Source organism: Dysosmobacter acutus, assembly GCF_018919205.1.
GTDB lineage: Bacteria > Bacillota > Clostridia > Oscillospirales > Oscillospiraceae > Oscillibacter > Oscillibacter acutus.
The window spans coordinates 1,482,870-1,538,703 of the sequence record NZ_JAHLQN010000001.1 but is presented as its reverse complement, the minus strand read 5'-3'; the positions used below and the strand labels follow the sequence as shown (position 1 = coordinate 1,538,703).

At 54.6% G+C, this 55,834-nt stretch carries 59 protein-coding genes and 1 pseudogene (2 of these 60 only partly in view); 9 read left to right on the top strand and 51 right to left on the bottom strand.

Annotated elements, in window-relative coordinates; genetic code table 11:
- A protein-coding gene (locus KQI82_RS07430; RefSeq protein ID WP_216632194.1) for a hypothetical protein crosses the window boundary here: on the top strand, positions 1-905 show its 3' portion. It extends 403 nt beyond the left edge of the window; 905 of the gene's 1,308 nt are visible here — the last part of the coding sequence; its start codon lies off the left edge, out of view; the stop codon is at positions 903-905.
- Positions 906-1,534: 629 nt separating this feature from the next.
- Here KQI82_RS07430 and KQI82_RS07425 read toward each other — a convergent pair.
- From KQI82_RS07425 to KQI82_RS07365, 13 genes are all read right to left on the bottom strand, one after another.
- Positions 1,535-1,843: a DUF6429 family protein gene (locus KQI82_RS07425; RefSeq protein WP_216632193.1), complete on the bottom strand. Its 309-nt coding sequence runs from the start codon at positions 1,841-1,843 to the stop codon at positions 1,535-1,537.
- Positions 1,844-2,239: 396 nt separating this feature from the next.
- The gene (locus KQI82_RS07420) at positions 2,240-2,989 is read right to left on the bottom strand and encodes a metallophosphoesterase family protein (protein WP_216632192.1); all 750 of its coding nucleotides are present in this window, start codon (positions 2,987-2,989) and stop codon (positions 2,240-2,242) included.
- A 20-nt stretch (positions 2,990-3,009) separates the two neighbouring features.
- The gene (locus KQI82_RS07415) at positions 3,010-4,653 is read right to left on the bottom strand and encodes a recombinase family protein (protein WP_216632191.1); all 1,644 of its coding nucleotides are present in this window, start codon (positions 4,651-4,653) and stop codon (positions 3,010-3,012) included.
- A gap of 3 nt (positions 4,654-4,656) precedes the next feature.
- On the bottom strand, positions 4,657-5,466 hold the full coding sequence (locus KQI82_RS07410) for a recombinase family protein (protein WP_216632190.1): 810 nt from the start codon (positions 5,464-5,466) through the stop codon (positions 4,657-4,659).
- Positions 5,463-7,016: a recombinase family protein gene (locus tag KQI82_RS07405; RefSeq protein WP_216632189.1), complete on the bottom strand. Its 1,554-nt coding sequence runs from the start codon at positions 7,014-7,016 to the stop codon at positions 5,463-5,465. Before KQI82_RS07405 ends, KQI82_RS07410 begins: the two co-directional genes overlap by 4 nt.
- A gap of 68 nt (positions 7,017-7,084) precedes the next feature.
- Positions 7,085-7,234, bottom strand: a complete 150-nt coding sequence (locus KQI82_RS07400) for an SHOCT domain-containing protein (protein ID WP_165449874.1) — start codon at positions 7,232-7,234, stop codon at positions 7,085-7,087.
- On the bottom strand, positions 7,231-9,165 hold the full coding sequence (locus tag KQI82_RS07395; protein ID WP_216632188.1) for an ATP-dependent DNA helicase: 1,935 nt from the start codon (positions 9,163-9,165) through the stop codon (positions 7,231-7,233). The genes KQI82_RS07400 and KQI82_RS07395 overlap by 4 nt, the downstream gene beginning before the upstream one ends.
- 425 nt (positions 9,166-9,590) lie before the next feature.
- Positions 9,591-10,085 (bottom strand): ECF-type sigma factor, encoded by a 495-nt coding sequence (locus KQI82_RS07390; protein WP_216632187.1) that lies wholly within the window; start codon positions 10,083-10,085, stop codon positions 9,591-9,593.
- A 244-nt stretch (positions 10,086-10,329) separates the two neighbouring features.
- On the bottom strand, positions 10,330-10,566 hold the full coding sequence (locus tag KQI82_RS07385; protein WP_118623837.1) for a hypothetical protein: 237 nt from the start codon (positions 10,564-10,566) through the stop codon (positions 10,330-10,332).
- A gap of 51 nt (positions 10,567-10,617) precedes the next feature.
- Entirely contained in the window at positions 10,618-11,223 is a 606-nt protein-coding gene (locus KQI82_RS07380) for an ImmA/IrrE family metallo-endopeptidase (protein WP_216632186.1), read from the bottom strand.
- Entirely contained in the window at positions 11,220-11,618 is a 399-nt protein-coding gene (locus KQI82_RS07375) for a helix-turn-helix domain-containing protein (RefSeq protein WP_024723002.1), read from the bottom strand. Before KQI82_RS07375 ends, KQI82_RS07380 begins: the two co-directional genes overlap by 4 nt.
- Positions 11,619-11,741: 123 nt before the next feature.
- Positions 11,742-12,701 carry a helix-turn-helix transcriptional regulator gene (locus tag KQI82_RS07370; protein WP_215655622.1) on the bottom strand — a complete coding sequence of 320 codons (960 nt, stop codon included), beginning with the start codon at positions 12,699-12,701 and terminating at the stop codon, positions 11,742-11,744.
- Positions 12,702-12,888: 187 nt separating this feature from the next.
- The gene (locus KQI82_RS07365) at positions 12,889-13,131 is read right to left on the bottom strand and encodes a helix-turn-helix domain-containing protein (protein ID WP_215655623.1); all 243 of its coding nucleotides are present in this window, start codon (positions 13,129-13,131) and stop codon (positions 12,889-12,891) included.
- 172 nt (positions 13,132-13,303) lie between these two features.
- Between KQI82_RS07365 and KQI82_RS07360 the strand changes: the two genes are divergently transcribed.
- From KQI82_RS07360 to KQI82_RS07340, 5 genes are all read left to right on the top strand, one after another.
- Positions 13,304-13,936 carry a recombinase family protein gene (locus KQI82_RS07360; RefSeq protein ID WP_216632185.1) on the top strand — a complete coding sequence of 211 codons (633 nt, stop codon included), beginning with the start codon at positions 13,304-13,306 and terminating at the stop codon, positions 13,934-13,936.
- 209 nt (positions 13,937-14,145) lie between these two features.
- Positions 14,146-15,099: a zinc-ribbon domain-containing protein gene (locus KQI82_RS07355; RefSeq protein WP_338149002.1), complete on the top strand. Its 954-nt coding sequence runs from the start codon at positions 14,146-14,148 to the stop codon at positions 15,097-15,099.
- 10 nt (positions 15,100-15,109) lie between these two features.
- Positions 15,110-19,021, top strand: a complete 3,912-nt coding sequence (locus tag KQI82_RS07350) for an S-layer homology domain-containing protein (RefSeq protein ID WP_216632183.1) — start codon at positions 15,110-15,112, stop codon at positions 19,019-19,021.
- A 142-nt stretch (positions 19,022-19,163) separates the two neighbouring features.
- Complete coding sequence (locus KQI82_RS15940) at positions 19,164-19,340, top strand: integrase DNA-binding domain-containing protein (RefSeq protein ID WP_241426652.1); 177 nt, start codon at positions 19,164-19,166, stop codon at positions 19,338-19,340.
- 289 nt (positions 19,341-19,629) lie between these two features.
- Positions 19,630-21,840, top strand: a complete 2,211-nt coding sequence (locus KQI82_RS07340) for an S-layer homology domain-containing protein (RefSeq protein WP_216632182.1) — start codon at positions 19,630-19,632, stop codon at positions 21,838-21,840.
- A gap of 104 nt (positions 21,841-21,944) precedes the next feature.
- Here the strand turns inward: KQI82_RS07340 and KQI82_RS07335 are convergent, their stop codons facing one another.
- Genes KQI82_RS07335 through KQI82_RS07325 form a run of 3 tightly spaced genes read right to left on the bottom strand, consistent with a single transcriptional unit; the run spans position 21,945 to position 26,670 of the window.
- The gene (locus KQI82_RS07335; RefSeq protein ID WP_216632181.1) at positions 21,945-23,984 is read right to left on the bottom strand and encodes a C40 family peptidase; all 2,040 of its coding nucleotides are present in this window, start codon (positions 23,982-23,984) and stop codon (positions 21,945-21,947) included.
- Positions 23,985-23,990: 6 nt separating this feature from the next.
- Positions 23,991-26,324, bottom strand: a complete 2,334-nt coding sequence (locus KQI82_RS07330) for a VirB4-like conjugal transfer ATPase, CD1110 family (protein ID WP_216632180.1) — start codon at positions 26,322-26,324, stop codon at positions 23,991-23,993.
- Positions 26,317-26,670, bottom strand: coding sequence for a PrgI family protein (locus tag KQI82_RS07325; RefSeq protein ID WP_216632179.1), 354 nt, complete (start codon positions 26,668-26,670; stop codon positions 26,317-26,319). The genes KQI82_RS07330 and KQI82_RS07325 overlap by 8 nt, the downstream gene beginning before the upstream one ends.
- Before the next feature lie 103 nt (positions 26,671-26,773).
- Between KQI82_RS07325 and KQI82_RS07320 the strand changes: the two genes are divergently transcribed.
- Entirely contained in the window at positions 26,774-27,112 is a 339-nt protein-coding gene (locus KQI82_RS07320) for a hypothetical protein (protein WP_116722057.1), read from the top strand.
- Between the two features lies 1 nt (position 27,113).
- Here KQI82_RS07320 and KQI82_RS07315 read toward each other — a convergent pair whose 3' ends face one another.
- The 21 genes and pseudogenes from KQI82_RS07315 to KQI82_RS07215 form a co-directional block, all read right to left on the bottom strand.
- Complete coding sequence (locus KQI82_RS07315) at positions 27,114-27,959, bottom strand: VirB6/TrbL-like conjugal transfer protein, CD1112 family (protein ID WP_216632178.1); 846 nt, start codon at positions 27,957-27,959, stop codon at positions 27,114-27,116.
- Between the two features lie 65 nt (positions 27,960-28,024).
- Positions 28,025-28,351: a formate hydrogenlyase gene (locus tag KQI82_RS07310; RefSeq protein ID WP_187333654.1), complete on the bottom strand. Its 327-nt coding sequence runs from the start codon at positions 28,349-28,351 to the stop codon at positions 28,025-28,027.
- Positions 28,348-29,160, bottom strand: a pseudogene (locus tag KQI82_RS07305) (VirD4-like conjugal transfer protein, CD1115 family); the annotation flags it as partial. The gene KQI82_RS07310 and the pseudogene KQI82_RS07305, both read right to left, overlap by 4 nt.
- A gap of 41 nt (positions 29,161-29,201) precedes the next feature.
- On the bottom strand, positions 29,202-29,360 hold the full coding sequence (locus KQI82_RS07300; protein WP_081731980.1) for a transposon-encoded TnpW family protein: 159 nt from the start codon (positions 29,358-29,360) through the stop codon (positions 29,202-29,204).
- A gap of 143 nt (positions 29,361-29,503) precedes the next feature.
- Positions 29,504-31,375, bottom strand: coding sequence for an AAA family ATPase (locus KQI82_RS07295; protein ID WP_216632177.1), 1,872 nt, complete (start codon positions 31,373-31,375; stop codon positions 29,504-29,506).
- Entirely contained in the window at positions 31,372-32,868 is a 1,497-nt protein-coding gene (gene mobQ, locus KQI82_RS07290) for a MobQ family relaxase (RefSeq protein WP_216632176.1), read from the bottom strand. The genes KQI82_RS07295 and mobQ overlap by 4 nt, the downstream gene beginning before the upstream one ends.
- A complete protein-coding gene (locus tag KQI82_RS07285; RefSeq protein WP_110436881.1) occupies positions 32,834-33,193 on the bottom strand; it encodes a DUF3847 domain-containing protein in 360 nt (119 codons plus the stop codon). Before KQI82_RS07285 ends, mobQ begins: the two co-directional genes overlap by 35 nt.
- A gap of 127 nt (positions 33,194-33,320) precedes the next feature.
- On the bottom strand, positions 33,321-33,911 hold the full coding sequence (locus tag KQI82_RS07280) for a hypothetical protein (protein WP_044907645.1): 591 nt from the start codon (positions 33,909-33,911) through the stop codon (positions 33,321-33,323).
- 365 nt (positions 33,912-34,276) lie between these two features.
- Positions 34,277-34,441 carry a hypothetical protein gene (locus KQI82_RS07275; protein ID WP_006060468.1) on the bottom strand — a complete coding sequence of 55 codons (165 nt, stop codon included), beginning with the start codon at positions 34,439-34,441 and terminating at the stop codon, positions 34,277-34,279.
- 231 nt (positions 34,442-34,672) lie between these two features.
- Positions 34,673-35,017 carry a TnpV protein gene (locus tag KQI82_RS07270; protein ID WP_078785309.1) on the bottom strand — a complete coding sequence of 115 codons (345 nt, stop codon included), beginning with the start codon at positions 35,015-35,017 and terminating at the stop codon, positions 34,673-34,675.
- Positions 35,014-37,908, bottom strand: a complete 2,895-nt coding sequence (locus KQI82_RS07265; RefSeq protein WP_478213755.1) for a DUF4368 domain-containing protein — start codon at positions 37,906-37,908, stop codon at positions 35,014-35,016. Before KQI82_RS07265 ends, KQI82_RS07270 begins: the two co-directional genes overlap by 4 nt.
- Before the next feature lie 78 nt (positions 37,909-37,986).
- Entirely contained in the window at positions 37,987-38,721 is a 735-nt protein-coding gene (locus KQI82_RS07260; protein ID WP_216632175.1) for a DUF3801 domain-containing protein, read from the bottom strand.
- Positions 38,702-40,108, bottom strand: coding sequence for a relaxase/mobilization nuclease domain-containing protein (locus KQI82_RS07255; protein WP_216632174.1), 1,407 nt, complete (start codon positions 40,106-40,108; stop codon positions 38,702-38,704). The genes KQI82_RS07260 and KQI82_RS07255 overlap by 20 nt, the downstream gene beginning before the upstream one ends.
- Positions 40,108-40,638 carry a plasmid mobilization protein gene (locus KQI82_RS15880; RefSeq protein WP_338148959.1) on the bottom strand — a complete coding sequence of 177 codons (531 nt, stop codon included), beginning with the start codon at positions 40,636-40,638 and terminating at the stop codon, positions 40,108-40,110. The genes KQI82_RS07255 and KQI82_RS15880 overlap by 1 nt, the downstream gene beginning before the upstream one ends.
- Before the next feature lie 155 nt (positions 40,639-40,793).
- Positions 40,794-41,708, bottom strand: coding sequence for a HipA domain-containing protein (locus KQI82_RS07245; RefSeq protein WP_216632173.1), 915 nt, complete (start codon positions 41,706-41,708; stop codon positions 40,794-40,796).
- A gap of 5 nt (positions 41,709-41,713) precedes the next feature.
- Positions 41,714-41,986, bottom strand: coding sequence for a hypothetical protein (locus KQI82_RS07240; RefSeq protein WP_147563492.1), 273 nt, complete (start codon positions 41,984-41,986; stop codon positions 41,714-41,716).
- 93 nt (positions 41,987-42,079) lie between these two features.
- Positions 42,080-42,808: a DNA-methyltransferase gene (locus KQI82_RS07235; RefSeq protein WP_216632172.1), complete on the bottom strand. Its 729-nt coding sequence runs from the start codon at positions 42,806-42,808 to the stop codon at positions 42,080-42,082.
- The gene (locus tag KQI82_RS07230; protein WP_216632171.1) at positions 42,798-43,388 is read right to left on the bottom strand and encodes a hypothetical protein; all 591 of its coding nucleotides are present in this window, start codon (positions 43,386-43,388) and stop codon (positions 42,798-42,800) included. The genes KQI82_RS07235 and KQI82_RS07230 overlap by 11 nt, the downstream gene beginning before the upstream one ends.
- Positions 43,389-44,162 (bottom strand): DUF7768 domain-containing protein, encoded by a 774-nt coding sequence (locus KQI82_RS07225; protein ID WP_216632170.1) that lies wholly within the window; start codon positions 44,160-44,162, stop codon positions 43,389-43,391.
- The gene (locus KQI82_RS07220; RefSeq protein WP_216632169.1) at positions 44,159-44,800 is read right to left on the bottom strand and encodes a hypothetical protein; all 642 of its coding nucleotides are present in this window, start codon (positions 44,798-44,800) and stop codon (positions 44,159-44,161) included. The genes KQI82_RS07225 and KQI82_RS07220 overlap by 4 nt, the downstream gene beginning before the upstream one ends.
- A 14-nt stretch (positions 44,801-44,814) precedes the next feature.
- Positions 44,815-45,579, bottom strand: a complete 765-nt coding sequence (locus tag KQI82_RS07215; protein WP_216632168.1) for an adenine nucleotide alpha hydrolase family protein — start codon at positions 45,577-45,579, stop codon at positions 44,815-44,817.
- Between the two features lie 106 nt (positions 45,580-45,685).
- On the opposite strand from KQI82_RS07215, the gene KQI82_RS07210 reads away from it, so the two are divergent.
- Positions 45,686-45,958, top strand: a complete 273-nt coding sequence (locus KQI82_RS07210) for an HU family DNA-binding protein (protein ID WP_216632167.1) — start codon at positions 45,686-45,688, stop codon at positions 45,956-45,958.
- A gap of 41 nt (positions 45,959-45,999) precedes the next feature.
- Here the strand turns inward: KQI82_RS07210 and metK are convergent, their stop codons facing one another.
- The 3 genes from metK to KQI82_RS07195 form a co-directional block, all read right to left on the bottom strand.
- Positions 46,000-47,151: a methionine adenosyltransferase gene (metK, locus tag KQI82_RS07205; protein ID WP_216632166.1), complete on the bottom strand. Its 1,152-nt coding sequence runs from the start codon at positions 47,149-47,151 to the stop codon at positions 46,000-46,002.
- On the bottom strand, positions 47,141-47,530 hold the full coding sequence (locus KQI82_RS07200; protein ID WP_216632165.1) for a DUF3846 domain-containing protein: 390 nt from the start codon (positions 47,528-47,530) through the stop codon (positions 47,141-47,143). The genes metK and KQI82_RS07200 overlap by 11 nt, the downstream gene beginning before the upstream one ends.
- Positions 47,531-47,616: 86 nt before the next feature.
- Positions 47,617-47,883, bottom strand: coding sequence for a hypothetical protein (locus tag KQI82_RS07195; RefSeq protein WP_216632164.1), 267 nt, complete (start codon positions 47,881-47,883; stop codon positions 47,617-47,619).
- A 146-nt stretch (positions 47,884-48,029) separates the two neighbouring features.
- Here KQI82_RS07195 and KQI82_RS07190 point away from each other — a divergent pair, with 146 nt between their 5' ends.
- Positions 48,030-48,239, top strand: coding sequence for a hypothetical protein (locus tag KQI82_RS07190; protein WP_216632163.1), 210 nt, complete (start codon positions 48,030-48,032; stop codon positions 48,237-48,239).
- 1 nt (position 48,240) lies between these two features.
- On the opposite strand, the gene KQI82_RS07185 is transcribed toward KQI82_RS07190, so the two are convergent.
- The 11 genes from KQI82_RS07185 to KQI82_RS07135 form a co-directional block, all read right to left on the bottom strand.
- Positions 48,241-48,744 carry a gamma-glutamylcyclotransferase family protein gene (locus tag KQI82_RS07185; RefSeq protein WP_216632162.1) on the bottom strand — a complete coding sequence of 168 codons (504 nt, stop codon included), beginning with the start codon at positions 48,742-48,744 and terminating at the stop codon, positions 48,241-48,243.
- Between the two features lies 1 nt (position 48,745).
- Positions 48,746-48,994, bottom strand: a complete 249-nt coding sequence (locus KQI82_RS07180) for a hypothetical protein (RefSeq protein WP_216632161.1) — start codon at positions 48,992-48,994, stop codon at positions 48,746-48,748.
- 5 nt (positions 48,995-48,999) lie between these two features.
- The gene (locus tag KQI82_RS07175; RefSeq protein ID WP_216632160.1) at positions 49,000-49,962 is read right to left on the bottom strand and encodes an amidoligase family protein; all 963 of its coding nucleotides are present in this window, start codon (positions 49,960-49,962) and stop codon (positions 49,000-49,002) included.
- Complete coding sequence (dcm, locus tag KQI82_RS07170; protein WP_216632159.1) at positions 49,959-51,194, bottom strand: DNA (cytosine-5-)-methyltransferase; 1,236 nt, start codon at positions 51,192-51,194, stop codon at positions 49,959-49,961. Before dcm ends, KQI82_RS07175 begins: the two co-directional genes overlap by 4 nt.
- A 14-nt stretch (positions 51,195-51,208) precedes the next feature.
- Positions 51,209-51,511, bottom strand: coding sequence for a hypothetical protein (locus KQI82_RS15645; RefSeq protein ID WP_241426650.1), 303 nt, complete (start codon positions 51,509-51,511; stop codon positions 51,209-51,211).
- Positions 51,501-52,427 (bottom strand): ParM/StbA family protein, encoded by a 927-nt coding sequence (locus KQI82_RS07160; RefSeq protein ID WP_216632158.1) that lies wholly within the window; start codon positions 52,425-52,427, stop codon positions 51,501-51,503. Before KQI82_RS07160 ends, KQI82_RS15645 begins: the two co-directional genes overlap by 11 nt.
- Positions 52,424-53,479, bottom strand: a complete 1,056-nt coding sequence (locus KQI82_RS07155; RefSeq protein WP_241426649.1) for a DUF4240 domain-containing protein — start codon at positions 53,477-53,479, stop codon at positions 52,424-52,426. The genes KQI82_RS07160 and KQI82_RS07155 overlap by 4 nt, the downstream gene beginning before the upstream one ends.
- The gene (locus tag KQI82_RS07150; protein ID WP_241426648.1) at positions 53,466-53,873 is read right to left on the bottom strand and encodes a synapsin-1 (Synapsin I); all 408 of its coding nucleotides are present in this window, start codon (positions 53,871-53,873) and stop codon (positions 53,466-53,468) included. Before KQI82_RS07150 ends, KQI82_RS07155 begins: the two co-directional genes overlap by 14 nt.
- Positions 53,845-54,795 (bottom strand): ParB N-terminal domain-containing protein, encoded by a 951-nt coding sequence (locus KQI82_RS07145; protein ID WP_241426647.1) that lies wholly within the window; start codon positions 54,793-54,795, stop codon positions 53,845-53,847. Before KQI82_RS07145 ends, KQI82_RS07150 begins: the two co-directional genes overlap by 29 nt.
- Positions 54,795-55,169 (bottom strand): single-stranded DNA-binding protein, encoded by a 375-nt coding sequence (locus KQI82_RS07140; protein ID WP_216632156.1) that lies wholly within the window; start codon positions 55,167-55,169, stop codon positions 54,795-54,797. The genes KQI82_RS07145 and KQI82_RS07140 overlap by 1 nt, the downstream gene beginning before the upstream one ends.
- Positions 55,170-55,253: 84 nt before the next feature.
- A protein-coding gene (locus KQI82_RS07135; RefSeq protein ID WP_241426646.1) for an S-layer homology domain-containing protein crosses the window boundary here: on the bottom strand, positions 55,254-55,834 show its 3' end. It continues 2,686 nt past the right edge of the window; only the last 581 of its 3,267 coding nucleotides appear in the window; the start codon falls outside the window, past its right edge; its stop codon occupies positions 55,254-55,256.

Here is a 55,834-nt window from a genome sequence, read left to right as displayed (position 1 = left end):
GCAGCGCGCAGTTTTCAAAGCGCTATTTTATCCGCAACAGTGAAAACGTTACGCCAGATTCGATACGCGAGGCCTTTCTCTTGCTTCCGGATGCAAGCCATATCCACCCCGGAATCCTGACAAATTACAACTGTCTGAAAAACTCAGACGAACGCAAGTGCTTCTATTTCCTGCATGTAAAGACGGGGCGCGACGACAACGAGAACCTTCTTGTCTCCCTCATGACCGACAAAAACAGCTTCCCGCTCAGCAGCCGCATCTGCAAAAAGAATACGCTTGACGCCCTGGACCCCTCCGGTCTCTATCTTTATGAAAGCTTCTTTCCGGAGCTGCTGTCCGTTTGGGACCGCGCCCATTTTATTGTGCAGATCAGCCGGCCGCAGCTGCGCAAACTGTTGCCCCCCGCCCAATTCCGACAGGTCATGGACCTCCCCTGCAAGCAGCGCTACGGTGATCTTGCCTACGGAATGATTCATGTGGGCGACTTTTCCCTTGTTGTGCTCAAGCCGGGCGACTCGCCTCAAAATGCAAGCTTTTCCGGCGAAATTCTCCTTTGCAACGACGCGCTTCCTCCCCATGAGGTCATCAACTATTTCTCTGACATGAACGATATCCGCGACTGCTTTTACAGCGTCTTTCTGCCCAAGGACCTGCAGGATATCTGCAGCGGCTTTTCGCCCGCCAAACTGCAAAACGATATCGTGACGCTGCACTTTCTGCGTCTTTTTCTGGATCAGCAGCTCTCTGTCAAGCTTGAGCCTTTGAATCTGACGGCACGTGACGCCTATGATCTGTGGAGACCGGTCAAGATTGCCACCTTGGAATACGGCCATCGAAAGCAACTCATCCATTCCATCTATACGCCCATGCAGACGCGCATTCTTGAGTTTCTTGCCTTTAAATAGTTCTCTTGAAATCACACGGGCCGCCCCTGTATGGGCGGCCCGCCAGGCTGTCAAAAGTCCGGCCCGGGCCTCACTTTTTCCTATGTACGGCAGGAAATTCGTTGATGGCATCTCTTTCATAGCACCGTAAAACAGCATGGATGTAAAAGCAGGACGCGGCGGTGCGTTCTATTTCTCTGAATATCTTAAAATGAGGGGCATTCATTTTTCAAAAATATGAAAAAAGCTGAAATCAAATGATTTCAGCCTTTTTCTAACTATAATGGTCATTCAGAACAGATGCTGCCAAGTCTGCTCCCAACATAAAATCGCGGAGCTGCGGCGTGAACATGCTCTGACTTATGAAAAATCGGAGCAAGCCATACAAAGCTTGCTCCGACGTGCCACTACTGCGCGAAAAAGATGTTCGTGTCCCCCGTCCCTCTTGGGAGGGAGCCCAGCGCAGCGGGTCCGTTCCGAACACGAAAAAACACCCCGTCCGGCTAAGGGCCTCGCCAACGGCGGGGACCCGTGCCATAAGGGGTGTTTCTGAGTTGTCGTGTGTCGACAGAAAAGATACCACCGTCAAAGTCTTGCGCCGCAATGTCTTTGCGGTTTTGCAGCCTTGTGTGCGAAAGGAATGGTCCCCGTTAAACTTCTTCCTCTTTAGAATCTCCAAACCCATACTTTTTCATGAGTTCCACGGCAAGCCGTTCTCCTTCGGCTGTAAACACAATCGGTTTTTTACCGCCTTCACCGCAGATAAGATTCTGTTCCTCCAACCGCTCCAGAATCGAGAAATCATATCCCTTCCAGCATCGACGCAGCAGCGTATCATCAGTCTTGTGCGGTTTCCTGCGAAGTCCCGGTGTGCTGCTTTCCTGCCATGAAGTCAGGTACATCAGTAACAGTGTCAGTTCCTGAATCTGCTCTGACATATGCGCTTTTTCATTGTCCATTCCCATACCCGCTCCATAATATTGTTGTGTTTTGCCGACTTCTGTGTTATCCTGTATGCGGCGCTACCGATAAACGGCAAGCGGTTAGCCCCCTGCATTGTCAGGGGCGCTTCTTGCCCCCTGATCTTATAGAAAGGGGGGCTGCCCAAATGAGTACATCCGAAGTTCTGCAACTTTGCCTTGTCATCATTGGTATTTGTAGCCTGTTCGTTCAGGTTTATAAAAAGAAGTAACCGCCCGGGGCCTAATCCAAGCGGTTACATCTTTTGATATAACTATTGGGGGCTGACCGTTTTGCCGGTAGCGCCCTTTTCTGTATTCAGTATAAAGCCTTTTTTCGAGATTGTCAACTGTCGGCTCAAATTTGCGCGCATCGGGAGCGGTTCTCTTCTAACCTCATTTTAAGCGGATGATCTGCTCATACAGCATGACGAAACGCTTCTCCACCACCATGTTCTCATGGTAATGCCCGAAGAACCAGTATTTAAACTGGCAGCGTTCCTGAATCTCATCGAAGAAGTCTGTCAGCGCATCTCGCTGGTAGAATCCTCTACTGAAGGTGTCCTGGACACTGCTGGGGCAGCAATGGGTAATGATGTAATCTACATCCCACCCTGCCTGATTCAGCGTTTTCCTTGCAGTTTCGTATTCATCCACGCTGGGCAGTTCCTCTTTCCACCATGACCTGTGGTTGACGCGGAACAGCGCGCCTGCGGCGTTGAGCTGCCGCAGCTTTCGCTCATAGTCCGGATTATCCGGTTCCAGAATGCCGTCCCGGATATCGTGGCTGCTGGCGCCGCCCATGGTAAATATCCGCTTTCCGCAGATGTTATAAAGCTGGCCCCGCATCAGATGCAGGACGCTGGGGTGTATGGCCTGTACCAAGCCGCCGTGCCATTGGCTGATTGGATAGTTGCGGAGCAGATCATAGTTTTCATGGTTTCCGCTGACGAACAGCGTGGTAAAGGACCTGGTCTCCAGCCAGTCCAGCCACTGCTGCTCCGCATCGCCGCCATCCCAGACACCGCCGAAGTCTCCACAGATGATGAGGTAATCCTCTTTGGTCAGGTCACGTTGCTCATGGAATGCTGCAGGCAGGAGCCTGCTGAAATCACCGTGCGTATCACCGGTTATAAAAATGGCCATTTCTTTTCTTCCTTTTCTATTCATTCTACTTCCTGTTCCAGCACCACATCCGAGTCTCGGAAGTGGATGTGGATGGTTTCCGCATCCTCCACCGTGATCTTTTGGATGACCTGCCGGACGAGCTCATTGTCAAATTCCGTGTAGCCCGCGGCGCATTCCATGATACTGTCCCACATCTGCCGGCGTCTGGCAGCCTGTTCCTCCAGATTGACCTCTGCCTGCTGCGCGTCTGCGATCTGCGCCTTAAGGGATTCCTTCTCATCCGTCAGCGCTTTCATTCTGGCATTCAGCTCGGTATCGGCCATGTTGATGAGCAGCCGATCCAGCACATCGCTTTGCTCCCGGCTCACCGCATCCATACGCTTCTTCAGCTGCAGCAGCCGTGCACCGGCCTGAGATAACGCCTGCCTGGCTTCCTCCGCCATGGCCAGCACATCGGGGCAGACCTCCTGCCGGATGGCGGCGTACTCGTTCATGGCCGCGAGGATGGCGCTGTGCAGCTTGCCTTCATCCAGTGTCGGAGAGTGCTGGCAGTATTTTGTACCGAACTCCAGCCGGGAGACACAGCGCCACACGATGCGCTTTTTCCCATTTCTGGCCCATGTGACCCGCTTGTAGGGGGAGCCACACTCGCCGCACACCAACAGTTCTGTCAGCGCGTATTTACCGGAGTATTTTCCAAGTTCCGTTTTTCCGCTCTTTTGCAGCACCTTCCGCTTGCTGGACCGGCGCGTCATCTCCTGCTGCACCTGATTGAACAGGTCCCTTGAGACAATGGCCGGATGGCTGTTCTCCACATAGTACATCGTGCGTTCACCACGGTTCTTTTTGACCTTTTTGTTGATGCAGTCCGTCACATAGGTTTTCTGCAGCAGGGCGTCTCCAATGTACTTTTCATTGGTCAGGATATTGTGGATGATGGAGGGAGACCAGCGCTCTACACCCTGTGCGGTGGGAACACCGTCCTCCTCCAGCTCCCGCTTGATCTTTCCCAGGGTGCAGCCGTCCAGATACCTATGGTAAATGCGGCGGATGATCTCCGCTTCCTCCGGTACGATCTCCGGCTGTCCGTCCGCCCCCTTCCGGTATCCCAGCATCTTCTTGTACTGGAAGGTGACCTTTCCCGCCTCCGCGCTCTTCTGCTTTCCCCACGCGACATTCTTGCTGAGAGACTCGGATTCCGCCTGGGCGAAGCCGCTGAACAGAGTAATGAGAAATTCGCTGGATTCCGTGAGGGTGTTGATGTTTTCCTTCTCGAAGTACACCCCAATGCCGTTTGCTTTCAGGAGCCGCACCGTATCCAGACAATCCACCGTGTTTCTGGCAAAGCGGGAGAGAGACTTGGTGATGATGAGGTCGATGTGTCCCCGCTTGCAGGCGGTGATCATCTTGTTGAACTGCGTCCGTTTTTTCAGGCTGGTGCCGGAGATGCCCTCATCGGCATAGACCCCTGCCATCTCCCAGTCCGGGCTGTCCTGGATCTTCTGGGTGTAGTAGGTCTTTTGCGCCTCATAGCTGTTGAGCTGCTCTTCGCTGTCCGTCGAGACGCGGCAGTAGGCCGCTACGCGCATTTTTCCGTCATGGTGTCTGTGCAGTTCTTCCGGTTTTCTGGTTGCGGGGATCACCCGAACCCGCCGCTCTAAGGTAGCTGCTGTCGCTTCCATGGATCATTCGTCCTTTCCTGTCGCTTTTTTATCCGTAAATATAAGAGTTACTTCGGTATCCTGTGAGATGGTGATATGGGAAACCGCTCGTTGGAAGCGTCTCCAATCCGCCTCTGTCAGACTATCTGACGGCTCAGATTCGGCAGACGGCTCTGGACAGCAGGCATACCGCGCTGCCGCACCCTGCAGGATCAGCGCCATCACCGCTTCCGGCGAGTCTGGCTGCTCCAGCCCCCGGTTGATGGCATTGTCCAGCCGCATGACCTCCGCAGAGGGCGTGTAGGCGGTACAGCTGTGCTGTTCATGGTCCCGGAACTGCCGGACGATCCCGTTTACCGTCGTCTCCATGTCCATGACCGCGGTATTCCCGCAGCCTTCGCATCTCAGATACAGCTTGCCGCTATTCTGCCAGCCGCCGCCCAGCCGGGTCATCTTCCCGCCGCAGGTGCAGCGGAAGTATGAAGTCAACCGCGCAATGGCAGGCTTCTCTCCGTGGGACTGCTTCCTGGCATTCTTTTCCGCCATCTTTTCCTGCGCCGCTTGGAAAATATCCGCTTCCACCAGTATGGGGTATTCCTCCTTACCGGTGTAACGGGGATTTTCCAAAAGGCGCTTTACCTTATGCTTGTTCCAGAGCGGCACTTCCCGGCAATACGGAATACCCTGCCGGTTCAAGGCGTCCGAGATGGCCTGATAGGAAGCCCCGGCGTTATAGAGCGTAAAGACCATACTGACGGCCCGCTGCTCCTCCGGCACGATTTCCAACGTGCCGTTTTGGATCTGATAGCCGTATAACACCTTGCGATTGATCATCTTGCCGCCACCTCCCATTGTTCTGTCAGCTCCAAGCCTCCGTAAAGCCGGAAGCGGATACGGTTTTGAGACTCTGCAATGATCTTCTCCACCAGATGTTCGAACAGCTCTTCATCGAAGCCGTCCAGCCGTTCCGGTCCGTTGAGAAGCGTCTGCTCCACCTTGCGGAGCGCATCCATCGTTTCGTCTATCACTTCGTTCTCTGTCAGCCTGCGCCGTTCTCCGCGAAGCTGCGCCAGTCTGGCGCTGATGGCATTCATGCGGGCGGCGCAGATATCCGCGTCCAGCAAGCCATTGGCCCGCAGAGTGCTGATCTTATGGCTTTCTTCTGTTGCTTCCGCGATGGCCCGGTTGATGGCCAGCACCTGCGGATGATTCTGCCGCAGGATCGTGTCCAGTGTGTTCAGCTGCCGGAGGGCCGGGGCCAGAATGATGTCCGCGTTGCTTTTGAGCCTGTGGTACATCCGCAGGAAGGCGGCATGGATCTCCGTTTCCGGGATGCGTCCTACAGGGCAGTCCGCGGCGTGGCGGTCGTGGGTTCGGCAGACCCAGGTCACATATCCGTTCTGGCTGCTTCGGCGCTGAAACACCGTCCCGCAGTTCCCGCAAACGATTTTTAAGGCAAGGGGGCTTTTTTCTCTGCGCTTTTTCTCTTTCTGCGCTTTCTTTTGCAGCAGTACCTGCACCCGCTCAAAGGTGTCCCGGTCGATAATAGCTGGATGGGAGTTCTCCGTGTAGTATTGCAGGCGTTCCCCGTGATTTCGTTTCTGCACGAAGGGGAAGCCGCAGCTGTAGGATTTCTGGCTCAGAGCGTCTCCGATGTACTTTTCATTGGTCAGCAGGTATCGAATCCCCGTTTCTCTCCAGCATTCCGCGCCGGACTGGGAGGGGATGCCTTTCGCCGTCAGCTGCTCCGCGATCCATCCGGAGCTGCGCCCCTTGAGGTATGCGTCGAAGATCCAGCGCACCGTGGCAGCTTCCTCCGGGACGATCTCAAGGTCTTTCTTATTTACGATTCGGTATCCGTAAGGGGCGGTGCAGGTGATAAATTCCCCACGCTCCATCCGCCGCTGATAGCTCATCTTCTGATTGGCGGAGATGGAGATGGATTCTTGCTGGGCAAGAGAACCGGAAACGCTCACCATCAGTTCGGTGGTGAGCGTTTTCGTGTCGATATTTTCTTTTTCAAACCGGACGCTGACGCCCATGGCGGATAACTCCCGCAGGGCGGACAGGCAGTCTCTGGTATTCCGGGCGAAGCGGGATACGGACTTCACCAAAATGCGGTCGACCTTGCCCTTCCGGCAGTCCCGCATCATGCGGTTGAAGTCATCCCGCTGATCCATCCGGGTGCCGGTCAGCCCTTCGTCGGCATACACATCCACCAGCTCCCAGCCGTCATGCTGGGCGATCTCTTCCGTATAATTGCGGATCTGGGCGGCGTAGGAATGCAGCTGATCCTTGGAGTCCGAACTGACCCGGCAGTAGGCTGCCACCCGCAGATGTTCCGCTTCCCGCGTCTGCGGCGCGATGATTTTTACCTGTGCCATGTTTTTCACTTCCCTGTATCTTTTTTGTCAACACACAAGCTACCACATGACCCGCAGAATATCCAGCACTATTCCCAAACAGTCTGCGGGGAATATTTCTCTCTGGCCAGTCTCTTGGCGTAAGACAGTTCTTCCGCGCTCAGCAGGCCGATTTCCGCCAGATGCTCCAGCATCCTGACTGCCAGCCGATACTGCAATTCTTTCTTTGCGTCGATCATCTTTCTACCTCAAAATAGCTCTCCGGCTTTTTCTCCCGCAGAAACCTTGTCACTTCCCGCAGGCTGCCGGTCCTCCGCATTTCCGGCAATGCCTCACTCACAGCCTGGGCGTATCTGCGCCCACGGCAGGCCCGTTCATCCAGAATGGCGATGACGCAGGTATCACTCTCCGTGCGGATGGCCCGTCCAAAGCCCTGACGCAGCTTGATCTGCATCTCCGGTACAGCTACCTCACGGATGAATGCGTGAAGGGAAGAATACTTCTCCAATTCCCGTTCCTTTCGTGCGTCTGGGTAGGCGAAAGGCAGGCGTGGGATGATCAGCAGAGATACACAGTCGCCGGGGAAATCAAAGCCCTCCCATGCCGCGCCGGTGGCCAGCAGCACCGCTCCCGGCGTGTGCCGGAACTGTTCAATGATGTGGGGCGCGTTACGGCCCAGCGTCAGCAATGGGAATGGGAGAGATTCCTCCCGCAGCCGCTCCTTCACAGCCGACATGGCTGCGTAGGAGGTAAAGAGCACCAGCGCGTGACCGGAAGCTGCTTTGATGAGTCCGACGAGCTCGGCAGTCAGCTCATTAAAGTACACATCCGTATCCTCCACTCTCTGGCGGGGCGGGATTTGCGGAAGGTAGAGCAGGCAGTTGTTCCGATAGTCAAAGGGGGATGGAGAAACGGATTCCATGACACGGTGTCCCTTCTCCAATCCTGCCTGCGTTTTGAAACGGCGGAAATCGCTGCCAACCGCCATGGTGCCGGAGGTCAGAACGAACGCCTGATCCGGCTGCCACAGGATCTTTTTTATTCGCTGCGTGATATCACCGGCTGCGGCGCACAGCATGGCGCCGCCTGTGCTGACATCTTCGGCAGTGTAAAAAATCATATCTGTCTGGGAACTGGTGAACAGCTTGACCGCGTCCAGCACCGTATTCAGCTGGCGGCTTCCCAGCGGGGAGAGCAGGCTGCCGATCTGCCGCTGGATGATGGGCAGTGTGCAGGATGGCGCGGTCAGCAATCGCAAACAGGCTTCCACCGGCTCCGCTTCCTCTCTGGGCTGTGCCAGCTTGCGTAGCAGAGGGCCGGTGCTGTCCTCCAGCATTTCTGCCGCCAGTAAGTACCGTTCCTCTTTTAGCTGAAGGATAAGGTTTCGTATCTCTTCGGCCGCCAACGTCACACCCAGCATCTGCTGTGCGGTTTCCGGGAGCTTATGGGCTTCATCCACGATGATGATGCTGTGCTCCGGGAAGATAGGGCGTTTTCCCTCGCTGCGGTGGATAGCGTCTGCCACCAGCAAATTATGATTGCAGATTTGAAACAGGAATTGACCTCTGTCGCAGGTTTTGAGAAACCTCTGATAGCGGCAGTCCCTCTGTTTGCAGTCACAGACCTGCGGTACGCAGACACGCTCCCGGTCATAGCCGCTGAGATGGGAAACGCCGTCCATGTCCAGCGTTTCCTTAAGAGTCCGGAGCGCTGCCAACGCTTCCGGATTTTTCTTTGCAAGGTTTACCTGACGCAGCCGCCTGTCCAATCGCTCGTCGCAGACATAATGGCTTTTGCCTTTGCGGATGACCGCTTTCAGTGGCTTGGTAAGAATCCCGTCCGCCATTAGGACACAGGACAGCAGCGGCAGATACTCCGTCAGCACCGCGTTTTGCAGCGCGATACTGGAGGTGGAAATGATGATGGGGCGGGCGATCTGCCCTGTCGGGAAAGCAGACGCTGCCGTGGCAGCCGCCAGATAGGCGTAGGTCTTGCCAATGCCCGTCCCGGCATCGCACAGGGCGATCCTCCCGTCCTGCATGGCGTCCAGCATCCGGTGGCTCAATTGGATCTGCTCCGGGCGCTGTGCCATACCGTGGGCGGGAAGAAGGTCCTGAAAAATATGGTCGATCAGTTTATGGGCTTTCAGCCTGTTATCGTTGGTATTCATCCGATAATTTCCTCTTTTCTGTCATGCTTTGTTTTCGTTTCCACCGTATTTGCAGCGCGCGCCCCGGTGGGAAAAGGGAACAATACGGACAAGGTCCGGCAAGACCTTCACGGGCGTATTTCCGGGATCTCTACTGCTTTCAATCCCGGAGCAGCCCAGCCTCTTCATGCTGGCCAGTGCATTGTGTCTCATTATCTGCCCGAACAGCGTCTCTGCGGGCGGCGCTGCCAACGCCGCCCCCGCGCAGGTAAAATCGCTCGCCGTGGGAAGCTGCAAGGCTTCCCACGGGTCGTGGCGCACACTGCGCGGATCGCTCTTCTGTCCGGGTGGTTATCCGTATTGCTGGTATGCAATTTTCAAGGAACAGCGAGGGGCGATTCGGAGCCCCTCACTGTCCTCCCGAAAATTGCGTTCGGTGAATACCCTTATTTCGAGGAATTTTCAAAAAACTTTTTGAGATCCCGCAGGATGCGGTCTCTCCGCTTGATGACCGCCCGCTGGCTGACGCCCATTCTTTGGGCGTATTCCCGTGTAGACACGCCGTCGAAGAACAGGGCGTTGATGAGTTCCCGGTCGGTATCCTTTAGTGACAGCAGCGCCAGCAAAAGGATCTGCTTCTGCTCTGCCAGATTCCGAAGTTCTTCACGCTCCAGTGCCTCCGTTTCAGCACTGGGGGCCGTTTCCGCTCCGACATAGTCCGGCAAAAGCGCATCTTCCTCCATCTGCTCCAGAGAGAGCAGCTTGCCGGAGGACTGTTCCTCCGTGATGTAGCGCTCACGGCGGTCTGCCTGGGAGTAGGCCAGATACACATCTTCCGGCACCTCTACATCCATGCCGTCTACAGTGATGATATTGGCGATCACTTCACCGGCTTCGCTTCGAACGCGCCGGTAGTTGCGTTCTTCCTGCCATTTTTTCATGATTCATGACTCCAATCTCAGATTTTTTTGAAATGTCTGAGATTGGGTCACGGATATTTAGCGATATAGGGCTGCCAGCGTCTGCGCATTGTGTGCCTTTCCGCTTTTCAGCCGAAGAAAGGCGCAAAAAAAGAGCCTTACACATAGCTGAAAAGCTACTTGTAAGGCTCCTAACTCAATGTTCCCATATTCGATGATGGGTGGCTGGTGCGCTTGACGAAGTCATATCAATTGGATTTTTAATTTATGCCTGAACATATCCCATAAAGGGGATGGGCGTGTGGATCAGGGGGTGAGCATCCGGTGTCAGCACCGTGATGCCGATCTGTTCGCCGCACTTGGGGCATTTGGCGATCAGGTCAGGGTGTTCCGCTCTGTGCAGCGCAAATAGCCTGTACTGAGACTGTTCCGCACCGCTGGGGATATCCGCGATACGGCCCTTGCCGCACAGCGGACAGCGCAGGGAATTGGTTTTTGACATAGCGCCTCGCTTTCTCTGTTCTCTTTTTTGAGAACAGTACATGAAAATTTTTTACAGCAGGTTGTGGTTCTCCAACCGAATGCGCATGGCCTGTTTGGATACCTGAAAGATACCTGCCATATCCGTCACCAGCTGTTGGTTCGTCCGTCCGGAGCGCAGCTGATAGAAACAGCGCTTGACCTGCGGCAGCGGCAGCAGAAGGATAGAGCCCAGCAGGTTCGCCTGCACTTCCAATGTGTTGTCGCTCTCATTGCCGGAACGGAGCGCCGCGTTTTCGCCGGTCCCGCTGAACTGTTTCTTATGGAGCAGCCAGTGCCCCAGCTCATGGGCGCAGGTAAAGCGTAGCCGCCCGGTAGATGCTTCCTCTTCGCAGAGAGAGCAGTCGATGAGGATGGTGCCGCCCTTGACGGGAAGAAGGTCATAGCGGTGGTTTTCCCGGTCATAGATCGCTGTGAGACCGTCGTCAAAGATTGTCTCGCCCAAAACCCGCCCATTATTCCGCAGATATTGATACTCCAGCACCAGCCCCTGTGCCTCGATGATGTCCTCAATGGGAATGGCTGCGGGGGAACCGTAATAAAGTCTGGGGTCATAGGCGGTGATCACATCGCGGGCGATCCGCTCCAGCGCCTGTTCGCGGTAATATGCTTTTTTCATGCGTCTATTTCACCGCCCTCTTTGGATTTCTTTGCGCGCTGGGTAATCCGGTCGATAAATTCCTGCCACTCCTGGTCTGTGGCGTCTGCCTCCTTTGCCGTGCGGAGCGCGGCCCGGACGATCTCCCGATCCATGATGTAGTCCGGCAGGTCTGCGGATACCCGGTTATTCTGGGACTTGGCGGCAAGATCCAGCATCTGCTCGGTTTCCACCTTGCTCAGATGCAGTTCCTGCTCCAACCGTTCCAAATATGCGCGCGTCGGCGCCGGTCTGCGGTCGTTCTCAATGTTGCTCAGATAGACTGGCGACAAGTCCAGCTTTGCCGCCAGTGTGCGCAGGGACAATCCGATAGATTGCCGTTTCTCTCGAACGAAGCTGCCGAATGTCTGTTCCAAGTAACTCACCTCCTATCCGTGTTCTCTTCTCTGGAAACACTGTAGCCCCAGTATAGCAAACATTCGTTCGATTGGCAAGCCGTGAAAAAGATGGTGTTCCCCGCAGGGAACACCATCCTGAAATTATTTCAGCCACGCTGCCATATCCCGCATTTCCTCCAGCACTGCTGCTGGGCTGACGATGCGAATCTTACCGCTAAAGGTAAAGACCCAACTGAAGAACGGAGGGCTTGGCGCGACCTCGACTGTGGCACGGAAATGCTGTTCATCTACAGTTTCCGTCTGCACATTTTCACCGAAGCGGTCGATCACGCTGCGCATGACCTCATTATCGCACAGCAGCTCTACGGTACAGAGGTTGTCCGGGTACATCCCAAACACCTTGCGGACATACTCCGCCGGATCAAAGTCCGGTGTCTGGACTGCCGTATGTTCCAGCGGTTCGACTGCCGTCATGCGATCCACCCGAAATTGTGCAATCTTTCCGTGCTTTTCCGACCAGCCCACAGCATAATAGCAATCTCGGCTCCAGATAAGGGCATACGGGCTGAACTGATAGCGGTAACCGTTATGCTTGAGTATCTTTTCTTTCTGCGGGGTGTATTCGTAATACTGAAAGGTGATCTGCCGTTTTTCCTGAATGGCGTTATGGATCTCATCCACGCTGTAATAGATGCACTCATTCTCCGGTTTGGCGGTACCTTCCATATAAATATGCCGATCCAACTGGCGGGCATGAGATTCACTGGTGAGCTTACCCAACTTTTCAATAAGCCGCTCGCTCTTTTTGGCCGTAATAAAGCGGGAGGATTCCACCGCGTCCACCAGCAGCTTCAGCTCCGGCAGTTCAAACAGCCTCTCCCCCACGAAATATCGATTCTGGGTGCTTTTGACGCATACGATGTCCATACCGCTGCTTTGCAAGACTTCAATAGCGGAATATACGCTCTTGCGCCCCGCCTGAATGCCACACTCCTGCCAGAAGGCAAGAATATCCGCCACAGAGGCCGGATGCTGGTCATCCGTATGCTCATACAGATACCGCTGTAATAGCAGCAGGCCGTATTGGGATTCATTTTTCATGTAGCAGCACTCCATTCAAATGAGAAAAGGCGCGGCGGCAATGTGTAACCGTCAAACGCAGCAGCGGATGAAAGATTTTCCGCGAAAAAGAGAGAATACCCCTTATAGAGCGTAGAGTTCACGCACTATGCGTGTACTCTACGCGAAAAATGGAGGAGCGCTGGCGGTAGAGGCTGAGAAAGAGGCTTCATTTGATTTCCTGTTCCAGCATATCGAATTCAGGTGTGGAGAAGAACTCACCGAGGGTGATCTCAAGACCATCACAAAGCTTCTTAATCGTCACGACGCCCGGATTTTTGCTTTCATCATTAAGGATACTCTTGATGGTTGCCTGAGGAACAGCAGATAGATTTGCTAACCCGTTCGGCGTAATTTTTCGTTCTGCGCAAAGTTGGCGGATGCGAAGTGCAACAGTTTCCCGAGTATCCATAGTGTAAACCTCCATGACGATTTATCACTATGGTAAATTATTTGAGAAAAGGTTATTAGTGATACTTCACTATCAGAAAAATATGTGCTATAATAGTGATATAACACTATATTGTCCATGTGGCCGGCACCTGGCTTACAATTTATCCACCGATAAATTGGGAGGTCAGCACATGGAATACGGTTATGCAAGAGTTTCTACCAAGGAGCAGAATGAACTGCGTCAGCTCATCGCCCTGCGGGAATTCGGGTTAACGGACCGGGCGATTTTTGTGGACAAGCAGTCCGGCAAGGATTTTGACCGCCGCAGCTACCAGCGGCTGCTGCGCAAACTGAAAGACGGCGACACACTTGTGATCAAGAGCATCGACCGTCTCGGAAGAAACTATGAAGAGATCCTGGAGCAATGGCGCATTATCACCAAGGAGAAGAGTGCGGCCATTGTCGTGCTGGATATGCCTCTGCTTGACACACGGCGGAACCGGGATCTCACCGGAACGCTGATCGCGGACATCGTGCTGCAGCTGCTATCCTATGTGGCGCAGACAGAGCGCGAATTCATTCACCAGCGGCAGGCGGAAGGGATCGCCGCAGCGAAGGCGCGTGGCGTGAAATTTGGCAGGCCCCGCAAGGTGCTGCCGGAAGGGTTCGGCGAAGTCAAAGCACGTTGGGAGCGCGGCGAGCTGTCCGCACGGGCAGCAGGAAAACTGCTGGGCGTCACCCACCGGAGCTTTTTGCTCTGGGCTCAGGATGACGGGTGTAAAGAAATCGTTAAGAAAACGCAGACGAAGAAGAAGACTGGATAAAAAAGTACGTTTTTTTAGTCGGATTTAAGCCGTTGGCCTATTGCTATTCTGTTGGGGGAGTGCTATGGTAGATATATAAGATTTTGTGTATATCACTGTGGTCGGCAACCTGTACTTTTTTAACCACTGGGCTGGATACACAATGTGCCATAAAAGCCCTATCCGCCTGTATTGCAGGCGGACAAGTATTCTGCGGGAGGTGAGCGGCAATCCGTCCGTCTCTGTACGATTTCTGCGCCGGGCATGAACAAGCTCACCTGCTGGCACAATGGGACGATGAACGCAATGCTCCGCTCACGCCGAAGGATGTGACCTACGGAAGCCACCAAAAGGTATGGTGGCGATGCCCCCAAGGCCATTCCTATCGTTCCGAAGTCAGAATCCGCGTGCGGGGAACGGGCTGTCCCGTCTGCGCGGGCCGCGCTGTTCTGCCGGAGGAAAACTCTCTGGCGGCAAAATTTCCTGATCTGCTTTCGGAGTGGGACACGGAAAAGAATTCTCCGCTGCTGCCGACGCAGGTCATGCCGGGAGCACACCAGAAGGTCTGGTGGAGGTGTCCGAAAGGACATAGCTGGCAGGCGAGCGTTGCCAGCCGCGTCACATCAAACGCAGGCTGTCCGTTCTGCGCGGGACAAAAGGTCCTGTCCGGATTCAATGATCTCGCTTCGCTGCATCCGCAGCTTGCTGAACAGTGGGATCGGAAAAAGAACGGTGCGCTGACGCCGGAGGCGGTGAGCGCATATTCCAATCGCCGCGTGTGGTGGCTCTGTGACAAGGGGCATTCCTTCTGTGCGGTTATCGCCCACCGTGTGAACAGGGAAAGCGATTGTCCGTACTGCACCAACCGCAAGGTCCTGCCGGGATTTAATGATCTGGAGACCAAGGAGCCGGTGATCGCATCGCAGTGGCATCCGACCCTTAACGGCAGTTTCACGCCGCAGCAGGTAACGCCCGGCAGCAGCCGGAAGGCATGGTGGCTGTGTGAAAACGGCCATGCGTGGAAATCGGTCATCAGCAGCCGTACAGGAAAACAGCGCTGTGGCTGTCCGATCTGCGCGGGCAGACCATTGGACCGATGCACAGCAATTTTAAGTGAACTTCCGGCGGAGCCGGTAAAAATAAGTGCCCAAACTGCGGGGAGCCGCGGAGAATATACATTGTAGGAGGATCATTATGAAACATAAGCTGCTATCCATTTTACTATGCCTCGCGATGGCGCTGTCGCTCTTACCGACGGCTGCCCTGGCGGACGAGGCGACAGGCGCTGGAACGATCAAGGTAAGGGGGACGAGCTATAGTTCGTTTAGCGACGCCGTCAATGAGGCGGCGCCTGACGAAAGCGGCGTCATCACCTATGAGATCAGTGGTAAGGTTGATGTGACTGATACCGGCTGGGTGCAGGTCGCAAAGGCTGGCCTGACCACGCTTAGCAAGGTCAAGTTTGTTGGTAAAACCGAAGATGCGGAAATCTGCATCACCCAAGGCGTAGCGATTCTGGCTGATCAGAGCTATGACATCGACGTTAGCTTTACAGACCTAATACTGAGCAAAGAAAATCCGACCTATGCTAATGACTATGGACACGGCACCAAATACTTCACCTGCTGGCTCCGCAGCACCGGCAGGGCAGAAAACACCGTGACCTACACGAACTGCACCTTCCCCAACGGCGTGTGCAACAACCAGTACGGCAAGACGGTGTTCAACAACTGCCAGTTTACTAACAGTGCCAACTATAATCTTTGGAACTACGGCGGCAATACCGAAGTGAAGGGCAGCACCTTCACCGGCACGCGCGGCATCAAGACCTACAACGAGGGGGATTTGGGTGTTGCGCCCACGGTGACGGTCACGGACACGAGCTTTGACGGTCTGACTGAAAAGGCGGCTATCGTTGCTTCCAAGCCTACGAATATCACGCTGACGACTGTGACCGCTACGGACTGCACTAAGGGCCTGCTTCAGAAGGACATTGAAGGCTCTACGGACGAGCAGAAAGTCACCATCGAGGCCAACGGCACCGGCATCAGCGGTGACTTTAATATTACAGCCGAAATGGATGCCGAAGCCGCCAAGAACGAGTTCAACATCACAGCCGGTACGTTCCCCGGAGGAATCAACAATGACTACCTTGCGCCTGGTGCAAATTTTGACGCGACCACAGGCGAGGTTAAAATGTCGTATGTTGCCAAAATCGGCGATACCGAGTATCCCACCCTCGCCGACGCCTTTGCGGCCGCAAACAAAACCGGCGACACCGTGATCGAGCTGCTGGACGACATCAATATGACCGGTAAGAACTGGACGCCGGTGGGTGTGGATGGATACCATGGTCATGGCGTCATCACCCTGAACGGCAACGGCAAGACCATCACCGGCCTGAGCGCCCCCTTGTTTGCGGGCGGCTTTGCGGGCAAATCCGGCATTGTGATCAAGGATCTGACCATTGCTGGTGCGGATATCAACGACACAACGAATAATCAGGGAATCGGCGCATTTATCAACTGCGTGGATTCCATGACTCGAATCGAACTGGATAACTGCCATCTGAAGAACAGCAAAATTGTCAGCACCGGCGGCGCGCGCGTCGGCGGTCTGATTGGCTGGACATCCGGCTATAACAACCAGAACGACGGCCCGGTCGATACCAAGGTCACGCTTACAAACTGCTCCGTCGAGAATGTGACGATTGAGGCGAAGGGCTCTGTCGGCGGCCTGATCGGTCACGCCGGTGCGAATCCCGCCACCTACCACACCATCACGGGCTGCACTGTAAAGGACAGCACTCTGAAGTGCACTGAGACGGGAAAGAGCTGGCGCGTCGGCGATCTAGTCGGCACGGCGAATGTCGGTCAGGTCACCGTTGACGCTGCTACTTCCGCAAGCCAGAATATCTTGATGCAGGAAAATGCAGGCACCCAAAAGCCCGAAGACAGCATCTTCGGCCGTAAAGAGGTCGGCACAGACGGTCTTGTGATCATTGACAACAAGGTCGTTGCCGCCGGTACTGCTTACGGCGATATTGTTAACAAGAGCGCCAACGAAGTGCTTGTGGAGGTTTCGAAGGGTCATTGGGTGAAGCCGAACGAGGATACGGTCGCTATGATCGGGTCAAAGGAGTACACCACCCTCCCCGACGCTATCACCGCCGCTGACGAAAACGCGACCGTCACGCTGCTGAAGGATGTGACCGTTATAAAGCCGATTGAAGTCACGAAGAGCATGACGCTTGATCTGAACGGTCATGTACTGACTGCTGCGACGGCATCGGATAGAAGTGAATCTAAGGATGAGAAAAACAGTGCGATTTGGGTCACTGCTAAAAATGTAAACTTGACCATCAACGGCATGACCGCAGGAAGCGGCATGAAGATGGGAGACACGCATAATACCGAATGGGAGACGAAAGTCTGGGGATTTGTTGACCTTCGCGAAGGTTCTGCCGGCTCTACAGTGACGATTAACGGCGGATCTTACACCGGAAGCACCTGCGCAAGCGACAACTACCACTACACTGCATTGTTTACGGTGGGCAGTGAGAGCAAGTTGGTCCTGAACAATGTCAGCGCCGAGACGGACGAGCGCGTTGTGAAGGCTTCCGGCTGTGGTGAGGTCATTGTCTCCGGCGGCACCTATAACATCACTGGTATCAATGCATTCTTGGGCGCTGCTTTTGAAACCAAGACCGCATCGTTCACCGACATGAAGCTGACCGCAAAATACGGCGGCTGCGTGCAGGTTGGAAGCAATGCAACATTGGAAAATTGCGAGATCAAAGTTACGGATATCAGAACTGGAGATGGCACGTACTTGAATTGTGCGGTGGCTGTTCAGTATGGCGGCACCGCCACTGTAAAGAGCGGCACCTATACCGCTCCGTATGCTGCCTATGTTTACAACTCCGGCGGTACGATCAACATTGAGAACGGTACATTTACCGGTGTTGTTCGCGCTGATGCTACAACTGACACAACAGCTGTTATCAATATCAAAAATGGCTCTTTCAATGGCGAAATTCAGAAGGGCGGCGGCCCGGGCAGCGAGACCATCTCCATCACCGGCGGCACGTTCAGCAGCGACCCGAGCGTTCACGTTGTGGGCAACGGCAACACCAACATCGTCAAGCGCGCTGGCAGCGAGGGCGCTTATACCTATACGGTTCTTGCAAAATCCGGCTTGACCTCCGGCGTGTATCTGACAGACCCCTCCGGCGCTCTGGCAAACAATTACTATGTGAGCAGCACCGCGAACGGTGTCTGGACGGTCAGCTACTCTGCGCCCAGCTCCGGCGGCGGTTCCAGCTCTTCCTCCAGACGCTATGATGTCTCCGCGCCCTCTGTCAAGCACGGCGATGTGACCGTCAGCCCCAAGAACGCCTCCAAGGGCGATACCGTGACCATCACCGTCAAGCCCGACAGCGGCTATGAGCTGGACACCCTGACCGTGAAGGACGCCAGCGGCAGCAAGATCAAGGTGAAGGACAAGGGCAACGGCAAGTTTACCTTCACCATGCCCGCCTCCAAGGTGACGGTTTCTGCGGAATTCGCTGAGATCGAGACGCTGAACTTCGCGGACGTTTCCACCGACGCCTACTACTATGAGGCTGTGAAGTGGGCCGCCAAGAAGGGCATCACCGGCGGTATTGGCAACGGCCTCTTTGGACCGAACCAGCCCTGCACCCGCGCACAGATCGTCACCTTCCTGTGGCGTGCTGCCGGTTCTCCCGAACCCAAGAGCATGAGCAGCTTCTCTGATGTTTCTGCGGACAGCTATTATGCTAAGGCAGTTGCGTGGGCGGTGGAGAACGGTATCACCACAGGAACGGGCGATGGCAAATTCAGTCCTGACGCCACCTGCACCCGTGCCCAGAGCGTGACTTTCCTGTTCCGTGCCATTGGTAAGCTGGTCGATAGCAAGGCAGAGTTCAGCGATGTTCTTACCGATAGCTACTATGCAAACGCTGTGGCATGGGCGATGGAGAACGGCGTCACAAACGGCATTGGTGATGGCCTGTTCGGGCCAGACAATAGCTGCACCCGCGCACAAATCGTTACTTTCCTTTTCAGAGCCTATCAGGGCAAGTAAGGCGAATCGGCAATCCAATAAAAAGCTCCCGCTGAGATCATCCTCGGCGGGAGCTTTTTACTCTGCACGGCAGGGAATTGGCGTGGAACATTGCTGCAATGCGAATACTTGACGTATATACCGAAAGCTGTTAGGCGCTCCAATGTGTTATGATAATTCTATCATACATATTGGAGCGCTTTTCCAGAAAGGAGTGTGCGATTTGGCGGAAAAGCGCAAAGATAGGAATGGGCGTGTCCTCAAGACCGGAGAAAATCAGCGCAAAAACGGCACCTATGAATGGCCTATGCCCTTGCGTTGGGGAAGCCAACCCTGCTGATCCACCCTAACACATGGAAAAAGAAATGGCTGAATGTTGTAAAACGTGAAGGCGAGTAGCATATTCAAAAATTTTATCCATCCTCATACTTTAGAACGATTTACATTTTGCAAAAATGCGGATATAATTATTATGAATTAGTATGAAGCGAAAAACTTATGATGAGGGGCGCGCCCCTCATCCCGTGGGTACCCACGGGATGATACCGTTCTGTAACCTGTGGACTTTGCCCGCTGCGGTCAGGCGGGCATGAAGAAAATTTTGACCATCATACAAAGGAGGATACACCATGAAAAAACGCATCGGAAGTCTGCTGCTTATTCTGGCATTGTGTTTTACGCTGTTGCCAACGGCAGCGCTGGCGGCAGAGAATAGCGCTGCCACATGGAACGGTACGGCAGATACAAGCTGGTACACCGACCATGAGACGGACACTGAATACCGTTTCACCACTGCCGAACAGTTGGCCGGTTTAGCACAGTTAGTCAATGACAAAACTGCATCTGTATCATTTAAAGGGAAAACGATTTACTTAGATAATGACCTCGACTTATCCGGCTCCCAGTGGACTCCCATTGGAGATGGCAGTAACCAGGGAAGATTTTTTGCTGGTACTTTTGATGGACAGCATCATAAAATCATGAATCTGCATCATCACTCTACTGGTGACGAACTTATTCGAAATGGACTATTCGGAGTTGTTTCTGACGGTGGTACATTAAAGAATTTACTTGTTATAGACGCTGATATTGCCTCAAATGATGGTTCGTTACTTGCCGGCATTTTGGCAGATTGGGTCAATGGCGGCACAGTTGAAAACTGCTATACAAGCGGAAGAATAGAAAACAATGTTGGCGACAAGATGGTTGGTGGACTGATTGGTCAATGCACTTGGAGTACACAAGTAAAAGGCTGCGGCTCGGATGCTGCGGTTGTTAGTACAGAAGGCAGTTTCGAGCATGCTGATACCGTGGGAGGATTGATTGGCCAGTGGGAAAACTCTTCAGGCAATTCGTCGATTACTGATTGCTGGTTTGGTGGTTCTGTTTCCTGCGATAATATCTACTCAGCTGTAGGTGGTATTCTCGGCGCAAACTTTGATTTTTACGGAGAACCCGGCGTAACAATCAGAAACTGTCTGGTTGCGACAAAGGACATTACCAGCAAAGAGCCGGGGAATGTTACTTGGATTGCTGCCGTTGCAACACCCCGTATTACAAACTGCATCTGGCCGGATACCCCTCCTGATGGTGTAACGCTTGATGAAGAAACATATCCTGATAATAAAGGCAATTACTTAGCCGTTGTTAAGCTGGTGGTTGATTTGAATGCAGGTACTGCGGGTGCCGACCCGACCTTTGACCAGTCATCGTGCGGCACTGCTGAATCCAACTTCACCTCCACAGATGTTCTCACTGGCCTTCAAGATCATGCCGGTGCAGGCATTGGATGGGTAGCCGGTATCAAGCATCCGACCTTTGCATGGGATGATAATAACATTTTGGCCGACTACACCGCTGTCGATGCCGCCATCGCTGCTGCAAAAGCAATCGACAGCAACCTTTACTCGAACTATGCTGATGTAGAAAAGGCGATTTACGCTGTTGACAGAACCAAGAGCAAGGCAGAGCAGGCCGAAGTAGACGCTATGGCGCAGGCCATTGAGGACGCTATCAATGCTCTGGTTCGGAGAAGCTCCGGTGGCGACGATAGCGACCCGACTTACGCCATCGAGGTGGGCGAGGACATCCGGAACGGCACAGTGACAGCAAACCGCCGCTACGCCGAGCGTGGTGATACCGTGACAATCACCGTCAAGCCGGACGATGGTTTCAAACTGGATGACCTCACCGTTACCGACAAGAACGGCAATGAATTGAAGTTGACCGACAAGGGCAACGGCAAGTACACTTTCAAAATGCCTGCCGGCAAGGTCACGGTAAGTGCGACCTTTGCGCCGGAGAAAACCGCGGCTGACTATTTTGCCGATGTTCCCGCCAACAGCTATTATGCTGACGCGGTTTTGTGGGCGGCGAAGAACGGCATCACCGGCGGTATCGGCAACGGCCTCTTTGGGCCGAACCAGCCTTGCACCCGCGCACAGATCGTCACCTTCCTGTGGCGTGCGGCCGGTTCTCCCGTGGTGAATTACGCTATGAACATGACAGATGTTGCCGAGGACGCGTACTACGCCGAAGCTGTCCGCTGGGCGCTGAGCGAGGGCATCACCACCGGTACCGGTGACGGCAAGTTCAGCCCCGACACGACCTGCACCCGTGCCCAGAGCGTGACTTTCCTGTTCCGTGCCATTGGTAAGCTGGTCGATAGCAAGGCAGAGTTCAGCGATGTTCTTACCGATAGCTACTATGCAAACGCTGTGGCATGGGCCGTGGAAAATGGCGTGACCAACGGCATCGGCAATGGCCTGTTCGGGCCAGACAATAGCTGCACCCGCGCACAAATCGTTACTTTCCTTTTCAGAGCCTATCAGGGCAAGTAAGAACCCAAGCGGCAGGGAGCCTCTATTGAGGCTCCCTGCCTTTCTCTGTATATCATGGAGCATGATAGCAATCAACTATGAACTCATCTCCATGCGCACATTTCTCAATCCGCAAAATACTCTGGCCTGCCAATCGAGGTGAAGCCGATCTTCCCAGTCACCACCACATTATTCGCGCCACTGGCGCAGTGGATGATCATGATATTACCGCCGCTGTCAAAGCCGCAAACAATGCCGACATGGCTGTCACCCGGATAAAAGGCAAGGTCTCCCGGCTGGGCGTCACTCCAAGCAATAGGCGTACAGTAGCTGTGCTGCGCAGTGGCCCCGCCGCCATGCCCAATGACGTATTGTCCGCCGCTCTGGTTGTAGAATACCCAATCCACCATTCCTGAACAATCCAGTCCGAAGGGCCGCACAGTGCCGGTGGTGGAGCTTCCTTCGGCAGTAACTTTCATCGGCATTCCCCAGCGGCTGTCCCAGCCAATAATCAATGACTTTCCTCCCCAGAAATAATGAACTTTGCCCAAGAGTTGATACGCCGTCAGAACTACTTGCTTGCGATTCTCGCTGAGATTGGCGGGGAGATTTTCTATGATCTTTGCCACCTCGTCGGGACTCAGTTCAATGTCCTGATAACTTCCCGTCAAAACCATGAACAGTTCCTGATATTTCGGCTGCATGAGTTCCTCTAACAATCTGCGCTGTTCCGTGTTGAATTGGTATTCATCCGCCATTTGCAGGTGCGTTTTTATTGTGACGATGATATGCAAAATGACCGTATCCGCTTCATCTTTGCCGCCTGGTACTATTTCCGTCCAATAAGTGATGGCGTTCATGTCCCAGAAGATTTCACGAAGGATCTCCATTTTTTCTTCGGTCAGTGTGGCGACCTCATCCGGTGAAGCGTTGTCCGTGGTGGTCCGCACAGCATAAACAGCCAGCACATCCCGCCAGTTGGAAATCATGGCGGCGCTGCCAGCGTTGTCCATGTCCAGTTCATCGTAGGGGTTCTCTGTCTTGATCTGCTCGATCCGGGCGGCGAACTCGCCGTTCAATACGCTGACAGCTTCCGGCATGGTGTAGCCGGTGCCGCTGTCCTCTCCGGAGAAAAAGATCCCAAAAGGCGACACGATCAGAAGTCCAATCAGACAAATCACCAGCACCATGGCTACAACTGTGCTCCCACCAGCCGCTATTGCCGCAAGTAAGCTCTGGGCAGCGGCAATGATGGAGCGCAGCGCGCGGCCCGCCGCCTGCGCGGTTTTCTGCGTTGCGGTTTCTGCCGCTTTTGTCATCTGCTGCCGCTTGGCCATCTGCATGGCCGCTTCTCTGGCAGCGTGTGTTCCAGCCGCAGTCGCATGGACGGTGGAGGAGCGCACGGCCTGTTCGGCGGACAACACCGCAGATTTGCTGCCCTCACGCGCTTTTGGCGCGATCCCCGCAGCGTAATTTGGCGTTTTCGGTTCGGGGAGTTGGTGCTTCTTTGGCTGCTGGATGCCGCCGCGCTCTTTGATTCTGCCCCTGCTGGTTGGCTTGAAACCTTCCGTACGCAGCGAATCTCCACGCAGATCATCCTGGTGTCGGAACCGCTGCTCTGCCTGCCTGCGCTGTGCCTGCTGGCGGGACGCTTTGCGGCCCTGCTCCTGAATGAACGCCTGCTGGCCCTGCCGTTGCGGCTCCGGCACTTCCGTTACGGCGGTCCCGCCTTGAGTGCTGATGTAGGCATTCTTTGTCTTGATTGCCTGCTTCATAGCCGCCTGCCGTGCCTGTTCCTGCGCAGGCGGCGGCGGAGTGCTTACCCTCGCCGCTTCGGCTTCTCTGGTGCGGATGACAGGCGGCACGTCGCTGTTGGAGCTGGGAGCAGAGGCGTCACCCTGGGGTGACGCGCTCTGCTCCGTGTTTTTCTTCTTGCGCTGCTTCAGCAGTTCCTTTTCGGCGCGGTGCAGGCCACTGGCGGCGGTGTCCTCAATGGCGTCGCCGCCATATTCATCCCGCCGCCCCCGCTGGGCGGTATCCCGGAGCTGAGTCCGCAGACGCTCCGAGCCGTCATCCAACATCTTGCGCAAAAGCTCCTTTGGAGCGGATACAGCTTTCTCTTTGACACGCTCACTCAGCGCCGGTTTTTCTTTAATTTTCTCCATGGGCTATCACGCAGCCAGATCCGAGGGCTTTGTGGTCATTAAGCGGTAGAGCTTGTTCTTTGGGAAATGATCCACAAAAGGCACGATAGCGCTTCCGCACTTGATGAGTCCCCGGCCGGAGTCCACATTGGTGATGTAGGAGAGCTGATTATCCGAGATGTTCAGCAGACGCGCCAGTTCCTCCCGGTCTGTAGCCGCCTGGTTCAGCATGATGAGGAACTCACTGTTTGCCAGCATGGTGCGGGCCGTGTGGGACTGCAGCAGGTCTTCGATATTCTGGCTGATCCCCGTTCCGCAAGCCTGATACTTTCTCATACGTTTCCACAGGGTGAAGAGGAAATTGGCGCTGTACTCATGCTGGAACAGCAGATAGATCTCATCAATATAGATCCAGGTGTTGCGCTTCAGCCCACGGTTGCGGATGATGCGGTTGAAGATACTGTCCAACACCACCAGCATCCCCACCGGCAGAAGCTGCTTACCAAGGTCCCGGATATCGTAGCAGAGGATGCGGGCATTGGTGTCCACATTGGTGGGCTTGGCAAAGGTGTTGAGACTGCCGTCTGTAAACAGTTCGATGGCCAGCGCCACATCCTGCGCTTCCTTTTCCGGCTGGCGGAGCAGCTCGGCGTGGAAGTCCTGCAAGGTGGGGACCGCGCCGTGATAGCCGCTGCGGATATAGTCCCGGTACACCTGCGCGGTACAGCGGTCGATGACGGATTTTTCCTTGGCAGACAGCTTGCCTGCCCCAATGAGCTGTTCACAGAGGGAAAGCAGGAACTCGGATTTCAGCACCACGGGGTTCTCTCCGTCCCCATAGCCCTGCTCCATATCCATGGCGTTGATATGGTTAGGTGAGGTGGCGGAGATGTTGATGACCTGACCGCCCAGCCCTTCGATGAGGGGGCGGTACTCCGACTCCGGATCGATGACGATAATATCGTCCTGCGTGGACAGCGCCAGAGACACCATCTCCTTCTTGGCGCTGAAGGATTTGCCGGAGCCGGAGACACCGAGAATGAATGCGTTGCCGTTGAGAAGCTGCCTGCGGTCCGCCACGATGAGGTTTTTGCTGATGGCATTCTGCCCGTAGTACACACCGCCCCGGTCCCAGATCTCCTGGGCCTTAAAGGGCATGAGAACAGCCAGCGCTTCCGTGGTCAGAGTACGCAGAGCATCGATGCGGCGCAGGCCCAGCGGCAGCGCCGTCACCAGCCCGTCCGCCTGCTGCCAGTTCAGTGTCGTGAGCTGACAGAGGTGCTTGCGGGCAATGGACTGGAGCGTTTCCGTATCACTGTCCAGTTCTTCCTTGCTGTCTGCCAGATGCACCAGCGTCACCACGGCAAACATCATCCGCTGGTCGCGGGTGGTGAGATCGTCCAGCATCTCACGGGTCTCCTTGCGCTGCTGCTCCAGATCGTAGGGGACAACGGCAGAAAAGTTATTGTTAGCGTTCTGCCGGCGCTGCCAGTTGGTCACATTGGTCTCCACACCCAGCAGGCGATTCTGCATCTCCCGCACCGCCTCGTCGGTAGGGACAGGGATGATGTCGATAGACAGCATAAGACTTCGGTTCAGGCTGGTAAGCTCATTGATCATGGAATCCTTGATATAGCTGGCATACTCCTTCAGAAACAGTACCCGGCCATACTTACCGCTCATGATAAAATGATCCTTTTTGAATTCCATGCTGTCTGGGCAGATGGCGTCCTTGAAGGAACGCCCGTTTTTCATGTTCTCCCGGAGGTCAAAGCGGAACTCGCTTTCCTCACCCACACGGTAGAAATCATGCAGGATATGGAGGCGGTCTGCCGCATCCAGTTCCTCGCAGCGAGAGTCCATGTGGTTCAGACGGGAAGAGGCGTCATGGACCGTGCGGTCAAAAAACGCGCGGGCTTCCTCCACATTTTTCTTGTGGACGGACAGTGTGATGTAGCGCTCCTGCACCACACTGTTGGATGAGTCCGTCACCTTATCCAGCAGCATGGCGTTGTATTCCTTACGCCCGCCGTCCAGATCATCTCCCTTGGGCGGGATGAGGATCTCCTGCTCAAAGTTGCGTCGGTCCAGGCGCTTATTGTTGATGGTAATTTTCGTGGTGGAGCCGGTGTCCAGCGCGTTCAGCAGCTCGGAATAGCTGAGAAACATGGCTGTCTTATCCTCTTTCGAGGCGATGGCATAATTGATGTCGCTAAAACGCAGTGTTTTAGAATACTTGCTGCCAAATTGAAAGACCCCATCCGGCCAGATGCGGCGGATGGGGATGATGTCCTGTACAGATTTCGGAACCGTAAATCTTTCTTTGTCCTGCTTCAGTGTATTTTGCAGAGTTTTAATCAAGTTTGAGAGCCTCCTTTATCGTTGAATTTTCCAGAGCTTTGGCGTATATGTTGTCCGATCTGAACACGAGTCTGCGGGGAAACAGGAATTCCGAGCGGATATACGCGAGCAGAAAGCGTTCCAGCGTCATGCCGTTATACTGAAAAAAGCCGCCCAGGGCAAAGGGAAAGGCTGCAAGCACGCAGGCCCAGCCGATCTCCCCATTCCCCAGCACAGGGCGCAGGCCGAAATATACGCCCACTGCCACGGCGACCGCCAGCAGAGCGAACAGCAACTGCCGCAGGGACAGCCCGAAGAATAGACTCTCCTGGTAATTTCGTACTTCTTTGTTGATGCGGACCTCCAATGGATCACCTCCGAGTTTTTTCTGAGTTTTGCTGAACAGACTCTTGCTTTGTCTGTGCAGTCATGGTACTATGCCACAAACCCGATGAAGGAGGTCGTGACACATGATCGCTTTTCTGATGATCGCCGGGCTTGGCGTCCTGGCGCTTCTCTCCCGGTTCGCCGCGCTGACACGGATGACCATCCCGCTTTTGTACACCGTGTCCATGCTGACGGTGTTCCACGGTTGGTATCGCGCTCATACCGTGCTGGCAGACCGCATCCTGTTCGCCCTTGTAGGGCTGGTGGTGCTGTCCTGGCTGCTTTCGCTGATCCGCTTTGTCTGCGATCTTGTTATGCAGGCACGGGATGACGCTGCCGCTATGGAGTATTTCTCCTACCGTGTTCGCAAAGCACGGGAGAACGGCGAAGACACCGTCAGCACAGAGGGTCTGTGGCGCTGAATCAGCCAAGGCCCATCAACTCCCGGATGATGCGGTCGCTCATCTTGATCGCGCCCACCAGCACCAGCATATTGAAGATCAGCTCGCCCACATAGTTCCATACGATGGTGGCTGCCGCCAGCGTATCGTCCGCGATGGCAGGCGGTGAAGACGCGAACGCCGAGAAAATCACACAAGCCAATACGATGACACAGCCCTCCAGACAGATGGCGGCATAACTTTTCAAAAAGGCTACGCCGATACTGCTGGAGGGCTGTCCCGCAAAGCTGGCCAGCGGGATGGGCGCGATGGCCGTTGCGATATAGAGCTTAAAAAAACGGCTATACACCGTCAGTATCATGACAAGGGAGAGCACCCAGATAAAGAGCGAGCCCAGCAGCGTCACCGCCCAAAGGGGGATGGAGTCAATAAAGCCCACATCCTCGATGACACTCACCAGTTCATCCGGTAATGTGGTGGCAGACATCGCCGTCAGCCCGGAGGAATCCATGATGGTTGTCACCATGCCCTGGGCAACACGAAACGCGCCGGTCATCAGTTCCATGCCCCAGGTCACTGCCGCCTGCGCCAGCACAAAGCGGATGAAGCATTTGAAGGCCACTTCCGGCTTCTTCATCTCGGTGAAGCTACCGCAGGTCTTGACCACGCCCATTACAAAAAACAGCACCAACAGCGCATATCCCACCGCTTTCAATCCGCCGTTGATGCCGACGATGACATTCCAGATACCGCCGCCCTTAAAGGACTCCGGTGAGGTGCTGATAAGCTGCCAGATCTCTGCCAGCCTTCCGTTCCACATTTCCAGCGCAGAGTTCAAATTGTCTACGATCCAGTTTCCGCTTCCCATTCAAAATCACCTCCTACGGGAAGAACAGGGTGAACGGTATCATGCCGTTCACCCTGCCGCGTTTTTCAGCCGGTGATGAGAGTGAGGATCTCCTTCGTAAAGGTAATGACGATGCCGCCTGCCACCGTCAGCATACCGTTGGCGCGCTGAGAGGGGTCATGGCTCTTGAGGGACAGTCCCACCTGCAAAATGCCAAAGCCCAGCAGAATAAGGCCAATGGCGCGGATCAGAGAGAAAATGAAATCAGACAGGTTGTTGACCACCGTCAGCGGGTCATCTGCCGCCAGCGCAGGCACTGCGGTGACTGCCAGAAGCAGGGCGACACAGGCAAAGACGGAATAGACCCGCTTTGCCTTTCTTTCAAAATTCTTGTTATTCAAATCATGTTTCATGCTGCAGCATTCTCCTTTTCATTGTCAAAATCAGTTTGGAACAGCGGCTCTCCCGGAATAGGAGGCTCCGCCGTCCCGTGGTGGATGTAGGGCGGTGCGCCGCCATCCATCGTATAGCGGATGGCGGGATGCTCCATGAGCTCATACTTTTCGTCCATCACCGGCCGTGTGCCGCGGATGAACAGGATGCAATACCGGTTATCCAGCATCCGCACCTCGTCCGGCGTCAGCAGTTCTCTGCCGCTCATCTGGAAGTTAGTGGAGTAAGACCCGGACCGCCCTTTGGTCTGCCCGTGGGTCTTGGTGTCAATGGTGGACTTACCCAACGCCTCAGAAATGTACTTGTGAGTGCTTGCCTCGTTGCCGCCCAGATAGAGCAGCGTGTCCGAGTTGCCAGGGATGGTTTCCCAGGAATCCTTATACAGCTCCTTAATCTGCGCCATGTTCTGGATGATGGTGCTGCAGGAGATATTGCGGGAGCGCATGGTCGCAAGCTCCCGCGGCAGCCCCGGCAGATTGACCGATGGCGCTTCGTCCAAGATAAAGTGGACATGACACGGCAATGCCCCATGGTGGATCTGGTCGGCGCAGTAGTACAGTGTTTGGAATATCTGGGAGTACAGCAGGCTGACGAGGAAGTTGAAGGTCGTGTCATTATCCGGGATCACGGCATACAGAGCGCACTTTCGCTCTCCCAGCGTGTAGAGATCCATGTCATCATGGTCGGTGACAGCTTTGATCTGCGGCAGATTGAAGGGCGCCAGCCGCACAGCGGCACTCACCAAAATGCTTTTCGCTGTCTTGCCAGAGACGAAAAGTCAAGGACTTTTTCATCAAATTCAAAAAGAAGTCACATTTTGCGGACTTCCTCACGGAGCAGACGCTTGATTTTGTCCTCCATCGTCTCTTTTGCGGTCTGGCTGAAATGGACACGGACGATATAGGTTGTCTTGCCGATCTGCTTTCTGACAGTCGGGCAAGGGGTGCTGTTGGTTGCGGTATTGTTCATTCAAAATCCTCCTGTAAATGAAAAATGCCCGGTGACTTTTCATCATCGGGCGGTGATCGGTATGAGGGAAGAAGGCAAGGCGGCAACATTAAGGTATCTATAAAAACCTTGCCGTCTTTGCCACGCTTGCCGTGTTCCTGTTGTCAGTCTCGGAGATAGCAGACCCATGCTGTGCTGTCTTTCTCGGTCACAAGCCTGTCTCCGATACGGCTCTTTGCCGTTCTCATGGTGCGTGAGGAAATCCCACGCTCATTGACTGCCTTTTCCAGCTCTGCACTCGGCATACGCTTTCCGTTTGCAAGCAATTCCAGAATGAGCATTTGCGCCTGTGCGGTCTTGCTCTCGGTCTTTGCGGTGTCTGTCCCGGCAAGAAGCTCGTCAGCGGTAATGTCATAAGCTCCTATCCACTCAAAGCCTTTCTCGTCTCCCAGAGAAAAGGCAAGGGACTGTCCGGGCGGCGCAAGGGAGCTTTTCTCATGGATAAGTACCCTTGTTGTGGGGCTGTCCTTCAGCTTACCGATAAAGAGCAGACTGCGGACTGCCGCCGTAATGTCGATAGACCCCAATCCCCGGTAGGTGCTTTGCGTTCCTGCGGCTTTGTTCAGGTGTCCAATCAGCACGATAGCGCACCCGGTAGCCTGTGCAATGTCTCCCAGACTGCGGAATATCGGGCGCACCTCGTTTGCTCTGTTCATGTCCACATCTGCGCCCAGAAACGCCTGTACCGGGTCAATGATAACAAGCCTTGCGTTGTTTTCCCGGATTGCCCTTGCTATGCGCTCATCGGCAAGGGTCAGCGGTGTGTCCCTATCGTCAATGACAAGCACTCTTTCAAGGTCTGCTTCCGCTTCCATCAGTCGGGGCTTGACGGTATCGCCCAGACCGTCCTCTGCGGTCTGATAGATGATGTTGAAAGGCTCAAGGGTCTCCATACCGGGTAAAGGCTTTCGGTTGGTGCAAGCCGCCGCAAGACGCATGGCAAAGTAGGTCTTGCCCTCGCCGGGGTTGCCCTGTATGATCGTCAGCTTTCCAAAGGGGATATAGGGAAACCATAGCCATTCCACACTCGTCAGCTCCACATCTGCCATGCGGAGCATGGGAACAGGCTGGGCGGTGGGCAGCTCTCGCAGCGTGATTGTCTCGGCTATGAATTTGCGGCTCGGAATGTCCCCTTGCTGACGGAGAACATCGTTCCAGTCTTTCCTTGCCGGGACAAGGCGAATGACGGCGATCTCGCCGGGAATGTCCTGTTCCAGCCGGGTGCAGGCTTCACTTCCTGCGGTGTCGCTGTCAAGGCAGAGGAACACTTTTCGGGTGTCCTTGCGTTCAGAAAGAAAACGGTCAAGGGCTTTGCCTGAAACGCCGCCCAGGGCAAGGTAGCTCCTTGTCTGCCAGTCCTGCGGATAAAGGCAGATAAAGGACAAAAGGTCAATCGGTGCTTCAAAAACAAAAAGCTGGTTGCCGTTTCCCTCATAGCGGAACGGATAGGACTTGTCAGACCCGGTAATATCCTGTCTGAATGGGTCTGCCGTTCCTCGCACATGGGCGTATCTTGGCGTACCGCTTCGGTCTCTGCCAACAAAGACAACATTGTGCCGCTTTGCGTCCTCGTAAATATCCCCGGAAAGAAGAAAAGCCTCAACCAGTTTCGGGTTGAGACCTCGGCTTTCGCAAAGATATTGAATTGCTCTGTCGGCTGTTCGGTTGTGCAAGGGCAAGTGGAACGCTGTGGGCGGTGCTGTGGTGGCTTCGGTCTGTCCTTCGCCGCTTTCGCCGGTTAAGAGCTGGACAGCTTCGGAAAAGGATTTGCCGTAAAACTCCATGACAAAATCAATGGGATAGCCGCCCTTGCTCTGGCTGTGTCGAAACCACTTGTTTCCCCGGACGGTCAGGCTGTCATGTTCTTTCCAGCGGTATTCTCGTCCGCTTTTGATAAGTGTCTCTCCCTGTGTGCGGAGAAAATCTTCCAGACTGACGGCGTTTGCCCGGTCAATCTGTGCTTGGGTGTAATTCATCGGGATAGTTCCTCCTTTTTCTGTCGTGTTTGGGGTCGATTTTGGAGCTTTTGTTCCTCTGTGCGCTCGTTAAATCGGGCGGCAGTATCTACACATGACTTGACCTTCCAAAGGCGGTGTAAATCGTCTCTGACGGTCTTAAACTCGCCATAGGTGGTGTTGTGCGCCTGTTCCAGCTCGTCATACTCGTCGGACAGCTTTTTCATATCCACCTTGCCGTCTGGGAACTCCCCGGTCAGCTTTCGTCTGGCGGCGTAGAACTGTTTCAGTTCCGCTTCATGCTCTGCCTTGTACTTGGCTCTGGGCTTCTCAAACTTGATTTTCTGCAAGCCGTCATAGACAGGCTTCAAGCTCTGGAAAGCAGCGGAGCTGTCATAGAGCTGCTTAATTGCTTTCATTCGGGCGGTCTGTTCGTCCAGCGTTTTCTTCAAGCTCTCTGTGGCAGCACTGTGTTCGCTGACACGGCTTTCCAAATCTTCAAGGGAGTAAATGCCGTTTGCCCGGAGATAATTGAAAGTCTCGTTCATCTCCTTTAGGTTGCTGACCTTGCCTTTCTGCGAATATGCCCCGGCTCTGCGCTGGGTGTAATAGGCGTTCAGCAGAGAAACAAGGTCGGGTGCCTGCGGCTTGGCAAGCTCCGCTTTTGCTTCGGCAATCCAATCAAACAGGAGAGTGATTTTCTTCTTGATGTCCCGGATAACGGCATTGGTGGCTCTAATCCAGCGATTGAACTCGCCTTTCTCGGTGCGTATGCCTTTCTTCTCCATTGCCCGGACGGTTGCGCCCTCATGGACGGTGGGAAGTAAATCCACGCCTTGCCGTTCATAGCTGCGGTGGTCGATACGAACATCAATACCTTTTTCCGCAAACTTGGCATTGCATAGCTCCGCCCATGTCTGCCGCCAGTATTCCAGCGTTTCGGGACTGCCCCAGTCGGTAGTGGGAACGGCGTTGAACACAAACTTTCCGTCTGCGTCTCGGATACGGTTGCCGTCCTCGTCCAGCTCATACACCCGGCGTTGCTTTAGTCCCCATTTGCCGTTCTGCTCGATGGGGCGGATGGGGCAAAGCACATGAAAATGCGGGTTTGGTATGCCGCCGTCCTCCCGGTCTGGCTGGTGTACGGCGAAGTCAACCACCATGCCCCGGCTCACAAAGTTCTCCAACAAAAATTGCCTTGCAAGAGCGATGTTTTCCTCAAGGGAAAATTCATTCTGCAAGGCAATGTCAAAGCTGTATGCAAGCTGTGCGTTCTTTCCACGCTCGGCTTTTTCCACGGCGTTCCATAGGGTCTGGCGGTCTGCGTATTCGGGCGGTGCATGGGACGGCAGGAGAATGTCAGAGCAGATCACGCCGCCCTTGCGTGTGTAGTCGCTGTATTCGCCGTAATACTCGCTATACAATCGCTCCCCGGCTCGGTAGGCGGCAGAAGCGATAGCGGACTGTCCTGCGCTTCGCTTAGTCTGCGTGACGCTCAGATGAAATAGTGCCATCGGCTTTCAACTCCTTTTCTCTGTTTGCTTGGCTGATATGGGTAATCGCCATGTGACGGACGGCTCGCTGGACTTCGGACAGGGAAAAGATGTGTTCCATCAGCTCTGTCATTTCGGTGCGTGTGAGATCTTTGACCTCCGGGGCAAGGCTCTCAATCGTGCCGCCCAGATTGCAAAGGCGGTGGGTGCGTTTCTGCCTTTCGCCTTTCTCCAGATATTTCTTTCTGTTTTCAAGACGGTTGAGCTTGTGCTTCTCCTGTGCAAGCTGCGTCTCGGCTCGTTCCTTTTCGGCTCGAAGCTGGTCAAGGGTTTTCGGTTTTGTCATTGTGATTGACCTCCTTTTTTTGATTTTGGGGATAAAAAAGACCGTCAACTTTTCGCATAGTGCGACCAGTCAACGGTCTGATTTTCGGTATTCGGTTTTTGTGTTCAGTTAGACAAACTGGAAGTTGTTAGTCGCTATCTTGTTTGCGGTTAAATTCAAAAACGACAGGTTCAAATTCAACTAAATGCTTATCTTGGGTGTTAGTTCCTTTAGGGTTCTCTATGCCGGTAACTTCATAGTATTCATCACTGTATTGTATTTTACTACCATCAAAATCTTTTTGAATGGATTTGACATATTCAAACGGATTTTCTATTGGTAACAAACTTAATGCCCGCTGTAGCTGTTGTGCCGCTGTCCTCTGCTCATCGGTCAGTATTTTTTCTTCGTTTGCCATGTGTTCTTCAAATTTATTTTTATCCATCCAAACGATTTGCTCCAATGGGTTAGCAGTACCACAAGCCAAGATTAAACGGATAAAATCTTCAAAATTTGCCGCTAATGGATATACATTTTGGTCTACACAACTTTCTGGATTGCAGGCAAATACCATTTCTCCATATTCCGGCAAAAAGCAATACAGAATACATCCTTCAAATCCGATTGGCTTTGCGTTGACGGGATAGCAAAAATACGGGTCTGCAATATCTCCATATTCTAAACATAAAAGTCCCTTATCTATGGGAAGTGCCATATACTTTTCGTAAATCGTTTCCATTGATGTGCCTCCACAAAATTCAAATTTTCTGTTCCCTATAAACTTAATTTATTGGGATTTACCAAATCGCCAAACAACGATTTGCTTGTTCCATAAAATTCATTTTATTCGCCTTCAAACTTGCTGGCGGCGAACAGCATTTTATGCTGTTTGCGGACGGCAAGTCCACAAGGGATAGACGCACAAGCGTCGCAAGGGAGTGTAGCTCCCTTGACGGAACGAAGTGACGAAACATTCTCGGTCGTGCAGTTTTCTTCTGCTGACCGGGAACGAAGCTCCGCAGGACGCACATACTCCCGATAGGAGAGTATAGAAGTGCGCCCTTTAGTTCCTAAAGGGTTTTTATCAGTGCGACAAACTGGAATTTAACTGTCTTTGCTAAAAAACCCTATAACAGCCATAATAAATCCTACAGGTATTAAAAGAAAAGACGCCCACACAATACCAATGTATATCAGCTCTAAACCTGCAAGAATCATTATTGCAATACCTAAGAGCATTAAACTGTTACCAAACATAATTTTTTTCATAATGCTTTTCCTCCACAACTTCAAATTGTCGCTCGTCTACCTATCCAACTTAAACGGCACAACATTTCCAACAACGCGTCCAACAAAATATACAATCACGCTCCTTTGCAAATTCCGATTTGTTGCTTAATTTTCGTATTCAAATTATACCATAAAACTTGTGAACAGTTCTACCGCAACTTTGGACTATATGAGAAAAGTCCGAACAGTTTTCTGCCCGGACTTCCTCGCTCAATCATAAATCAATTCCGCTTTCACAATCTCCTCTGCCTGTGCCTTGCAAGCGTTCATCTGCCGCACCCATTCCATTTGATTATCGGCTTTCAGTTGCTCGGTCACGCCGTACTGCTTTGCCAGCTTCGGCACGATCAGCTCCATGCGTTTTCGTGCCGCTTCTTCAATCTCGGCGCAATGTTCAAAGAGCTTGTCGGATAGCACCAGTTCATTGAACAGTATCGGGCGGTGCATTTCTAAATACGCCTTGCGAAGTCTGCCGTAGTGTCCGATGGGCTTGGTCTTGCGGATAATGATGTTCGGGATAAGATAATCGCCGTTCCGTGTGTAAGTGATATTCATGCTGTTTGTACTCCTTTCATCGGCTCTCTCTGCGGTAAACTGCTGGCGGGAACGAACACGCCCTTTGCAATATCCTCCGCACGAATGGCGGCTTTCTTGGCTTCGATTTCTGCCTTTTTTCTCCCCTTGATTTTGTCCTCGTATCGCTTCTGCGCTCCGCTGGCTTTCCGCTTCAAGTAGTTCTGATGAAGCCTGTCTTTGCGTTCCTCACGCTTGCGGATTTCTTCTAATTCCTCTGGGGTAAGCTCCACTTCTCCAAACGCCGGAGGAACAAATCGCCCGACAAAATTGAAGTAAATCTCGACCTCCTGTGTGGTCTGTATACTGCCCTTGCGGTCACGCTCATGCACAAGGATTTTCTCGATAAACTCGTTGAGCATGGCAATGGTCAGCTTGTCGAAGTTCTCATATTTGTCAATCAGAGCGATAAAACGGTCAGCGTCCTTTTCGTGCTTCTCATAGCTCTTGACAGCCTTTTCCAGAACAGAGATTTCAGCGGTAAGCTCGGACTGTTCCTTTTCGTATTGAGCGTCCAGAGTGGCGTATCTGCTGTCGGACAGCTTGCCTAAAATGTTGTCCTCATAGATTTTGCAGAGCAGGACTTCCAGCTCGGAAACTCTCTGCTTTGCTGTGGCAAGGCGTGTGCGCTGTTTTCTGACCTCTGCCGTCTGCTGGCTGGACTGCGCTTCCTGCACCACACGGACAAACTCGGCTCGGTCATGCTTGGCATACTCGGCAATAGCTTTGAGCATTTCGGAAACAAGGGACAGTACCACATCTTCATTGATACGGTGCTGTGTCGTGCAGAGCTTTCCAACTGGGACTTTGCTGTATTGGGAACAGGTATATTGAGAAATACGCTTGCCGTTGTTGGTACGGTGGACATACATCTTGCCGCCGCAATCGGCACAATAAAGCAAGCCTGTGAGGGGAGCTGCTTCGCCCCAGCCGTCCGGGTAGCGTCTGACATTCCCACGGATTTTCTGCACAAGGTCAAAGGTCTGCTGGTCAATGATAGCTTCATGGGTATTCTCGAAAATCGTCCATTCGTCCTCCGGGACATAATGGCTTTTCTTGTCCTTGAAGTGCTTTCGAGTCTTGAAGTTGATGGTGTGTCCCAGATATTCACGCTTTTCAAGAATGTTGCAGATGGTGGAAGAACCCCAGCCGTACACATCTTTGAAAGTCTTGTTTTTATTCACACCCTCGCCGTGCTGGGCAAGGTAAGCGGACGGAATGAGGATTTTTTCTTCTTTCAGCTTGCTGGCGATCTGATACGGACCGTAGCCCTCAATCGTCATGGCAAAGATGCGCTTGACCACATCAGCGGCTTCGGGGTCAACCAACCATTGGTCTCTGGCTTCGTTCCAGAGATAGCCGTAAATGACCGTGCCTGTGAGGTGCTTGCCGGACTTGCCTTTGGACTGGAAAGTGGAACGGATTTTACGGCTGGTGTCTCTGGCGTAATACTCGTTCATAATGTTGCGGAAAGGGGTAAAATCATCGTCACCTCTGGCACTATCCACGCCGTCATTGATAGCGATAAGTCGCACGCTACGCTGACGCAGGATTTCCATAATCTGACCGACTTTCAGATAGTCACGACCCATGCGGCTCATGTCCTTGATACACAGGTACTCCACATTCCCGGCTTCCACCTCTTTCATCATTGCCAGAAATCCGGGACGGTCAAAGCAAGTACCACTAATGCCATCGTCCGTGAAATGGACAATGTTCGTAAACCCCTGCCGTGCGGCGAACTCCTCCAACATAGCCTTTTGATTGGAAATGGAATTGCTCTCACGCTGCTGGTCATCATCTTTGCCAAAGTCATCACGGCTCAGTCGTTCGTACAGAGCTGTGATTTTCTCGTTTTTTCTCATCGCTTGCGCTCCTTTCTTCGATTTTAGGTTATGTGTTCTAAGAGACTTCCCAACCGCTTGATTAAGAAGTCTTTTAGAGCATACAACACCCGCCGCCTGCTTAAAAACCTTATATTGACGCAGGGCAACACTTTCCGGGTTCTCATACTCCATTGCCCGGAACAGCAGATCCAGCGGGGAGACATACTCGTCATCGTCCTCCTTCACTTCGGCATATTCCAGCACACGCAGCACCATTGAAAAATTCTGCTCATATTCCGGCGCTTCCTGGAACAGCATGAGGATGATGGCCTGCAGCAGTGCTGTCTCGGACTTCGACCAGAACGGATCGGACTCGTGACTGCCCTTGGGCGTGGTCGCCTGAATCAGCGTGTTCACCAGCTTCAGCGCGTCCTTTTCATCCCGCAGATAGCGGAACGGGTTATAGCCGTCCGACTGCGACAGATCTACCAGATTCAGCACTCGGATGTCGTATCCCTGCCGTTTCAGATACCCTCCGGTGGCGGTCAGCACCTCCATCTTCGGGTCCGTGATCACATAGTTGCTGTTTGCTTCCAGAATGTTGGGCTTGACATAGCCGCGCGTCTTGGCGGCGCCGCTGCCGCCAATGACCAGCACATTCAGTGAGCGCCGGTGCTTGTGGGTATCCAGCCCCAGCCGCACATGGCGGGTGAGGATCTTGTTCTCCTTCTGCCGGAACTGCGCGTTGAGCTGCCGGGGAGAGCCCCATGCGGCGGAGCCGTGTTCCTCTCCGTCCCGTGTTCTGCCCTGTCCGGAAGCATAGAGACACAGCCCCATGAGATATGCGCCGGTGCAGACGAGAATGGACAACAGGCTCTTGTCTGTCCATTGGATCTGGAAAGGCCGTTCCAGCGCGGCAGTTAAGTTTGATAGCAGCTCCGGCAGACCGCCGCCAAGGGACTGGGCGATCAGCAGCGCCGCCCATATCACAGGGATATAGAGGAACAGCGCAAGTACCAGATCCGTTGTTTGGGATGTCTTTTTCAGCCGCATCACCTCCTGCATAAAAAATACGAGGCCGGCAAAGCATTCCACTCTGCCGGCCTTGCTGACGAAACGGCTTTCTTACTTTGTCCTGTCCGGTCGTACTTTTTGACGGACCTTTTCCTTGGCCGGGGCAGACTTCTGCCGGGTATCCAGCTGCGCCTGATACCCTTTCAGCCGTTCCAGAACCGAAGACCGCTCATTCGTCATCGTCCCGGCAGCCGTTTCCCTGTCGCTGAATGAGGTCGATCTGCCTTTGGTATCTGGCAAGTCTGTTCCCGACCGAGATTCTTTTTTTGGCGCCACCTCCTGCCGCTTGCCCACAGGCGGTGTCACAGGCGTTTCCCCCTGCTGGGGGCGTTGCTGTTCGCGCTGCGGCGCCTCCTGTCCCACACGGGCTTCCTGCTCCTTAGAGGGGGCATCCTGCCGCGCCTGCTCCGGCTGCCCGGTATATCGGATGCGCTCAAAGATCATATTGGCGCGGTCGATCTCCGTTACCGGCATGATCACATCCACGACTTTTCCCTTGTTATCCGAATCACGGATGGCAGAGAACAGGATCTTCTGTTTTCCTGCCCGCTGCCTGAATTGCTGATACTGTTCCGGTGACATGGAAAATCGCCGCACATCGCGGGTCTCCTTCAGCATCTTGACCAGATTGACTTTACCGGAAATGGTCTTGTGGTTTTTTGCCAGCGCCATAGTGAGCGCCAGCATATTTTTGATGGCGGAGCCGCTCAGCCGGACAGCGACCTCGCTACCGGAGAGCATCATGCGTACCAGCTGGTCCGCCGCTTCACCGCCTCCGATGTTCATGCTCCCGCACCTCCTTCTGGTGTTCTTCTGTTTTCTGGATGTCCTGCTCCATTACAGGCGTCTGCTGGCAGATCTCCCGGCAGAGCTTCCACTTTTCCCGCTCCGCCCGGATCTCCCGATTCACCTCTGAGAGCTGTTCATACACTTCTGCCTTTTCTTTCTTCAGCACTTCCTGCGGAATGCCGCTGTCCTCCAGCAGCTTCACGGCTTTCATATACTGCTCGAATTCCTGCTCCATGCCGATGAGCCCTTCCTCGTATAACGCCTTGCTGGGTTCCAGCGCCTCCGCGTCTGCCAGCGCCGCGTAGAGCGGCTGGCGTTTCTTCTTCCGCACATTGAGGAGGGTCCGCTGCTTTGTCAATCTGCCCAGCGTTTCCTCTGTGCGTTGTTCGAATGCCGCCATGTCAGCAGGCGTTGTGATGTCATTTTTCCGCAGGAACGCGAACTGTGCCTGATACCGTTCAAAGCGCATGACCGCCTGCCGCAGATGCGGTGTCATGCGGGGCGGATACTGCCGCTTTCCGATCTTGCCCAGCAGATAGAGATAATGGACATAGAGGGCAAGGAAGCCGCTGTACTTGGGATGTTTCCGGTACGGCTGATACGCCGGCCGCGCAGGCAAGACAGGCCGCAGTCCCGCTTCAATCTGTTCCAGGTTGCCCTGGATGGCAGTGCGGATACCGTCCTCTGTGAACAGCGGATCTCGCCTGCCGGGGTACTGGTATCGGTCCTGTCCTCGCAGGCGGAAGCCGAGCCTGCCTCCATGATGGATCTCATACCCCTTATGCTCCATGAGCAGGAAGAAGTGGCCGAGGTCGTTGGCGTCCCGGATAGCATCCCGCAGATCTGCCTCCAGCATGGAGCGGAAGGTGGGCTGCCCTTTGGACTGGCGCAGCCACTCGATGTAGCTGACCGACCTGGCAGGCTCGCCCTGCACGATGACGGACAATCCATGCTCCCGGCAGAGCCGGTCTGAAATGGCACGGATCTGCTGGTAGTAGCTTTGCTGCGTACTGTGATACTTTTCGCCGGTATCTGCATTCACCGAATTAAATACGATATGTGAATGGATATGATGCCGGTCTACATGGGTCCCAATCACAACCTCAAAGCCGTCCAAGTGTTCCTGCGCAAATGCTTTAGCAATTTCTAAAGCAAGTTCAGGTGTGATTTCACCAGGCTTGAACGATTGAATGATGTGATAGCATTGACGCTTATCCAATCGTCCGGTTTCCAGCTTTGTTTTCATCATCTCGCGGTACTCTCTCCCTGGATCGCAATTAAAATGTGCTGTTAAAATATGCCCATCCGTTTTGTCACCGTTCAGAACATAATCAATAGCTTCTTTTAAGCCGCCGTTACGGGGCAGGATTTTCGTAACAGCCATTACTTATTCGCTATCCGGAACATAAGCTCATATACCTGATCCAGAAGATAGAGTCCCCGTTTGGCATCCTCCGGCTTCGCAATTCCTGCATTGACGCTGCGGGCGATCTGGTTGATGTTGTTGCCGATATGATGTATTTCCGTCCGGAGCTCTTTAATTTCTTTTGTAGGGCGGGCTTTGACCGGTCGTCCCTCAATAAGCCGTGCAAGATATGCCCGTTTTGTCAGCCTGCACTCTTTGGCCTGACAGCACAGCAGCTGATACTGCTGTGTTGTCAGTACGATGTGCAGATGGTGTTCTTTCTTGTTCTCATCCACATTTTTCTCCTTCCTGCGGCGTATAGCCGCAAGTTTTTCCGCCAGCAGGCGGCATAGGGGACCGGGGTATCCTCGGCAAGCTGTGCAAATGTACATTTGCGCGATGCTTGCGCCAGCGCCGCCATCGGCGGCGTTGCGCCAGCGCCGCCATCGGCGGCGTTGGCTGTTCCCCGCCGACGGCGGGGCGTTTTTTGAGAGGTAGGTTGATTCCAATACAGGCGGACACGGTCCGCACCTTTTCCAGAAAAAAGAAATGCCTGGCAGCAGCGCCAGACATCCGGTTTCGCAGGGTCCTTCCGCACAGGGTGTCAATGTAACACCCAAAATAGAAACGGCAGGGTGTCTTGATGACACCCTGCCTGTCATTATTACCGTTCAAAATCATGGTCGTGCGCTGAACGCTCCCGCTTCTTCAATTTTCGCATTGAGAAATCGAGAATTCGCTCTTTTCTGGCCTGCAGCATGGTCTTATAAAACTGCTTTTGCAAATCAGACGCAAATGGCGTTTCATCGATGATTGCAAATACTTGCTCCATATTGATTCTCGGAAGGATTCGCTTCAGTGCCGCATTGCAATCCGGATAAGACAACGACGAAAGGAAGTTAAAATAATTGATTCTCTGTCCGTTGATCTTTATGCCGGAGAGAGGTAGAGAAAAGGTCCGAAGGTCCTGTTCTTTCTGGCTTTCCAGTGTATTTCGCATGATGCTTTCGTCTGCCTGTGGGTAAAGGCTGCTGCCGCAGTCATATACAGGAGCCAAGTGGATCTCATCCGTCATGGTATTATACAGAAATCCCCAGTTGCCGTTATGCCGATCCCAGTTGCCGATCAAGGCATCTACAATGAACATATCCCAGAAGTGCTGTTTCAGCAGCGCAGGTGGAAAGGCTGTCTGGTCCTCCATAGCTTGTGTGATATCAGACAGTTCTGTACCATAGCCGCTGTGTCCGGAATTGATCACCGTATTTTTCAGAGATGCGAAGTCCTGCAGCACGATTCCTGGTGAAGTGAAATCCTTGCAGGCAACAACAATTTTTTCCGCACCGTTCTTTCTGTAGATTCCCAGAAGCGTTTCCTGTGCGGCAATACCAACGCTGTTGAAAATATGGCAGCCAATGTATTCTGAAATGCAGCTATTGGCATAACTCAACTCTTTATTTTTAGGAGCGGGTGCCGGGAATTTCAGCATATACTGTTCACCGTCGTAAATGACAGCGATCTTTGCGCCATTCGCTCCTGCATAAAACTTATTGCGGGTGGGTAAGGCTGTAAAATCAAGCACTATACTCACTCCTTTCCCATACGGAGATATTTTTCTCTCAGATACCATGCCTGTTCTGATGAGATGACCTGCTCTACTTCATATGAATTGATCAGCGCATTCAGGTCGCACCACCAGAGATCCCAATGGTTATCCTGCCTGCCGCTATCAATGATGTTCCATGATTCCTCCATTCTCAGGATGGATTCGTGGAGGTCTTCCGGCAGTCCACATTCCAAATAGGACTGGTCCAGCGGCTTTCCCGTTTCCGGATCATATTGTGCGTTTCGATCATTCATACCTGCGTCCTCGCTTGTAGCACCATTCTATTGTTTTTATTATACCGACTTATCCCTGTTTTAGCAAGTAGTGTTGCCAGACAGCCCAGTAGATCATGCCGCCTTTTCCAGTTCGGCTCGGATGCGTTCCCGCGCCAGCTCCGCGTAGGTGTCTGTGACTTCGATGCCGGTTGCGGTATAGCCCTCCTGCACAGCCGCCAGCACCGTGGTACCGCTGCCAGCAAAGGGGTCCAGAATATGCCCGCTCGGTTCCGTGATCTTCACGATGTCCCGCATCAACTGCAGCGGCTTCTCCGTCAGATGGATGCGGCTCTGGGGATTGCCGTATTTGAACACCCCCGGCAGACACGGGACTGGGCGGCTGATGGGCATATCGCCGTTGGAGCCCCAGACGATATATTCCGCCTGCTGGCGGAAGCGCCCCTTCTGCGGGCGGCTGTTGCCCTTATCCCAGACAGTGGTGCCTCGCCAGATCCAACCGGCCCACTGGAGAGCGTCTGTCGCCGCGGGAAGCTGCCGCCAGTCGATAAACATACATACCGGCGCACCGCTCTTGCATACCTTTCGCGCTTCATACAACCACTCCGCCGCCCAACGGGTCCAGGAGCGCTGGTCCTTGGCGTCCCCATCGAAAGGGGGCGGCGCATTCTCGCCCATGCTGGAATACTTCCTGGCTGTGGATTTGTTTTTCTCCGCCTGGGTGCGTCCACCGGACGCATAGGGCGGATCGGTGATGACCGCGTCAAAGGTGTTGGGGGCAAAGGTCCCCAGCACCTTCAGGGCATCCCCCTGGAGGATGCTCCATTTCTGATTATCGCTCATGCTCATGCTTCTCCTTCTTTTTCGTTCGATTTTCGCGGGGCGGAGACAGCTCCGTCTCCACATATTCGCTGATGATTCCCAGTGCTTCCTCGTAGCTGTGGCACGCTCCGCCCATGATGCGGGTCTGCATTTCCTTTGCTTCTGCCGCCATGCCATTCTGCCGAAGAACTCTGGCGGCAATACCCATCAGATGGAAGATGTTGCCGTCCTGCCCCAGCAGAGGGCAGAGAGGGCGGGGGTTCTCCTGCCGGGCGGAGCGAAACCCGCCCAGCCTGTTGGGAACATAGTCGGACAGCCATGTGCCGCCGAATGCGCCGTGGGTCTGCAAACGCCACATCGCCAGCTTCCCCATATCCACCTGAATGTTCTCGAAGGGGAACAGCAGATTGTTGAGTCCATCGTGCTGAAAAACCTTGACCGTCTCAAAGCGGCTGCCATTCTGCAGGATGCCGTCCTGCGTCAGCAGGTCATTGATGCCATCCAGCCACTCCCGCGCCTCGCCGCCGCAGCCCTGCAGCACCAGTCCCTCCTGATGCTCCATATCCCGCAGATCGTCCGCAGTGATCCTCTCAATTGGCATTTATCTCTCCTTTCTTTTGGGATGCCGTGCAGGCGGCGTCCGGCCAATGGTTTTCTGATCCGTCAACACGGGGATGCCCAGCTCACCGGCTTTATAGATCTCCTGCCACATCCCATCCGTCCAGACCGGACCGTACACATTCATCTGCTGGCAGGATTCCAGCAGGCGCAGTCCCATCGCCCTGGCTTTTTCATCCTGGGCGGGATCGTCGGGATCTGCGACAGGCGGGAACAGCAGATGCGAACAGATAGGGATATTTCCCTCCACAAACACCTCCTGCGCTTTCTGCCGCGCAAACTCCACATTGTTTGTCACATCGCCCCGCAGCGGAGCACAGATATAGACCAGCTTGGGGCCGCTCCGTTCCAGCTCCGGCGTGCGCTCCCGGAATGCGGACAGATACTGTCCGACGGCATCCCGCAGAGCGGCATAGTCCGCGGCAGTGGGGTGATAGGCGTACCATTCCACTTTTCCGTAGTCATCCCACAGGTGGGGAATGACGCCGCTGCGGAAGTTGGGGTTGTTCGGCACCTGCTTTTTACCCCAGACATCCTGAAAGCGCAGCAGCGTCCGGTCCACCACGCCCTCCGTGCGGTTGAGCACCGTGAGGCGGATGGCGTCATATTGGCTGGAGATATGGGTAGAGAGAAACTCCGCCCGTACACGCAGGTCCTTTCCGAGATCTCCCACGCACACACGCCCGGAGAATTGAGGCTGATCCACGAGATCGCTGTGTTCAAACAGCTTTCGCAGCTCCTGCTCATATACGGTCATCGCTCCACACCTCGTTTCTTTGGCGTTTTTGTTTTCATGGGACTTACTTCTTTTTGCAGAGGTTTCAAGGTCTCACGCCCGATGCCGCGGATCACGCTGCGGCTCTTGCCGCTCAGGACAAAGGTATCCCTTGTATCGTTGCGGACTTCCTCGCAGGGCAGGATCACGGCAGAACCGGTGATGCGGATATCCCCCTGCACCGTGCCATACACCTTGCAGTTGCCGGACAGGATGGGAGTTCCCATCGTATGGGGATTGTGAATGATCTGCGCGTTTCCGGAAGCCAGCGCTTTTCCGGTCATGGAGGCTCCGCGGAGATAGGCGTTGTCCTCGGCGCGGCTGTGGCCGCTCATCACGCTGCCTTTTGAAACATAGGCGCTGCCACAGGCAATGGCGTCGCCCCGCAGACAGGCGTCCCGATCCACATAGGCGTCACCCGCTGCAATGGCGTCATCGAAGATCCATGCGCAGTCTCCCGGCTCCGCGGACAGGTTGCTTTCGCTTTCCACGAAGCCACCTATGTCGCCTGCGCGGATCTCACCGCAGATGTCCCGCAGTGCGCGGATGCGGTGCAGGAACGGATATTCCTCATGGGCAATGTCTGTGATCTCATATTTTTGATTGCTGATGGTTCTCATCTCCTTTTTCTTTTTTATGCCGCTTTTTGGCACAGGGCATCTTCTTTTCGGAATGCCGCATCGATGTCGGAAAAGCGCTCCGTGCGGTTGAATTTCTCGGACACCTTTCCCGGCATGGCCTGCAGCTCCAGCATTCTTGCCCACAGCTCCGGATGGTGGTCATAAAGGTGCCGCAGTTCCTTCCGCTTGGCATTCGGGCAGAACCAGCAGCCGCCACGGTCGGTAAACGCATAGACAGGAGAAAGCAGCCCTGCCTTTTGGCAGAGTTGCTTTGCATCTTCTTCGGTGTAGTGATATTTTTCCAGCAGGGACACCTGATTTTCCTGCAAGCGGCGCAAGCGCACCGGCTCATCGCTGGCGATTCCCACATACTGCTCAGTATCCGGCGTCAGAGTCCTCTTATACCGGCGGATGGGACGGAGCTTGCAGTCCCGCTGAACGTAGCAATGCCCGCACAGAGGGAATCCGCGCCGAAGTCCTTTTTTCGGGCCGCGGGTAATGGCTCCGGCAAACAGGTCCAGATAGGTCTTATCCGAACGCAGCACACGGACCGGAACCCCCAACTGTTCCAGCCTGGGGATCGCGGTCTCATAGATGAATGCCCGATGCTCCGGCACCTCGCCGGAGGTCCTTTTATCGAACATCACCTCACAGTAGACCGCTTCATCCAGCGGTTCCCCGTGCTCCAGCGCCAGCAGGATCGTGGCAAGGCTGTCTTTGCCGAAGGAGCAGGACGCGATATGCAGGGTTTTCTTCTTTTCTTTTGAAATCGTGATCATCCTCTCTGATTCTGTTTTTACTGCCAGTATTGTCAGCAGGCGGAGAGTCTGCTATAATAGCGCATATCATTTCCAGTCATTTTAGATATGAAGGAGACGAAACACGATGAATAAAACAGAACTGCTCACCGCCATGGCGGAAGCCAGCGGCCTTACCAAGAAGGACTGTGACACCGCTCTGAATGCGTTTGTCGACACGCTGCAGACTGCGCTGAAGTCCGGTGACAAGGTACAGCTGGTGGGCTTTGGCACCTTCGAGGTGAAGGAGCGCGCCGCCCGCACCGGCAAGAATCCCGCCACCGGAGCCACCATTGAAATCCCCGCTTCCAAAGCGCCGGCTTTCAAGCCCGGCAAGGCATTCAAGGATTCCGTACAGTGATAACACGCCCGCGAGAGACCATCTCTCGCGGGCCTTTTCTGTTATCGCTCCGATACGCCCATGTCCTTGGCGCGGCAGACACATTCCAGAACCTCTGTCATATCCGTGCGCTCCCAGGGCGCATCCGCATGGGTGAAATGTCCGTAATTGCAGAACTTGCGGAAGATGGGCTGATCCAGCCCCAGCGTCCCGATCATGCCGTCCGGCGTCAGGTTGAATACGGTACGGACAGCCTGCTCCAGCACATCATCGGAATAGATGCCGGTATACTCCGTATCCACCGTCACCGCTACAGGCTGTGCCTTACCGATGGCATAGGCAAGGCTGATGGTGCAGCGCTTTGCCAGTCCTGCCGCCACGATGTTTTTGGCGATATAGCGGGCCATGTACGCGCCGCTGCGGTCCACCTTCGTTCCATCCTTGCCGGACAGCGCGCCGCCGCCATGAGGGACAAGGCCGCCGTAGGTATCTACCATCAGCTTGCGTCCGGTGAGCCCGGTGTCCGCTTCAAAGCCACCCTGGACAAATCGTCCGGACGGATTGATTAGCACCTCGGTATGTTCGTCCAGCGGGAGTTCCTGCATGGCGGGTCGGATCACATGGCGCAGAATGTCCCGGCGCAGTTCCGGCAGTGGCAGATTATCCTCATGCTGGCAGGATACCACCACTGCGGCAATGCGGTACGGAACTCCAAAGCGGTATTCCACAGACACCTGCGCCTTGCCGTCCGGACGCAGGCCGGGGATAATGCCCTGCCTGCGGGCATCGGTCAACAGGCGGGTCAGTCGATGCGCCAGCACCACAGGCAGGGGCAGCAGCTCCTTTGTTTCGTCGCAGGCAAAGCCGTACAGGATTCCCTGATCTCCCGCGCCGGTCTCCGTGCCGCCGCACACGGCTTCCGCAATGTCGGGACTCTGCTCATGGGTGATGACCTCCACCTCATAGTCGCTGCCGCCGTATCCGGCTTCCCGCACCGTTCTGCAAATAATGGCAGGGATGTCCGGAAGCTTCGCTGCCGTGATCTCGCCTGCGGCGATGATCTTTCCGGCTGTCGCCATGACCTCGCAGGCAACACGGGCAGCGGCGTCCTGCGTAAGACAGGCATCCACCACCGCGTCCGCGACGGTGTCGCAGAGCTTGTCGGGATGTCCCTCGGTGACTGACTCAGCGGTCAAAATGCAGCTATCTTTCATATTCATGTTTCTCCTTTTTCATCGGTTTCTTATGTGCCTCCGGCTGTTTCGGAACAGAAAGGATCATTTCGTTGCTGTATTTGTCCTTGTACTTTTCGATCTGCTGCTCCGTCAGCGAGGCAAAATCATCCTCTTTAAGACCGGCAACAAAAAATGTGCCGCAGACAATGTCATACGGCACACCGTGATCATCGGTCAGGGCGCGGTTCCACGGCAGGCCCAGCAGCTTGCCCTCGTCATTTGCGATGAGCGCCACCGGGTCATCGAAGGGATAAACTGCCTGAATGGTGCCGCCTACCAGTTCCTGCATGGCAGAAAGGGTGTGGTCGATCTCCTGCACCGCAGGCAGTTCCATGGGGCACACCACAAGGACTTTCATTTTTTCTGTGCTGATATGGGTTCCTCCTTCTTCAAAAGAAAAGCGGCAGCGACAGATTCCTCTGCCGTTGCCGCAAATGGTGATTCTTATTCTTTTTTTGATGCCAGCGTCCGGGTCTTCAGCAGGGCATTCTCCAATGCCCGATGATCTTCATGCTCCGGCCACCATTGGGGGCGCAGGAATCCCAGCGCCGCAGCCGCCCATTCATAATCGGTCCGTTCCAGTGCGCCGCCCAGCAACCCCTGCCGGAATTTTCGGTGCCGCTCCCGCACCGCCGGGTCCACGCTGTCCCGTTCCAGATACAGTTCCAGAAAGCCGCCGAGGACAGCGGCTTCTTCCATCGTGTAAAACATATCCGCCCCCCTTTCACAAACAGGGGATATTGTAACACAGACCGTGGAAAATGAACACCTCTTTTTTCACTCCGACTGTCTGTTGCGCGGATACCGCGCCTGTGATACACTGTGCTTACGAACAAAAATATGAGGAGGCGGCTGTGATGATATGGTTTTGGGAGCTTTCATGGCTGTGGAAGATGCTTGGCGTCGCTTTACCGGTTTCCGCGGTATGCGTCGCCGCGGCCGCACTGATCGGCAAGGCGGCAAAAATCCGCCCCGGCAAAAAGGTTTTCCTGCTCGTTGGGATCTTGGCCTTTGTGATCTCTATTCTGGTGATCTTCTTTCTTGCACAGACGCCGGCGCTGCTCTGAGTTACCGCTCCGGCCCTCTGTTTCGCTCAGGCGCTCGCTTTGGCTTGTCGATCCTGCCGCTCCACACCTCGTCAACGGTCCTGTCCCACGCAGCCTGTAATGATTCCACCGGCAGGCCGTTGGCTTCAAAGCCCCGCTGGATCACGCGGTAATAATACGGGGACGGCAGTGCAGGCTGGCGGCAATACGGCTCTGCCATGATATAGACCATGACGGGGATCTCTGCACCGGCCGCATCCTTAACAGTCACGGTTTCTTTCGTGTAGTGGCGGGGATACCCTTCATAGCGGTCCAAAGACTGTTCACACTGCGGTGTGAGCTTCCACACCAGTCCGTGGACAGTACTGCCTTTTTTCGGCGCAACGGTAGCGAAACCGCTGCCGCGGAACCGCAGTTCGTAGTTTTCCAGCCTGACTGGGCCTACGATCTCGGCATCCGGACAGCGCTGCGCCATCTGCTCCAGATCAAGGTTGCTGCCGTAGGCAAAATACAGGTTTTCCTCCATATCACACCTCCAGCATCGTCAGAGCGCCAAAGCGTTCCAGATGACGGAGCAGGGCTGCCGCCTGTGTCTCCGCATCGCCATCCGGCAGCGGGCAGTCCATTCCCGTGGTGCGCATGACATTATTCTGTACAAACCAGATGTAGGTCTCCACATCCGGGAACTCTGTGGGATCAAAGCTGAGATTCCGAAGCTGTTCCATGATCCCGGCTGCGGTTCCTTCGTACACGGTATCTTCAATTTGAATCTTCAAAGGCTTCACCTCTCCATTTCTCTGGATCTTTTCTTCTTTTGATTGACTGTATAGCTGTCCTTATCGAAACGCCATGCGCGGTCACCAGATAAATTTGCCAACAGGTGGTCACGGGTATGCTTGAATTCCTCGCCGTTGAGCCCCAGCCGCACCAACCAGACCCGGAAGGTGAACAACTCATTGTCACTGTGGGTCTTGCGCATGACCGTGCTGCGCTGGGCGATAGCCTGGGCGGAGATGGCAAGGCACAGATTCACATAGGCGGCGACTTTTCCCGCGTGGAGCGTGGAATTGAAACAGCGCCATTCCACCGTCCCCCGGTAAAAGACCGAATGCAGGTTCAGCGCGTAATAGCGGGTCCAGTTATAGTGGTCTGCGCTGCCGTTATCTCCCTCGTACCAGATATTCTCCAGTTGCGTCAGGTCCCTGGTCTCATCCGACGAGAGCCTGCGTGCCTGCTTCAGCATGGGTTCCCGCACCTTCTGACACCAGCGGGACGCCCGGCTTTCATTGACCTGCAGCGCTTTGAACAGGATATCCTCCTTGGAGTACATGATGCCGATGAGGTTTTTTAGACTCTGCCGATTATGGTTTGCGGCGTCCACATGGACATGGATGCCGCAGGAGCTGTTGGCCTTGGCCCCGGCATGGCGTACCTGCCGGACACATTCCTGCAGCTTGGGCAGTTCCGCATAGGTGAGCTTTGGCGTTACCATCTCCACGCGGTATCTGTAGTCACCCGTTGCACGATAGCCGCTGCCGATCTTCTGCTCCCCGTGGATGCTGGAGTCGCTCATGACCGTCCACTCTTTGCCGTCCCGATCCGTCACACACCATTTATCGTAAGCGCCGCCCACATAGCGGGCGTCCGTTGCAAAATACGAAGCCAGCGCTGTTGCCGCCTGCTCACGGGTGATGCCGGTCATTTCCACTTCCACGCCGAAGCACTGATCCTTCAGCCCGATCATGCGGCAGCACCGGCTTTCAGTTCCGCATCCACCTCCCGGATACGGCGTCCGATGGCTTCAATGACATTGGCGGTGACGCTGTTGCCTGCCTGCTTATATGCCTGCGCGTCGGACTGGATGGCGAGGATGCGGTCGATCTGCCACTCATCGAAGCCCTGCAGCCGCAGACACTCCCGCGGCATCAGACGCCGGATGCGTCCGCCACGTTCCACGATGCCCTGGATACAGCTCGTCTCCAATGTGTGGGCGATATTCTGTCCCACACGACCACGGCGGGTATTGCTCCCGGAAAAGCCGAGATCGACGCTGTCACCGGGATTCGCCTCCTTATAGCCCTTTTTCGTGGCTTCCTTGATGAGCAGAACGCCGGAACGCTCTGCTCTATGATTGGACAGCGTTGTCTGACCATAACGGGCAGTGAGGCAGCGGGCGGTGTCCGTTTGCTTTGGATGCCCGCCGCAAAGGTCTATCAGCACAGCGTTTTGCGTTTGATTCCGGTTGATGCCTCTGAAATCGCTGGCGTTCAGTGAAATTGCCGTATCCCTCTTTCCGACGATCCCATCTTTCCGATTAAAGCCCACCAGATATAATCCTGTTTTGCCGCCCACACCTCCAGCGCCGGCAGTCTGCGTGCAGGCTATTCCGTCTGCGTCGTAGACACGGGAGCCTTGCGAGCCTCCGAGGACTTGTATAAGAGCTTTTCCACCTGTGCCGAAGATAGGAAATATTTTTCCGGCGCATCGGGGATCAAGATAGCAGATAAGGAGCAGCCGCCTTCTGGATTGCGGGACTCCAAAATGTTTGCTGTTAAGCACCATCCATTCCACGCGGTACCCCAGGTCATTAAGCGTGGCGAGGATGACAGAAAACGTCCGGCCTTTGTCATGCGACAGCAGTCCCGGAACGTTTTCGAGCAGAAGATACGAAGGTCGTTTGGATTGAGCCAATCGGGCAATTTCAAAGAAGAGAGTGCCACGGGTGTCGTCAAAGCCCCTTCTTCTGCCAGCGATTGAAAATGCCTGACAAGGGAATCCTCCGCACAGAAGGTCGAAGTCCGGCAGGTCTGCGGGGTCGATTTTTGTGGCATCGTGATAATATCGTTCCTCCTTTCCCGGCTCATAAATGGCCTCATAGCTGGCATTGGCGTATTTGTCGATCTCGCAGTGTCCTACACACCGGAAACCGCCCGCGCGGGTCAATCCCGTGCGGAAGCCGCCGATGCCGGCGAACATATCAAAATATCGGATCAGGTCATCTCATCTCCTTCCTGCAGGGCAAGCAAAAAGCCGAGGACGCTTTCATCTACATCCCTAACTCTGACGCTATCCTGCGCTTCTTCTTTGGTGAGCTGCACTCCCCGCAGTTCCTGCCGGATGGTCTGGCGAACGGCGTCCAGCAGTTCCTGCTGCCCTTTATACTCACAGACCATGCGGCAGACCGCGGCGGTGCGCTGCCCCGCGGGGATCTCCGTCAGCTTCTTCCACGCCCTGCGCTGTATGGGTGAGGACATGGAAAAGGACAGATTGATCCGCTTTTTGTTACTGCTCATCGTTCTTGGAGAGACGTTCCGCCAGCCGCTCATAGCCTTTGGCGTTGAGGGACACATCGTCAAGGATGACTGGACGGCAAAGGCCGTCCGCAGCGGATACATTCCGCTTCAGCAGCGCCGCGCCGCCGCCCAGAAAAACAGCAGGCATGGCACGGGTATCCAGTCCGCTCTCCGTAATGGCGGAGAGCAGGCGATGGACATAGGCGTCTGCCTGCCGGTCAATAATTTTTCTGGCATCCTCGTTGATATGGACAGCATCGCCGCGCAACACGCTTTCCATCTGTGCCGCCGTCATAGACAGGCCCAGTGCGCGGCGGATCTGCTCACCGATCTCATCCAGACAGCGGATCATACCGAGTTCCAGACTGCGGCAGGTCGATGCATTGGGGATACGGTTGTCCAGGCGCATCAGATCCACTGTCCATCCGCCAATATCCGCCACGATCACAGAAGGCTCATCCAGCAGGATGCTCTGGGTCAAAACTGCGGCATAGCCCTGCGGGAACAGTGACACCTTGCGGATGGCGATGGAATATTCCTGTCCCTCATAGCGGAAATTCACCGCTTTCCCATCCCGGAGCAGATAGTCCCGGAATACGTTTTTCTCCCGCCCGAAGCTGGTGAGGGGTAGTCCTGCCGCCAGATGGATCTCTGCCGCAGGCTCCGCATGACGGAAGGAGAGTTCCTTTGCAATGGCCGCCAGCGTGAGGAGGTAATAATCCTCTGTCTGCGTTTTGTTCTTCTGCAGCGCCTGACGCCCGCTGCCCACCACATAGAATTTTCCGCCGTATTCCAGCACGTCCTTCAGCGTATATGGCTCATGCTCATACGCTACCAGGCCGGAGGGGAACGAGAAATGGGCTGTTTTCATAGCGGCATAGCCGTGGTCGACACCAACAATCATGGACTCGCTCATCTTGCCTCACCTCCACGGCTGCGTTTCTTCTTATTTGATGTCTGGCGCCGGTCATAGTCCTTTCCGGCATGGATCAGATCCCGGATCTCCTTCAGCTGCGGATTCCAGCGTGTTTGACCGTCCCACTTCGGATGCTTCGCGCAGAGCCGGGGCAGATATTTCTTCAGATCCGCACTCTCTCTGGGAAACTCGATGCCGCCCTTATAGACGATATCCTGTTCCAGCTTCATCAAAAGCGCTTCATATGCGCTCCAATCTGTCTGATCATAGGCGCTTTTCCCGGTGAGCTGCTCGTAGGCATAGTCCCCGACATAGCTCAACTGCTCAAAGCAGCAATCGCCGTAGGAAACGACATCCGCAAGGCTGTCCGGGTCTGACAGTGCGGCAAAATAGACCTCGCGCCCCTGTGCGATAAGCCAGGCGCGGAAGTCGATAAACCCATCATCGCTGCAGCCGTATTCCTTCATGATCCCTGCCGCGTCCCACAGACCGTACTTGTCCGCGAGATCTTCATAGGCGTGGATGATGTCGTGGAAATTCTGCGCCTGTACGGAGCCCATAGAAACCAGCCGGTCTTTCAGATAGGCCAGCATGGCGTCCATATCCTGCCCGCAGACGTTTTTTGCCTCATGGATCAGGTCCCAGAAGGATTCTTTGTTGATCTCTGTGATCGGTTCCTTCACATTCTTCATCTCCTTTCCAATACGTTTTTTGATGTGCGCTGCCGCACCCGCGCAGACCTTTTGATAAAACGCACGATACTCCGGCGTGGTCTTATCCACTTCACCGAGAACAGCACGCTCATAGGGTGTGCCGGGGACGAGCTCCCAGGTAACGGTCCCAAAGTATGCCGCTTCCAGATACCGCAGCAGCGTGTGTCCGTCTGCCAGCTCAAACATTCCCCGGTTATCCTCATAGGGAAATTCTTCATAGACCTTGAGCCCGGTGGCTTCTTCCGCGGCGGCATACAGCGAGAAACCGTCTGCGTCCAGCGTCGGCGCAAGCTGCGCGTACTGTTCCTCCGGGGACAGCATTTTGTCATGCTGCTCCATCTGACCGCTCCTTTCTTACCCAGCCCGCAAAACGCTCTAAAAAGTGAACGCGCCCATGCACCTTCCCGGCAGACACATCCAGCCCATTCATCTGCGCCTGAATGCGGCGCTGGATGGCTTTCAACTTCTGCGGGTCATTGCAGCAGTCTACGATGACATACTCGCCGCCGCTGGTGGAGAGGATTTCCCGCTTGCCGTTCTCGTCCCGGATGCCGGACAGGAGACGCTGTCCCAGCCGTTTCCGGTAGGCGTCCTGGAGCGCATCCATATCTCCGCAGACATCATGCTTTTTCAAGATCTCCGCGATCTCACAGGAAGTGATCTTCGTCTCGGCAGACAGCTTTTGCAAAATCTCCGCCTGCGCGTCAGGCGGGATTCCCGTCCGACTGGGCATTGTTTTCTTCACTTTCTGCATCGGCACACCTCCAATCCGCGGGCAGGATCTTCTGCTCGATGATATCCGCAATCGTCCGGAACACCTCCGCCAGCTCGCGGGATTCCTTCACGGTATCCTGCATTTCCTCCGGGGTCATCCGCGTCCCGTCCGTCCAGCAGCGGATATTTTCTTCGGACGGCGTCAGCAGGACGGCTTTTTCATACGCTTTGCAGAAAAGCGCCGCGATCTTTCCTTTCCGGTCGATCTCGGCATCCTGCTTTTTCAGTTCTTTTTTCGCTTTTTCGTATTCCAGCGCTTCGGCGGCCGCCTGCTCCCGCTGCTCTTCCGGAAGGTCCTGAAGCTGCCGGGTCAGGTCATAGCCCTTGTTGATGGACAGTTCCTTTTTGTCCAGCGCCTCCTTGATGACCTCCGGGGCATTCTCATCGATCTGCATGACCTTGCCCATGGTGCGCTCACCCAGGCCGACTGCTTCTGCCAGCTCCTTGCGGGTGTCCACAGTATCGGAACTTTCCGGCAATGTTGCCGAAAGGTCTGTGCGTGTCCCTTGGTTTGCCCTGGCTTTTGCCTCGATCTCCGGCTTCAGCTTCAGCGCGATCTTACCCAGCTCCCACTTTTCCAGATTTCTGCGATTTTTCTGCGTGTCCAGCGCCCACTGCTTGGCTTCCAGCAGATCCTCGAAGGAGAATACCGCCATCGTATAGGGCAGGCCATGCTTTTCGCACAGTGCCTGACGGTTATGCCCGTCCACGATCACCATGTCCTCATTGACGATGATAGGGGAGTAACAGCCGTTTCGCAGCAGATCCTCTTCCAGAGCGGCAGACTGCTCCGCGCTCAAAGGCGGGAGCAGCTCGGCCATCTCAGGCAGGATCACAGGACTGCGCTCTGCGCTGGTGTATGTGATCCCGGTATTTTTCATCAGGCAGCGACCTCGCGGACAGACTCATCTTCCAATTCCTGCGCCGTTTCCTCCGCCTTGCGGGGAGACAGGAATTCCACATCGCTGGCTTTGATGAGGAAACCGGGCTGGCGCTGGGGATCGTCCGCGAAGGTGATGGTCTCGAAATCGCCGGTAGCTGCCAGCTTACAGCCCTTCCACGCAAACGCCGCACAGCGCTCGGCCAGAGGGCCGCGCACCTTGATGGAGATATAATCGGTGAGCTTGTTGCCGTCCTTATCCTTATAGCGGCGGTCCGAGGCGATGCGCAGGATAGCGTAGGGTTTGCCGGTGGCCTCGTTCATCTTCAGTTCCACTTCGTGGGTCAGATTGCCAATGGCAGTAATTTTCAGCATATTCAGTGCTCCTTTTTTTAATGGTTAGGTTTAGTTAAAAAGTGCGGGTGGTCTGCTCTCAGACCACCCGCAGGGGGATACAATTTACTTGCTCCAGCTTTCGTTCTCGCCCAGCACGGCGGTGTGGGCGTTGGCAGCTTCCATGACGGCGTAATACGCCCAATGCTTGCGGCTCACATCCGGGAAGGTGTTGAGCTTGCGGAGGTTGTCCGCAATGTAGTCCTCATCCGCTTCGCGTCCCAGCAGGCGGTTGACAATGGTGACGACCTCAGCGCGGTTGATCTCGCGGTCTGCGTGGAACGAGCCGTCCCCGTAGCCGTTGATCCAGCCGTGGAGCGCGGCGTACTTGATGTATTCTGCCGCCCAATAGCCGGAAGAAACATCGTTGAAGCCGCTGAACTGCTCCATGATCTTAGCGTCGCCATCACCGTACACATCAAAGAAACGGACAGCCATCGTGGTAAACTCAGCACGGGTAATGGCATCGTTGGGGGCAAAGATGGTCTTGCTCTTACCGTAGGTAATTCCGTTGTTGCTCAGATACTTCACATAGCCGCTATACCATGCATGGGCGGGAATATCCGCAAATTTGGTATTTGCCGCCGTGGAAATGGTATCGCCGTTCTTCTCGGCAAGCAGGCGGGCGAAGATAGCGGCGGCTTCCG

Excerpts from the sequence above, each read along its gene's own strand:
- KQI82_RS07400 (WP_165449874.1), bottom strand. The coding sequence starts at position 7,234 with ATGATCGACGCAAAGAAAGAATTGCAGTATCGGCTGGCAGTCAGGATG.
- KQI82_RS07270 (WP_078785309.1), bottom strand. The coding sequence starts at position 35,017 with ATGAATATCACTTACACACGGAACGGCGATTATCTTATCCCGAACATC.
- KQI82_RS07390 (WP_216632187.1), bottom strand. The coding sequence starts at position 10,085 with ATGAAAAAATGGCAGGAAGAACGCAACTACCGGCGCGTTCGAAGCGAA.
- KQI82_RS07255 (WP_216632174.1), bottom strand. The coding sequence starts at position 40,108 with ATGGCTGTTACGAAAATCCTGCCCCGTAACGGCGGCTTAAAAGAAGCT.
- KQI82_RS07360 (WP_216632185.1), top strand. The coding sequence starts at position 13,304 with ATGGAATACGGTTATGCAAGAGTTTCTACCAAGGAGCAGAATGAACTG.
- KQI82_RS07160 (WP_216632158.1), bottom strand. The coding sequence starts at position 52,427 with ATGAGCGAGTCCATGATTGTTGGTGTCGACCACGGCTATGCCGCTATG.
- KQI82_RS07350 (WP_216632183.1), top strand. The coding sequence starts at position 15,110 with ATGAAACATAAGCTGCTATCCATTTTACTATGCCTCGCGATGGCGCTG.
- KQI82_RS07370 (WP_215655622.1), bottom strand. The coding sequence starts at position 12,701 with ATGAAAAATGAATCCCAATACGGCCTGCTGCTATTACAGCGGTATCTG.
- KQI82_RS07295 (WP_216632177.1), bottom strand. The coding sequence starts at position 31,375 with ATGAATTACACCCAAGCACAGATTGACCGGGCAAACGCCGTCAGTCTG.
- KQI82_RS07190 (WP_216632163.1), top strand. The coding sequence starts at position 48,030 with ATGATATGGTTTTGGGAGCTTTCATGGCTGTGGAAGATGCTTGGCGTC.
- KQI82_RS07140 (WP_216632156.1), bottom strand. The coding sequence starts at position 55,169 with ATGCTGAAAATTACTGCCATTGGCAATCTGACCCACGAAGTGGAACTG.
- KQI82_RS07385 (WP_118623837.1), bottom strand. The coding sequence starts at position 10,566 with ATGTCAAAAACCAATTCCCTGCGCTGTCCGCTGTGCGGCAAGGGCCGT.
- KQI82_RS07145 (WP_241426647.1), bottom strand. The coding sequence starts at position 54,795 with ATGAAAAATACCGGGATCACATACACCAGCGCAGAGCGCAGTCCTGTG.
- KQI82_RS07185 (WP_216632162.1), bottom strand. The coding sequence starts at position 48,744 with ATGGAGGAAAACCTGTATTTTGCCTACGGCAGCAACCTTGATCTGGAG.
- KQI82_RS07300 (WP_081731980.1), bottom strand. The coding sequence starts at position 29,360 with ATGAACAATACCGCAACCAACAGCACCCCTTGCCCGACTGTCAGAAAG.
- KQI82_RS07405 (WP_216632189.1), bottom strand. The coding sequence starts at position 7,016 with ATGGCACAGGTAAAAATCATCGCGCCGCAGACGCGGGAAGCGGAACAT.
- KQI82_RS07200 (WP_216632165.1), bottom strand. The coding sequence starts at position 47,530 with ATGAAAGTCCTTGTGGTGTGCCCCATGGAACTGCCTGCGGTGCAGGAG.
- KQI82_RS07280 (WP_044907645.1), bottom strand. The coding sequence starts at position 33,911 with ATGGAAACGATTTACGAAAAGTATATGGCACTTCCCATAGATAAGGGA.
- KQI82_RS07260 (WP_216632175.1), bottom strand. The coding sequence starts at position 38,721 with ATGAACATCGGAGGCGGTGAAGCGGCGGACCAGCTGGTACGCATGATG.
- KQI82_RS07155 (WP_241426649.1), bottom strand. The coding sequence starts at position 53,479 with ATGGAGCAGCATGACAAAATGCTGTCCCCGGAGGAACAGTACGCGCAG.
- KQI82_RS07150 (WP_241426648.1), bottom strand. The coding sequence starts at position 53,873 with ATGCCCAGTCGGACGGGAATCCCGCCTGACGCGCAGGCGGAGATTTTG.
- KQI82_RS07225 (WP_216632170.1), bottom strand. The coding sequence starts at position 44,162 with ATGACCGTATATGAGCAGGAGCTGCGAAAGCTGTTTGAACACAGCGAT.
- KQI82_RS07175 (WP_216632160.1), bottom strand. The coding sequence starts at position 49,962 with ATGATCGGGCTGAAGGATCAGTGCTTCGGCGTGGAAGTGGAAATGACC.
- KQI82_RS07195 (WP_216632164.1), bottom strand. The coding sequence starts at position 47,883 with ATGTTTTACACGATGGAAGAAGCCGCTGTCCTCGGCGGCTTTCTGGAA.
- KQI82_RS07320 (WP_116722057.1), top strand. The coding sequence starts at position 26,774 with ATGATCGCTTTTCTGATGATCGCCGGGCTTGGCGTCCTGGCGCTTCTC.
- KQI82_RS07365 (WP_215655623.1), bottom strand. The coding sequence starts at position 13,131 with ATGGATACTCGGGAAACTGTTGCACTTCGCATCCGCCAACTTTGCGCA.
- KQI82_RS07425 (WP_216632193.1), bottom strand. The coding sequence starts at position 1,843 with ATGGACAATGAAAAAGCGCATATGTCAGAGCAGATTCAGGAACTGACA.
- KQI82_RS07395 (WP_216632188.1), bottom strand. The coding sequence starts at position 9,165 with ATGAATACCAACGATAACAGGCTGAAAGCCCATAAACTGATCGACCAT.
- KQI82_RS07220 (WP_216632169.1), bottom strand. The coding sequence starts at position 44,800 with ATGAGAACCATCAGCAATCAAAAATATGAGATCACAGACATTGCCCAT.
- KQI82_RS07285 (WP_110436881.1), bottom strand. The coding sequence starts at position 33,193 with ATGACAAAACCGAAAACCCTTGACCAGCTTCGAGCCGAAAAGGAACGA.
- KQI82_RS07420 (WP_216632192.1), bottom strand. The coding sequence starts at position 2,989 with ATGGCCATTTTTATAACCGGTGATACGCACGGTGATTTCAGCAGGCTC.
- KQI82_RS07240 (WP_147563492.1), bottom strand. The coding sequence starts at position 41,986 with ATGAATGATCGAAACGCACAATATGATCCGGAAACGGGAAAGCCGCTG.
- KQI82_RS07310 (WP_187333654.1), bottom strand. The coding sequence starts at position 28,351 with ATGAAACATGATTTGAATAACAAGAATTTTGAAAGAAAGGCAAAGCGG.
- KQI82_RS07215 (WP_216632168.1), bottom strand. The coding sequence starts at position 45,579 with ATGATCACGATTTCAAAAGAAAAGAAGAAAACCCTGCATATCGCGTCC.
- KQI82_RS07340 (WP_216632182.1), top strand. The coding sequence starts at position 19,630 with ATGAAAAAACGCATCGGAAGTCTGCTGCTTATTCTGGCATTGTGTTTT.
- KQI82_RS15645 (WP_241426650.1), bottom strand. The coding sequence starts at position 51,511 with ATGAGCAGTAACAAAAAGCGGATCAATCTGTCCTTTTCCATGTCCTCA.
- KQI82_RS07380 (WP_216632186.1), bottom strand. The coding sequence starts at position 11,223 with ATGAAAAAAGCATATTACCGCGAACAGGCGCTGGAGCGGATCGCCCGC.
- KQI82_RS15940 (WP_241426652.1), top strand. The coding sequence starts at position 19,164 with ATGTGTTATGATAATTCTATCATACATATTGGAGCGCTTTTCCAGAAA.
- KQI82_RS07210 (WP_216632167.1), top strand. The coding sequence starts at position 45,686 with ATGAATAAAACAGAACTGCTCACCGCCATGGCGGAAGCCAGCGGCCTT.
- KQI82_RS07410 (WP_216632190.1), bottom strand. The coding sequence starts at position 5,466 with ATGATCAATCGCAAGGTGTTATACGGCTATCAGATCCAAAACGGCACG.
- KQI82_RS07415 (WP_216632191.1), bottom strand. The coding sequence starts at position 4,653 with ATGGAAGCGACAGCAGCTACCTTAGAGCGGCGGGTTCGGGTGATCCCC.
- dcm (WP_216632159.1), bottom strand. The coding sequence starts at position 51,194 with ATGTTCGCCGGCATCGGCGGCTTCCGCACGGGATTGACCCGCGCGGGC.
- KQI82_RS07275 (WP_006060468.1), bottom strand. The coding sequence starts at position 34,441 with ATGAAAAAAATTATGTTTGGTAACAGTTTAATGCTCTTAGGTATTGCA.
- mobQ (WP_216632176.1), bottom strand. The coding sequence starts at position 32,868 with ATGGCACTATTTCATCTGAGCGTCACGCAGACTAAGCGAAGCGCAGGA.
- KQI82_RS07315 (WP_216632178.1), bottom strand. The coding sequence starts at position 27,959 with ATGGGAAGCGGAAACTGGATCGTAGACAATTTGAACTCTGCGCTGGAA.
- metK (WP_216632166.1), bottom strand. The coding sequence starts at position 47,151 with ATGAAAGATAGCTGCATTTTGACCGCTGAGTCAGTCACCGAGGGACAT.
- KQI82_RS07230 (WP_216632171.1), bottom strand. The coding sequence starts at position 43,388 with ATGCCAATTGAGAGGATCACTGCGGACGATCTGCGGGATATGGAGCAT.
- KQI82_RS07335 (WP_216632181.1), bottom strand. The coding sequence starts at position 23,984 with ATGGAGAAAATTAAAGAAAAACCGGCGCTGAGTGAGCGTGTCAAAGAG.
- KQI82_RS07235 (WP_216632172.1), bottom strand. The coding sequence starts at position 42,808 with ATGAGCGATAATCAGAAATGGAGCATCCTCCAGGGGGATGCCCTGAAG.